Source organism: Bradyrhizobium lupini (assembly GCF_040939785.1).
In the GTDB taxonomy this organism is placed as follows: domain Bacteria; phylum Pseudomonadota; class Alphaproteobacteria; order Rhizobiales; family Xanthobacteraceae; genus Bradyrhizobium; species Bradyrhizobium canariense_D.
Genome location: NZ_CP162553.1, coordinates 3,296,895 through 3,352,767, shown reverse-complemented (window position 1 = coordinate 3,352,767; position 55,873 = coordinate 3,296,895). Strand labels below are relative to the sequence as shown.

The window sequence follows — 55,873 nt, the reverse complement described above, 5'->3', positions numbered from 1 at the left end:
AGCCGAGCCGCTCCTGAAACATCCGGCCCGAGCGCAGATATTTTGCCACCACATCCCACACCGGCGCGCCTTGCTGGCCGTTGACCGAGGCCCAGCCCGCGACCTTGTAGCGGTGGCTGGCACTGAGCGCCTTGCCGCCATTGAGCTTCAGCTCCGAGATCCGGCTGCCGATCGTCGCCGTCGGCGTGCAGGTGTAGCTGAGCCCACCGGCGCGCACCATGTCGCCGCCCTGCTGGTAATAGGGATCGGTATTGAAGAGGTTGTCGCAGACGTCTTCCAGCACGTCCTTGATCTCCGCGCCGGTCATCTCCTGCACATAGGTCTCGGGATAGCTGATCGCGGTTTCCGCGAGCAAATCCTCCATCGTCAGTGCCTGGCCGGACAGTCCGGTGACGCCCCAGCGGAAGCCCGGCGACAGCGCGATCTCGGCGTCGAACTCGGTGCGCAGCGCGCTGCAGATCAGCTCGTCGACTGGGCCGGCGAAATTGTCGCGTCGATACAGCAGGCGATCGGGCGTCGCGATCTTCTCCAACCAGTCGGTGACGAAGGGTGCCCGCAACCGGCCGATCAGTTCGGCCATCCCGGGATCGGGTTTCAACAGCTCGGAATAGACCGGCAGCAGATGATATTTGACGTCGCCGACCTTGCCCTTGTCGAGCGCGAGATCGAGCACGGCCAGAAATTTTCCGTTGGAGCCGGCATTGGTGACGAGCGTCGTGCCGCTCGCATTCTTCACGGCGATGGGCTGCGGGATCGCATCATGGGTATGGCCGCCGAGGATGACGTCGATACCGGTGACGCGGCTTGCGAGCTTGAGATCGACGTCCATGCCGTTATGCGACAGCAGGATGACCGCATCGACCTTGTCGGTGCCGCGCAGGCCGTCGACATGCTTCTGGAGCTCTTCCTCGCGGATGCCGAAGGACCAGTCCGGCGTGAACCGTTTGGGATGCGCGATCGGCACGTAAGGGAAGGCTTGGCCGACGATCGCGACGCGATGGCCGCCGAGCTCCTTGATCACGGAGGGCTTGAACACGCGTCCCGTCGCCTTGTCGAAGGCCGGGGCATCATTGAATGCGGCTTCCTCGGTGAGAAAAACGTTCTGCGCCAGAAACTCGCCCCTGAAGCGCGCGAGATTGTCGCGCAGCGCCTGCTCGCCATAGGTGAATTCCCAATGCCCGGTCATCGCCTCGACACCGAGCAGGTTTGCGGCCTCGACCATGTCGCGGCCCTGCATGATGTTGGCAAGTCCCGAGCCTTGCCAGAGGTCGCCGCCGTCAACGAGCACGGAGCGTTTTTCGCCGACATCGCCACGCAAGCGGTCGATCAGCGTCTTCAGATGGGCGAAGCCGCCGAGCTTGCCGAAGCGGCCTGCGGACTTCTCGAACTCGAAGCAGCTGAAGGCATAGGCATCCGCGCTGTCGGGCCTGATGCCGAAACGGTCGAGAAAGGCGCGGCCGACCAGATGCGGCGGCCGTCCCGCCATCTCGCCGATCCCGATATTGACGCTGGGCTCGCGAAAATAGACTGGATTGAGTTGCGCATGCGTGTCGGTGAGGTGAAGGATGCGCGCATTGCCGAACCGTTCGAGGTCGTAAATGCTCGCAGCCTCAGCACCGAGCGCAAGCCGCGGCAGGCTCAGCGATGCGGCAGCAAGGCCTGCATTCTTCAGGAAATCGCGGCGGCGGATCGCCATCCAGAAATTCTCCGCGCCCTCTCACGGTCGCAAGGCTGTTGCACAAGCGAACAGTCTAACGGATTTCCATCGCCTTCCAGGCTTCTTTTTCGGAAATCGCCTGGAAGATCGACGCCTTCGCCAGCGCCTCGGCCTCCCTGGCTGCGGCCACGGCGCGGTCGAAATCGCCGCCATCGGCCGCCTTCTTTGCGGCGGCCAGCGTCGAGACGGTCACGGTCCATTGGTTGCGCATGCCGGCGGCCTCCTTGGAGGCGGCCTCGGCGGCGGCAAAGGCCGCCTTGTAGTCTGCCTCATCTGCCGCGCGCGCCGCCGGCGCGAGCCCGAGGGTAAGCAGCAAGGCAAGCAGCCGGGCGAAAGGGAGTGACAGCTTCATGGCCGCGCTCCCGGTCCCGATATCGGCAGGCCGTTGGCGACGTAGGACAGGAAATATTCGACGTCGCGATATTCATCCGCCTGCGGCTCCAGCGGAACCGCGCGGGTCTGGCTGTTGCAGGTGACGAAGCGGCGGCTGGTGGTGCCCATGCCGCTCCATTCGGAGCGGTAGATCGGCATCGCGTTCAGAATGCCAAGCGCCGGCGCCAGGATCTCGGCGCGGATGCGCTCACCCGGGCTCTGCACATGGCAGCTCGCGCAGGAGAAATTCAATTGGCCGCGGCGGGTGTAGAAATAGCGCTTGCCGTTCTCGAATGCCGCGAGCGCGCGAGGATCGTCGGGGATCTTGATGTCCATCGGCTTGCCGCGCGAGGTGAAGGCCATGTACGCCGTGAGCGAGGCCATCTCGTCCTTGACGTAGGAATAGGGCGCCTCGCCATTGGCCTCGCGGCAGCGGTTGAGCGCCAGCTCCAGCGTGACGACCTTGCCTTCCTTCTCGTCGAAATAAGGATAGTTCTGGCGGATGCCGATGCCGCCGTTCGGGAAGCAGTCCGCATAGGTCTTGCCGTTCTTGAACGGGGTGGCGAACATCTCCTTGCCGGCGTCGAGCGCGAACTCGTAGGGCGGGAATTCCTCCTTCTCCTGCCACTGCCGCTTCATGTCCTCGTTCATGGAATAAGGACCGTTGACGAAATCCTCGTGCTTCACATCAGGGAATTTCTGGAAGAAGAAGTTCTGGAACGCCTTGGCATCGGCGATGGGATCGACCTTGTCGGCCGCCACCACGCGTGGAGAGGTGAGGGCCAACGCGACGAGCGCGGCGCTCAACGAACCAAGCAGGATGGAGGTGCGGGCCTTCATCACGAGATCTTCGCAGTGGTCGTGTCCGACGCACCCTTGTTATCCGTCCAGGAGACCTTGAGATCGTCGCCCTTCTTGGCTCCCTTGAAGCTGAACTTGACGTAGGGGTCCTTCGAGACGGCGGTGCCCCAATCGGCAACGAAGACGTCCTTGCCGTTACATTCGAATTTCAGCTGCTGGATGTAATGCGCCGGGATCAGCTCGCCCTTGGCGTCCTTGACGAAGCCGGTATCCATCGGGTGCTGGATCAGCGCCTGCACCTCGGTGATGTCGCCGTTGGTGGTGGCGCGGACGCGAATGCTGGATGCCATCTCGATCTTCCTCGCTTAGCCGCCGCAGCCGCCGACGGTGACCTTGACCTCTTTGGTCGCGCTGTAGAGCTTGCCGTCGGCCTCCACGATCGCGACCACGTTGGTGGTCTTGGCCATCTTCAGCCGGTTGGCAACAGCAGGGATCGTGCCTTCGGGAATCCTGTAGCTGGCGGCCAGCGCGCTGGGATTCTCGGCCACGAAGAATGAAATCGAGGTGACCTTGTCGAGTGTCGTCGTCACCGAGATCGGCACCACACCGCCGTTCTCGGCGATCTCGGGGGCGTCCAGCTTGACCTTGTCGGACGGCTCGGCGGTTTTGCCGTAGAGCGCCTTGATGGCGTCAGCCTCGCTCTTTTGCTTGAACGCCTCTTCCGGATATTTGTCGTTGGCCGCGGCGCGCGCGGGCGCGGCGCCGAACGGCAGATTGCCGAGGCCGAGCAACGCGACCGAGGCTGCGCCCTGAAGGATCAGGCGCCGCGTCGCGCTTGGGCCGGTGAGTGTGGTCATCTCTGGTCTCCCAACCAAATCTCGTGGCATGCCTGAAGTCACAGGGTCTGCAGGAAATCAACGATCGCGCTGATCTCCTGTTCGGTCAAAATCCGGTTCCGGCCGAACGGCGGCATCATGGTCTGCGGATTGCGCTTGGTCTCGTCGAAGATGATCGCGGTCAGTTCGTTGCGATCGGGGTACTTGGCCTTGAGGTCCTTCAGTTCCGGCCCGATCGTTCCCGGCAGGTCGCCACCCCTGATGACATGGCAGGTCAGGCAATTGCCCTTGCCGCGGTCGAAAGCGAGTTTCTGGCCGTCGGCCACAGCGGACTGCGCCCACGCCGGGGTGGCGAGGCCGGCTGCAATGGCCAGCAAGATGAACAGAACGGGCGTCCGGGAAAAGGCGGTCAAGGCGTTATTCCGAGGCGTTATGCGATGGTCTCGATTACAAAATAGAAGCGTTCCAAAGCACAAAGGGCGCCGCCTGACAATCAAGACTATCCACGCGACAAAATGGAGTTAATATCTTCCCGATTGCAACTAAAGAGATTATTTGTTCAGCCGATTTGGTCCGAGAGTTAGGGGCCGTGGCGCGGGCCGGCTGTTTCCTGAGCGTTTGGGCGCTCAACCTGTTTTCATCGCGTTCTCGTTTTTTCAAGGGGACCTCACTTGGCTGAATATGTCGTCGAATTCGGCAGGGATGGCGGTCGGGTCGAGTCGGATGGGCGGCTCGATGCGCCGGCATTTCATCGCAATCACGAGCCGCTCTGGGCGGCACTGGAACGGCATCTCGCCGGCTGCACCGGCAACGTGGTCGAGCTCGGCAGCGGAACCGGCCAGCACGTGGTCTACTTCGCCCGTCACACGCCCGGCCTGATCTGGTGGCCCAGCGATCTCAACCAGCGCCACCTCAAGAGCATCGAGGCCTGGCGCGTTCATTCAGGCCTCAAAAACATCCGCTCGCCGCTGCGGATCGATCTCACCGATCCGGACTGGTGCCCGGAGATGAAAAGCGGGCAGGGGCCGTCGAGTCTTGCCGCATTGTTCTGCGCCAATGTCATCCACATCGCGCCATGGAGCGTCGCCGAGGGTCTGTTCGCCGGCGCCGGCCGCTATTTGCGGGCCGACGGCAAGCTGTTCCTCTACGGCCCGTTCAAGCGCGGCGGCAAGCACATCGCGCTCAGCAATGCGGTGTTCGACACCTCCCTGCGTGAAGGCAATCCCGACTGGGGCGTGCGTGACATCGCCGATGTCGAGGCGCTTGCCCGCGGCGTTGGTCTTCGCCTTGTCGATACGATGGACATGCCCGCGAACAATCTGACCTTGGTATTCGCGCGATAGGAGGTCGTCATGCCCGGGCTTGTCCCGGGCATCCACGTTCTTCGTGCACCAGCTAAGGCGTGGATGGCCCGGTCAAGCCCGGCCATGACCGTGCGGAGATGTCAGCGCCGCAAACGCTAGCCCTCGTCCTTCCACCCGATCTTGTCCTTTAAGAACCGAAAGCCAATCACCTCGAACCCGGCGCGCTCCTTGTTGTCCTTGCCGTAGCCGTGGCCACCGGCTTCAGGCTCGTAGAACCAGGCCTCGTAGCCCATGGCCTGGAGCTTTGCCGCCATCTTGCGCGCATGCCCGGGATGGACACGGTCGTCGCGTCGCGTGGTGGCGATCAGGATCGGCGGATACGGCTGGCCGGCCTTGACGTTGTGATAGGCGGAGTAGGACTTGAGCCAGTCCCACTCCTCGGGCTTGTCGGGATCGCCATATTCCGCGATCCAGCTCGCGCCGGCGAGCAGCTTCGTGTAGCGGCGCATATCGATCAGCGGGATGGTGCAGAACAGCGCGCCGAAACGTTCGGGGTATCGCACCAGCATGTTGGTGATGAGGATGCCGCCGTTCGATCCGCCCTGCGCGGCGATGCGCTTTGCCGTCGTCACACCGCGGCGGACGAGATCGGCGGCAACGGCGGCGAAATCGTCGTGCGACAGTTTCTTGCCGGCGAGCCGGCCGGCATCGTGCCAGCGCGTGCCGAATTCGCCGCCGCCGCGCAAATTCGCCTGCACCGTGGTGCCGCCACGCTCCAGCCACAGCTTGCCGAGCGACGGGTTGTAATACGGCTTCACCGAATGGGCGAAGCCGCCATAGGCGCTCATATAGACCGGTGCATCGCCGGTCTCGCCGGCGGGGCCGGTCTGTACATAGGGGATGCGTTCGCCGTCGGTCGAGATCGCTTCGTGCTGGGTCACCACGAGGCCGTCGGCGTTGAATGTTTTCGGCGCCTGCTTCAACACGGTCGGGCTCGCGACGCCGCGCTCGATCAGCAGCAACGACGGCGGCGTCAGCGGATCCTGCACATTGGCAAGCAGGTCGCCATTGCTCTCGGAGGGATGGCGATCCAGCGGCCAGATGTCGACGACGCCGATCTGCGGCAGGCCGCCGAGCGACGCGCGGCTCCAGCCTGTGGCCGACGGCGTGCAGATCTCGAATTGCGGCTGGAGCTCGTCGAGGATCGACAGCACCAGCTTGCCTCCGGTCCAGAACAGGCCTTGCAGGGCGCGGCGAGGTTCCGGCTCGAACAGCACCGCGAAATCGCGGCTGCCGGCGAGGAACGCCGAGAGCGACATGCCGAGCACGGTGTCGGCGGCATAGGTCTTGCCCTCGATCGACCAGGCTTCGCGCAGCTTCATCGCGAACCAGTCGCCATGCGCCTGCAACCAGATGCCGGTCGGCAGATCGAGCTTCGTCGTCGCACCGTCTGCGTCGCGCAGCCAGAGCGCATGATTGAAGAAGTCGATCTGGTCGACGATCCAGCTGCGCGGGGCCGCAGCGGTGTCGTCGACGATGCCGGAGATCGCCATATGATCGGCCGTGGTCTCGATGATCACCTGCGCCTGATCGACAGGCTGGCCGCGCCGCCACAGTCGAACCGTCCGGGAATATCCCGAGCTCGTCGCCATGCCTTCGCCATGGGCGCTCGACAGCAGCAGCGTGTCGGCATCGAGCCAATCGGCGCCGCCCTTGGCTTCCGACAGCGCAAATCCGTCCGCAACGAAACTCTTGGTGTCGAGGTCGAATTCCCGCAAGGTGACGGCATCGCTGCCACCGCGCGACAGCCCCAAAATGGCGCGCGCGCTTCCCGGCTGCGTGGTGATGCCGCTCAGCAGCCAGTCCTCGCCTTCGCGTGCCGCGAGCTGGTCGACATCCAGCATGATTTCCCACGTCGGATGCGGTTTGCGAAACTCCGCGAGGGAAGTCTTCCGCCACAGGCCGCGCGGGTTGGTGGCGTCCTTCCAGAGATTGTGCAGTTCGGTGCCGCGGCGGCTGACATAGGGAATGTTGTCGGGACGATCGTAGATCGCCGCGAGGATGTCGCGATCGCGCGCGAAGGCCGCTCCGCCGAACGCGTCGAGTGTCAGGCTGTTCTGCCGCGTGACGAAATCGAGCGCCTGCTTGCCTTCGATCTCCTCCAGCCAGAGCCAGGGATCGTCGTCAGGAGCGCTGAGCGTAGGCCTGTCGTCGACGGACATGAACGAAACTCCGGAAGGTCGCGGCGGATAGGATTTGATCGAGCGCAAGCCGCCAAGTGCGCGGCCCATTATCATCGGCCCGATTGCGTCAGAGACATGGCCTGCGCCCGTTTGCGCCGGTTGCCCGCCCTCCCGCGTCCCGCCATAGTGCCGGGAATCAAGCGAGCCCTTGAAAGCACTTAAAAGCCCGTTGGGGCGGAAATGCCGATGCTGGATGTGACTGCAGCCAATGAGGTCGCCGCCGACGCCCGCGTGCGCGCCAATGTGGTGCGCCTTGCTGCCGCGCAGGCGCTGACCGGCGCCAATTCGGCGGTGATCTTCGCCACCGGCTCCATCGTCGGTGCGACGCTTGCACCCGACATGTCGCTCGCGACGGTACCGCTGTCGATGTACGTGCTGGGGCTTGCGGCCGGCACGCTGCCGACCGGCGCGATATCGAGTCGCTTCGGCCGCCGCTGGGCCTTCATCATCGGCACGGGCCTGGGTACGCTCACCGGCCTGCTCGGCTGCTTCGCGATCCTGCACGCTTCGTTTCCGTTGTTCTGTCTGGCGACTTTTCTTGGCGGCCTCTACGGCGCGGTGGCGCAGTCCTATCGCTTCGCTGCCGCCGACGGCGCCAGCGCGGCGTACCGACCCAAGGCGGTGTCCTGGGTAATGGCGGGCGGCGTGTTCGCCGGCGTGCTCGGTCCGCAGCTCGTGCAATGGACCATGGATGTCTGGCAGCCTTATCTCTTCGCCTTCAGCTTCTTGGTCCAGGCGGCTGTCGCGCTCATCGCGATGGGCATCGTCGCCGGGGTCGACATGCCGAAACCGGCGCCGGCCGATCTTCATGGCGGGCGGCCGCTGCTCGAGATCGTGACCCAGCCACGCTTCATCGCAGCGGCGCTGTGCGGCGTCATCTCCTACCCCATGATGAACCTGGTGATGACCTCGGCGCCGCTTGCCATGAAGCTGTGCGGCTTGAGCGTTTCAGATTCCAATTTCGGCATTCAATGGCACATCGTCGCCATGTACGGGCCGAGCTTCTTCACGGGCGCGCTGATCGCCCGCTTCGGCGCGCGCAAGATCGTTGCCGCCGGCCTGCTGCTGGAGGCCGGCGCGGCCGGCATCGGCCTGTCCGGCATCACCGCGATGCATTTCTGGGCCACGCTGATCGTGCTCGGTGTCGGCTGGAACTTCTCCTTCATCGGCGCCTCGGCGCTGGTGCTGGAGACGCACCGGCCGCAGGAGCGCAACAAGGTGCAGGCCTTCAACGATTTCCTGGTGTTCGGCATGATGGCGATCGGCTCGTTCTCGTCCGGCCAACTGCTCGCCAGTTACGGCTGGTCCGCGGTGAACATGGTGGTGTTTCCGCCGGTGCTGCTCGGTCTCGCCGTGCTCTCGCTGGCGTCCTGGACCCGTCGCCGCAAAGCGCGGCTCGACGCGGCCATGGGCGAGTTCCCGGATGCGATCTGAGATGGCGGGAGGCTGTCAGCAGCGTTGATAGTTCGATCCAGGTCGAAGTGATTTTCTGGTGAAGGTTACTAGATGTCGTCATGGCCGGGCTTGTCCCGGCCATCCACGTCTTGAGCGCGCGGATCGAAGAACGTGGATGCCCGGAACAAGTCCGGGCATGACGGAGTAAGCGGCATGCTCGATAACCCTCGACACGACGGATCCGTCGACGAATCCTCTCTCCGCTACGAAGGCTGGCGCATCGTTGCGGTCTGCTTCCTGCTCGCGACCTTCGGCTGGGGGCTCGGCTTCTACGGCCAGAGCGTCTATGTCGCCGAGCTCCAGCGTGCGCACGGCTGGTCGGCCTCGCTGATCTCGTCGGCCACGACGTTCTTCTATCTGTTCGGCGCGCTGCTCGTCGTCTTCGTCGGCGAAGCCGTCAACAAGTACGGCCCGCGCCTCGGCCTGATCGCAGGGACGCTGGCGATGTCGGCCGCGGCGGTCGCGATCGGCGCGGTGCGCGAACCGTGGCAGCTTTATCTCGCGAACGCCGTGCTCGCCTTCGGCTGGGCCGGCACGAGCCTGGCCATGATCACCAACACGATCAGCCTGTGGTTCGACCAGAAGCGCGGCATGGCGATCAGCCTCGCGCTGAACGGCGCAAGCTTCGGCGGCATCGTCGGCGTGCCGCTGCTGGTGAGCTTGATCGGCCATGTCGGCTTCGCCAGCGCTATGTTTATCGTCGCCGGCGCCATGCTGGTACTGCTCGTGCCGGTGATCCTGATTGTCGTCGGCCGCCCGCCCGATCTCCATGGCCGGCGCGCCGCGACGAAAACGAAGCCGCAATCGTCGGCGCAGATTCGTAGCCAGGCGTTGCGCGATGTCGGCTTCCTCACCGTGACCATTGCCTTTGCTTTGGTGCTGTTCGCGCAGGTCGGCTTCATCGTCCACCTGATCTCGTTCCTCGATCCCGTGATCGGGCGCGAGCGCGCGGCCGTCGCGGTTGCGGTGCTGACCGCGATGGCGGTGATCGGCCGGGTGCTGTTCTCGCTGGTGATCGACCGACTCAACCAGCGGCTCGCCTCGGCGCTGTCGTTTCTGAGCCAGGCCGTGGCGCTTCTCGTCGTCATCAATTTGCACAATGATTACGTGCTGATCGCCGCCTGCGCGTTATTCGGCTTCTCGGTCGGCAATCTCATCACGCTGCCGTCGCTGATCGTGCAGCAGGAATTCGATTCCGCCTCGTTCGGCGTGCTGATCAGCCTCAACACTGCGATCAACCAGGTGACCTATGCGTTCGGCCCCGGCGTGGTCGGTTTTCTGCGCGATTTCTCCGGTGGCTATGAGCTGCCGTTCTATCTGTGTATTGCGCTGGAGCTGGTGGCCGCGGCGTTGATCATGGTGCGGGGGCACACAAGGCGATCGACCGCTTCAGTCTGATCGCGGCGCGCGCGGTGCCCGCTTGGGCGACCTCGCCTTTCCCAATGCCGCGACCCGCATGAGGCGGCGAAAATGCAGGCATTCCATGTGACTTGGCGCCGGACAGGCCGCGGCATGGCGCAGGCCGTCGCGCATCGCGATAAGCTTGCGGATCGTTCGGTCCAACTCGTCGGCCTTGGCGGCAAGCTTCCGCCGGTCGATACGCGGCCTTCCGTCGGGTGCGAACATCCGGGCAACTTCATCGAGCGAGAAGCCCGCCGCGCGCCCCAGCGCGATCAGCGCCAGGCGATCCAGGATCTCCAGATCGAACAGCCGGCGCAGGCCGCGCCTGCCGATCGGGGCAATCAACCGCTTTTCCTCATAGAATCGCAGCGTCGACGCCGGAACACCGGAGCGCCGTGCGACTTCGGCGATATCGATCGTCATCACGCCTCTTGACCTCAAGTTCACTTGAACTGGCAGTATGCCGCGTCCAACGCCGCCAAGGCAAGACGAAAGGGGAAACCATCATGGACGCTATGCAGAAGGCGATTGAGCAGATGAGGCTTTGGAATGGTCCCGCCGGACGCGCCTGGGTCGAGACCCAGGACATCCTGGATGAGATGTTCAAGCAATTCGAGAGGCCGCTGTGCGAGGCCGTTCCTGCCGGCTCCAATCGTCGCGTTCTGGACGTCGGCTGCGGCACTGGTGGTCTGACCGTTGCGGTCGCTCGAAAGCTCGGGCAAGGCGGCCGTGTGGTCGGCATCGACATCTCCGCGCCGATGATCGGGGCGGCGCTGGCCCGCGCCGAGCGCGAAGGCACCTCGGCCAGCTTTATCTGCGCCGATGCGCAGCACCATAAATTCGACCCGGCGAGCTTCGATACGATCATTTCACGTCTCGGCGTGATGTTCTTCGAAGACCTCGTTGCGGCCTTCGCAAATCTGGAGGCGCGCTGCCGCCGAAGGCGCCGGGCTCGCCGTCGTTGCATGGCGGGGCGCAGCGGAGAATCCGTTCATGACGGCGGCCGAACGAGCCGCCGCGCCCCTTCTGCCGAATATGCCTGCCCGTCCATCCGGCGGTCCGGGGCAGTTCGCCTTCGCTGACAAAGATCGGGTCAGGACCATCCTGCTGGAGAGCGGCTGGACCGAGATCGACATCCGGCCGGTGGATATTCCATGCCGCTTTCCTGCCAGCGAACTCGCTCGCTATGTCGGTTGGCTGGGACCCGTCGGAACGATCCTGCAGGACGCCGACAGGGGATTGCGCGAAAGGGTCGTGGATGCGGTGCGGCCCGCCTTCGCCCCCTACGTGGAGGCAGATGCGATCCGTTTTACCGCCGCATGCTGGATGATCCAGGCGCGGGCTTCAACCGACGCGGCAGGCGAGGTCTCGAATGGGTGAAATGATTGAATTTCTGGTCGGCGCCGCCTTGATCGGATCCGGTGCAACGGCCGTGATCGATGGTTGGGCAGTTCTCCGCGCGCATGTTCTTGGAATCCCATCGCTAGACTATGGACTCCTAGGTCGCTGGCTCATCCTGCTCGCGCGCGGACAGTATCGGCATCTTAAGATCGCGGCACCCGATCCGGCTCCACGCGAGCGCCTGATTGGGTGGGCCGCGCACTACCTGATCGGCATTGCGTTCGCGGCCGTCTTGCTGGCGATCTGGGGGCTCGATTGGCTGCATTCCCCGCGTGTCGGCCCCGCATTGATCGTCGGAATCGGCAGCGCGGCGGCACCTTTCCTGATCATGCAGCCGGGCATGGGCCTCGGCATTGCTGCCCATCGCGCGCCACGTCCCAACGTGGCGCGTCTCAACACGCTACTCACGCATGCCGTGTTCGGCGTCGGGCTCTATGCGGCCGGATGGGTCCTGAGGCTCGTGCAGTGGCGAGGTGCGGACTAGGCCTCCCGCTGCTTCAGCAGCTCCTCCACATCCAGCCGCTTCGTGAACATCGAAAGCTTGCCGTCCGGCCCGAATGGCCATTGCTCCCGCGGCTTGTCCCAATACAGCTCCACACCGTTCTGGTCCGGATCGCGCAAATACAGCGCCTCGCTGACGCCGTGGTCGCTGGCGCCGTCGAGCGCAATGCCGGCCGAGAGCACGCGGTGCAACGCATCCGCCAGCGCCGGCCGCGTCGGATAGAGGATCGCGGTGTGATAGAGCCCGGTCGCATCAGGCGGCGGCGGCGAGCCGCCCTTGCTCTCCCAGGTGTTGAGCCCGATGTGGTGGTGATAGCCGCCGGCCGAGATGAAGGCCGCGCCCGAGCCCATGCGCTGCATCAGCTCGAAACCGAGCACGCCGCAATAGAAGCCCAGCGCGCGATCGAGATCGGCGACTTTGAGATGGACGTGGCCGATCCTGGTGCCGGCGGCGACGGCTTGGTTTTGCGACATGCGGCTGCTCCGTTGATGAACTCCACATAAGTCCGGCCTCGGGACAGTGCTACCGGCCGATCCCGAAACCCAGCGTTTCCGGATAGGCAACTTACGACAGCTCCCGCACCTCGCCCTCCGGCAGCTCGAACTCAAACGTGTTCAGCGTCATCGACACCAGCGTGTAATAGCCGCAGAGACCAATCACCTCGACCACGCCGCGCTCGCCGAGCAGCTTCACCGCCTCGTCATAGAGGCCCTTCTCGACGCCGTGGCCCTCATGCAGCGATTTTGCGACGTCGTAGATCATCTTAGCCCTGGGATCGTCGAAGACGGGCGTGCGGCGGTCCCGGATCGCGTCGATGATGTCAGGGTCCATGCCGCCCGCAAGCGCCAGCCGCTTGTGCGCGTACCATTCGTAATGGGCGGTCCAGTGCCGCGCCGTCACCAGGATCGCGATCTCCGAAAGTTTCGCGGGAAATATCGTATCGTAACGCAGGACCTCGCCGAGCCGCGTGGCGTGACGGGCCATGTCGGGGCTGTTGAGCCAGGCCATCATCGGTGCCGGCGGCCTGCCGCGCTTGCCGGCAATCGACTCGTCATAGGTCTGCCGCTGGCTCTCGTTCATTTCGCCAGGCGAAAGAAGCTTCAGGCGCATTGTTGTTTCCTCTTTGTTTTCAAGCTCGCCGTGGCGGCGACTATAGCGGATGCGTGACACGGAAGTGGTTGAATTCCGCGGGAGCTTGGCCCAGAGTCGCGCCCAACAAACCGACATAGATTGATGGAAACGACCTATGACTGACTCCAGGGCCAGCGAGACTGAGACCGCCGATCTCGAAACATTCCGCAGCGAAACGCGCGCCTGGTTGGAAGCCAATTGCCCGCCGGAAATGCGCAAGCCCGCGACGTCCGACGCCGACGTGTTCTGGGGTGGACGTAACGCAAAATTTTCGTCCGAGCCGCAACGCATCTGGTTCGAACGCATGCGCGACAAGGGCTGGACCGTACCGGACTGGCCGAAGGAATATGGCGGTGGGGGCTTAAGCGCCGCCGAGCACAAGGTGCTGCGCGCGGAGATGGCCAGGATCGGCGCGCGGCCCCCGCTGTCGAGCTTCGGGATCTGGATGCTCGGGCCGGCGCTGCTGAAATACGGCAACGATGCCCAGAAGAAGGAGCATCTGCCAAAGATCGCCGCGGGCCTGATCCGCTGGTGTCAGGGCTATTCCGAACCGAACGCCGGCTCCGATCTCGCCTCGCTGCAGACCCGCGCCGAGAGCGACGGCGATCATTTCGTCATCACCGGCCAGAAGATCTGGACGTCCTACGCCAACTACGCCGACTGGATCTTCTGCCTCGTCCGCACCGATCCCGCCGCAAAGAAGCACGACGGCATCAGCTTCATCCTGTTCGACATGACCTCGAAGGGCGTGACGACCAAGCCGATCCTGCTGATCTCCGGCTACTCGCCGTTCTGCGAGACGTTCTTCGACAATGTCCGCGTGCCGAAATCGCATGTGGTGGGCACCGTCAACCGCGGTTGGGACGTCGCAAAATATCTGCTTCAGCACGAGCGCGCGATGATATCAGGCATGGGCGAGCGCGGCGTCGGCCGTCCGCTCGGCCAGATCGCGGCCGATTCCTCGGCACCGATGCGCAGGGACGGCTCGACGATTCCATGCTGCGTGGCCGGATCGCCAGCTTCGACGTCGACGAAGCGGCTCTTGCCGCCTGCGCCGAGCGCGCGGTCGATCTCGCCAAGGCCGGTCAGGCCCATCCGGCGTTCTCGTCGGCGATGAAATATTACGGGACCGAGCTCAACAAGCGCCGTTACGAGATCCTGATGTCGGCCGGCGGCGTCGATGCGCTGGAATGGGAGAGCGAGCGTTCGAAACAAGGAGCGCGTCCGCGCGCCTGGCTGCGGACCAAGGCCAACTCGATCGAGGGCGGCACCACCGAGGTCATGCTCGGCATCGTCGCCAAGCGCATCCTCGATTTGCCGGGGGCGTAACCCCAGCGTCGTTCCGGGGCGGTCCGCAGGACCGAACTAAGGTGCGCGGTTGCGCACCTGAGAACCTCGAAATTCCGGGTTCACGCTTCGCGTGCCCCGGAATGACAACAACAGACATGCATTCCGCCAGACGTTAGAGACATTGCACATGGCCCTCGTCCTCACCGAAGAACAATCGATGCTCCGCGACAGCGCGCGCGGGCTGATCAGCGACAAGGCGCCGGTGTCGCATTTGCGGCATCTGCGCGATAGCAAAGACCCCATCGGCTTCTCCAGGGAGTTTTGGCATTCCTTCGCCGAGATGGGTTTTGCCGGCTTGCTGGTGCCGGAAGAGTTCGGCGGCAGCGGCCTCGGCTATGTCGAGGCCGGGGTGGTGATGGAGGAGATCGGCCGCACGCTGATGCCCTCGCCCTTCCTCGCAACCAGCGTGGTCGCGGCCTCGGCACTGAACCGTGGCGGCAATGCCGCGCAGAAGTCGGAGTATCTGCCGAAGATTTCCAACGGCTCCCTGCTCGCGACGCTCGCGATCGACGAGGGCGCAAAACACCGCCCGCTTCAGACCTGCCTCCAGGCCGTGCGCGCCGGCAACGGCTTTAAACTCTCCGGCGCCAAGGCGCTGGTGGTCGACGGTCACGTTGCCGATCTCCTCATCGTCGCTGCGCGTACGGCGGGTTCGGCCGGCGAGCGCGAGGGGCTGACGCTGTTCCTGGTCAACCCCAAGGCCAAGGGCGTTGCGATCGAGCGCACCATCATGGTCGACGCGCACAATGCGGCGCGGATCGAGCTTGCCAATGTCGAGGTCGATGCCGACAGCGTGCTCGGCGAAGTCGACCAGGAGCCGGCTTGCTCCACGGCGTGCTCGATATCGGGCGGGGCGCAGTGGCCTCCGAAATGGTGGGTCTGAGCGAAGAGGTGTTCAACCGTACCGTCGAGTACCTGAAGAGCCGCAAGCAGTTCGGCAAGCTGATCGGCGAATTCCAGGCGCTGCAGCACCGCGCCGCCGAACTCTATGTCGATATCGAGATCACCCGCGCCGCCGTGATGAAGGCGCTGCAAGCGCTCGATACGGACGTCGCCAAGGCGGCGTCAGCCGTCGCAGTGGCGAAAGCCCGCGCCGGCACCACCGCCACGCGCGCGGTGCAGGAAGGCGTGCAGATGCATGGCGGCATGGGCATGACCGACCAGTTCGACATCGGCTTCTTCATGAAGCGCGCGCGCGTGTGCGAGGAATTGTTCGGCGACGCCAATTACCACACCGAGCAGCTGGCAAGGGCGCGGGGGTATTGAGGCGCACCGTCGCGTCGCATTGGGTGTCATCGCCCACCTTGTGCGCAATTGCGCACTGGGGCGGGCGATCCAGTACGCCGCGGCCCCTCAGTATGCGATTGATGTCTCGGAGTACTGGATCGCCCGTCAAGCCGGGCGATGACAGTTGAGAGAGTGGAAAGCGCCTGCCCCAAGCTCGTCATTGCGAGCGCAGCGAAGCAATCCAGTCTGTCACCGAGGAGCGACTCTGGATTGCTTCGTCGCTGCGCTCCTCGCAATGACGGCGGATAGAGCGCCTTACCGCACCGGCGGCGCGTACTGCACGCCGCCCGCATTCCACAGCTGGTTCATGCCGCGCGGGATCTTCAGCTTCGACTTCTCGCCGATGTTGCGCTCGTACATCTCGCCGTAATTGCCGACGTGGCGGATGATGCGGACCACCCAATCCTTGGTCAGGCCGAGCTGCTCGCCGTAATTGCCCTCGGTGCCGACCAGCCGCATCACTTCCGGCTTCTTCGACTTCAGGGCCTCGTCGATGTTCTCCGAGGAGACGCCGAGCTCCTCGGCGTTGATCATCGCGTACAGCGTCCACTTCACGATCATCATCCAGTCGTCGTCGCGCTGGCGCACGACGGGGGCGAGCGGCTCCTTGGAGATCATGTCCGGCAGGATCATGCTGTCGCCGGGCTTCGACAGGTTGATCCTCAGCGCGTAGAGCTGGGAGACGTCGGCGGAGAGCGTGTCGCATTTGCCGGTGTCGTAGGCCTTCACCACGTCGTCCAGCTTGTCGAACTTCACCTCTTCATACTTCATGTTGTTGGCACGGAAGTAATCCGCGACATTGAGCGCCGTGGTGGTCCCGGTCTGGACGCAGACCTTGCTCCCGGTCAGGTCCAGCGCGGTTTCCTTGTTGCGCGCGCGCGGCAGCATGAAGCCTGCGCCGTCGTAATAGGCGACCGCGGGGAAATAGAGATCGTAGTCGAGCTCGCGCGCCATGCTCCAGGTCGAGTTGCGCGAGAGGATGTCCACTTTCCGGCTCTGCAATTCCTTGAAGCGCTCGTTGGCATCGAGCGCGACGAATTTCGCCTTGCTCGGGTCGTTGAAGATCGCGGAGGCCACCGCGCGGCAGAAATCGACGTCGAAGCCGGTCCAGTTGCCCTTGTCGTCGGGGATCGAGAAGCCCGGCAGGCCCTTGTTGACGCCGCACAGCACCTCTCCGCGGCGTACGGTGCGCTTCAGGGTGCGGGTGTCGTAGAATTCATAGATGATGGCCAGGACGGCGACCAGCACGGCGACTGCGAGCCCGATCAGCAGGCCGCCACGAAAAGTGCGCATCATGTTGCTCTCTCGAAATAATCGGGAAAAGGAATATTCGCTAAGGCGAGGAGATCAGATCAGAGCTCGGGCTTCTGCCGGATGACGACCTTGGTGCCGACAGGGACGCGATCGTAGAGATCGGCGACGTCGCGGTTGACGAGCCGGAAGCAGCCGGAGGAGACCTTGGTGCCGATCGTGTCGGGCCGGTTGGTGCCGTGGATGCGGTAGACCGTGGTGCCCAGATACATGGCGCGCGCACCGAGCGGATTACCGGGGCCGCCGGCCATGAAGCGCGGCAGATAAGGCTGGCGCTGGATCATCTCCGGCGGCGGCGTCCAGTCCGGCCACTCCTTCTTGTTGGTGATGTTCACCAGACCCTGCCACTGAAAACCGTCGCGGCCGACGCCGATGCCGTAGCGGATCGCACGACCGCCAGGCTGCACCAGATAGAGATGCCGTTCGGCGGTCGAGATGATGAGGGTGCCGGGCGCTTCGGTGGTGCGGAAGTAGACGACCTGCTTCTGCCATTCCGGATCGAGTTCATAGGCATCGTCGGCGACCAGGCCCGGCTCGTCGCCGCGGTCGGGCTGCTGGGCGTAGGCGTGGGGCGCGGACAGGATCAGGCCGATCGCAGCCACAAACATCCCGGTCAGGCGACGAAAATCCGTCATTTCAAGCTCTCCCCGCGGCCAAAGCCAAATCATCTGGAACCATCAAATCTCAGGGCCATCTTCATGGCAAGTTCAAGGCACCCTTAGACCATATGTCACGAGAATGCTTTGGTTTTTTGACGGACCGCGCGCAATGCCACAAACGGGGGATGGCGCGAAAAGCAGTGGCCATGGCGTCGCCTAGGGTGGGCGACCAAATTTGCATTCACAAACCCCGTCATGCCCGGGCTTGTCCCGGGCATCCACGTTCTTAGCACTGGCGGTAAAAGACGTGGACGGCCGGGACAAGCCCGGCCATGACGATGTGGAAGCAGCGCGATATCAGATCTGGTTATTCTCCGGCGCGATCCCGAGCCGCCGGACGATCTCCGTCCCCACGGCCCGGGCCTCAGGCCTCGAACCGATGCGAGGGCTGCGAAACCGTTGTCCGGACTGCAATCGGATCACGACGATGCAGTGCTCGTCCTCGGAGCGGCCGCGGCGCTCGACCGTGATCGTCTTGACGTCGCGCCCTTCGATGTGGTCGGCGCGCAACGTGCCGTCGCCCCACAGGCGTTCGACCCGGATATCGCCCTGGCGGATGATCCAGAACGCGCCGGTCACAAGGTTGGCATATCGGGAAACGCCGAAAGCGGCGAGCGCGCCGACGGGCAGCAGCACGATGTCGACCGACCCGGGCGACAGGCCACGCCAGAGCCTGTAGGCGTAGGGAACGGCGCACAATGCGACGACGATCAGTGCGACGATCCTGATGTCTCTCTTCGAGAACGGCTCGAGGGGGTCGCCGAGACGCATCTCGGGATTGCTGGCATCGAGCGGATTGACCGGAGCCTCGACGTCGGGGACGTCGAATTGCGCGGCGATCCGCGCCACCGTGTCGTGCACATGGGTGACATCGGCGATCGGCGGCGATGTCAGGCGCTCACCGGAGGCCAAGGTGAAGGCGAGCTGGAAGCGGGCTTTCGCCCTCTTGCTGCCGGGAACCTGCAATCCCCTGATGTCGTCCTTGGCGACGATCCGCGTCCGCAGTTTTCCGAACGGGCGCTGCTCGCCGATCAAGATCTCGTCCGGCGTGATGATCCACACCACCGCCGGCGCCAGCATGATGATGCCGACGAACGCCGCTCCCACGAGCAGCGCGACCACGGAGATGATTACCTCCAGAGTGTCGTGCGTGAACAGGCCCGGCGTGAAGCACAGCGCAACGGCAGCCGCAAAGCCGGACATGACCAGCCGCTGCGCAATCGAGGCGCCCTCGCGAAGGCGAATGTCGGTGCTGTTGGTGGCGTCGTCCATCGCGGGCGGCTGATTACGTGGCCCGCGAAACTCCACGGACGGGTCCGTGGAGTCAAGCAACAAGGGCGCGACCCGTGCCGGGCGTCAGCTATTGGCGTTCAGCAGCTTTGCCACGGTGCGGTCGATCTCGTCATAACGGCCTTCGCCCTCGTGCTGGAATACGATCTTGCCGTTCTGGTCGATGATGTACTGCGCCGGCCAATATCGGTTGCGGTAAGCGTTCCAGGTCCTGGAATCATTGTCCTGCGCCACCGGATAGGTGATGCCGTGGCGCTTCAGCGCCGCCTGCACATTGGAGGCCGAGCGCTCGAACGGGAACTCCGGCGTGTGCACGCCGACCACGACGAGGCCCTTGTCCTTGTACTTGGCATAGAGATCGGTGACGTGCGGCAGCGTGTTGACGCAGTTGACGCAGCCATAGGTCCAGAAGTCCACCAGCACGACCTTGCCGCGGAGATCGGCGATATTAAGCGGCTTCGAGTTGAACCAGTTGTTGATGCCGGCGAAGTCGGGCGCGGTGTCCTGGCTGGCGGCCGCGGTGACGACAGGGACGGCGCGCGCGGCCTCGTCGCAGATGCCGGGGATGACGGCGCCTGTTACGGCGATGCCGATCAGTGCGGCGGAGACGGCGAGCAGTTTGAAAGTCATGGAAAGATCCTCCGGTGAAGCTGAGGGATGATCACAGGCCGATCTGGCCGGTGGGATAGAAGCCGGTGAGCCACGCCACGATCAGCGTGTCGTATTGGAAATAGGCGGCGAGCGCGAAGCCGATCACGACGACGCCAAAGCCCTGCTGCAGCCGCGGCGAGATGCGCGCGAGACTGCGCACCCGCGTGGTGGCGGCTTGCCCGCCATAGGCGATCGCCAGCATGGGAATGGCCGCACCGATGGCGTAGGCGATCAGCAGCGTGCCGGCCCAGCTCGCATTCTCAGTGGTTGCGACCAGCGTCAGGATCGAGCCGAGCACCGGGCCGGCACAGGGCGTCCAGACCAGGCCGAGCGTGGTGCCGAGCACGAGCCCGCCGAGTGCGCCCTCGCGCTGCGTGGCGCTGGAGTTGCCGAGATCGAGCCAGCCGTTGAGCCGGATCGACAGCCATTCGAACGGTGCCGGCCACAGCATCAACAGGCCGAAGCCGAGCAGCAGGATCGAGGCCGCTTCGCGCAGCACGTTCGGATCGAAATTAAACAGCCGCGTGATGGCGCCGAGCAGCAGCGCGGTCGCGGAGAACGAGATGACGAAGCCGAGCGCGATCATCGCCGGACGAAGATGCGAGCTGCGGCCGATTGAGGCGCCGAGCAGGATCGGCAGCATCGGCAGCGTGCACGGCGCGGCGATGGTGAGGATGCCGGCGAGGGCAGCGAAGAGAAGTTCGAGCATGGGGCACTCGTGGAGAGGGTCACGAGGGCAGTTCGGGATGAGAGAGGCAGTCGTTACGCCGCGTCACGCCTTCGTGACGGGAGTGCTGCTGCCGCAGCGGTGCCCCAAACACAAAACGACCCGGAGGGGGGCATCCCGTCCGGGTCGCTGGAGGTCTTGGGAGGTTTAACGAAACCGTATGTGAGCTTTATAGGAGGGAAGTTTTTCCGCCTGATGTTGTGCTTTGTTTCAATTGTTTCGTCGGCGGTAACACTTCCGTGTCCGGGGTAGGGTTTAAACTTGTGTCCTATCCCATTGAAATATCTGAACTTCAGGCGGCGAAGCGCTCGACGCCACAGCCCTTAAGCAATTCGGCCAGTTGCTTGCGGGCGTAGAACATCCGGGTCTTCACCGTGCTCTGCGGGATGCCGATGATCTGTCCGACCTCCTCCACCGACTTCTCATGGTAGTAGACCAGCGTGATGATCTCACGATGCGCGGGCGACAGCTTCTGAACGCAGGCGCGCAGGATGGCGCTGGTGTCGCTGCGGTCGAGCGAGGTCTCCGGCGTGTCGCAACCATCGGCGATCTGGCGCACGTCTTCCTGGTCGATATCCTCGAAGCGGCGCTGGCGCATCGCAGTCAGCGCCTTGAAGCGAGCGATCGAGAGCAGCCAGGTCGAAACCTGCGAGCGGCCCTGGAATTGGCCGGCGGTCCGCCACACGTCCAGAAACACCTGGCTGACCAGGTCTTCCGCCGTGGTCGCGTCGCGCACGATCCGCAGGATGAAGCGGTAGACGCGCACATTGTGCCGGCAATAAAGGATGTGCATGGACGTCCGGTTGCCGTCGGCAATGCTTTCGAGAAGCATGTCGTCCGAGGTCGCCTGAGCGGCAATGATGCTCTGGCTGGCTTGGGCGTTGATGGCGATGACGTTCGGCATTGACTTGGCTCCCCGTAGCGCCGCAACCGAGCGGCGTTTCCTTGGACCAAAGTGTTAATGAGCCAACGTTTCGGGACGTCTGCACGAAAAGCGGAAAATGGTTTCGTGCGCCGACAAATTGTTTCGTCGAATTAGCCGCGACGAAACATTCGGGGCAAAAAAGCGTGTAATTTCAATGTACGGAAAATACGGGGATGGGATTAGGCAGCGAGCGGATGCGCCGGGAACGTATTTCGGGCCTTTGCGTTCGCACTCCCGTGTCGTCCTGGACAAGCGAGCAAAGCGAGCGCCGATCCATGACCCATGACCCCAGGGAGACGTTTTGCGGAAACGCGTGGTTGCCAGCCTCGCGCCACAATCTCTGCCTGGGGTAATGGGTCCTGGCCTTCGCCAGGACGACGATGGGAGGCGCTACGCCTTCTCGCCCGCCGGCGAGAACAGATAGCCGCCGCCGCGGATGGTGCGGATCACGGCGGGTTTTGCCGGATCGGGCTCGATCTTGCGGCGGATGCGCATGATGCGCAGGTCGACGGCGCGGTCGAAGGCTTCGGCGTCGCGGGCATTGGCCAATTCCAGCAGGCGCTCGCGCGACAGCACGCGCTTCGGATTGGCCGCGAACACTTTCAAGAGCCCGAACTCGGATGCGGTCAGCGGATGCTCGTTGCCCTCGTCGTCGCGCAAGGCCTGCGCTTCGAGATCGAGCCACTTCGTCCCGAACCGTACCAATTGCTCCTTGTCCGATTTCGCAGCCGCCGTGTCCGCCACGGCTTTCGCCGGCGCGCTCCGGCGCAGCACCGAGCGGATGCGTGCCATCAGCTCACGCAGCTCGCACGGCTTGGCCACGTAATCGTCGGCGCCGAGCTCGAGGCCGACGACGCGGTCGATCGGGCTTGCCGTCGCCGTCAGCATGATCACCGGCACGTTGATGCGGCTCTTGAGGTCGCGGATGATCGAGAGCCCGTCTTCCTCCGGCATGTTGAGGTCGAGCACGACGAGGTCGGGCATGCTGCCGTCGATCGCCGTGCGCAACGACTTACCGCCGTCGCACAGCGTCACGGTGAAGCCGTGCATCTTGAGGTAATCGCCGACCATCTCCCGGGCCGGGGCCTCGTCGTCGACGATCATGATGTGCTGGCTTTGGGTCATGGTCCTGAGATCACGAAATTTCGGTCGCGGGGAGGGTGATGGTGAAGGTCGAGCCCTTGCCGGGGCCCTCGCTCTCGGCGGTCACCTCGCCGCCGTGCATGTCGATAATACGCTTGACGATGGACAACCCAAGCCCGGTCGAGCTCTCGCCGGCGGTCGGTTTTGCCGACAGCCGCTGGAACCGGCCGAACAGGCGGCCGAGATCCTCCGGCGACAGGCCGGCGCCCTCGTCGCTGACGCGGACGATGGTGTCGCCGCCCTCATGGCTGACGACGACGCCGATCTTGCCGCCGATCGGTGAGTATTTGATGGCGTTGCTGATCAGATTGTCGATTGCCTCGCGAATGCGGTCGGTGTCGCACATGGTGACGACGTTGACGGGCGCGGTGACGCTGATCGCCTGCTGCTTGTTGACGGCGAGCGGCTGGTTGGCCTCGGCGACCTCCTTGACCAGGGCCGCGACGTCGACGGGCTCGCGGCGGATGGTGATGTCGAAGGCATCGGCCATCGCATCCGAGATCAGATGATCGACCATCGTGGTCAGGCGCTTGGTCGCATCGCGGATGTGATCGACCTGGGCCACGACGCCGCCTGACGACGCGCCGGTCGAGATCAACTCCTTCAGCATCTCGGTGCGGCCGAGGATGACGCCGAGCGGATTCTTCAGATCGTGGGCAACGGTACCGAGGATTTCGTTCTTGAAGCCGTTGGCGCGTTGCAGCCGCAGCCATTGCGCCGAGAGGCGGCGGTTGGCCTGCATCAGCGCGCGGGTGCGCTGGGCGACGCGGTCTTCCAGCTGGGTGTTGGCGGCCTGGAGCTGCTGGTAGAGGATGACGTTGTCGAAGGCGATCGAGAGCCGGCTGGAGAAGATCTCGACCAGCGAGCGGTCGGTCTCGGACAGCTCGCGCTCGGCCTGCAGCAGCACCACGACCTCGCGGCCGCTTCCGGTGCGCAAATAGATCACGCTGCGGTGGTCGGCGAATTCGTTCTTGCGGCCCTGGAACGCGGCTTCCACCATCGCGCGCAGATCGGGGTCGAGCGCCTTCGACGAGGTGGTGCCGATGAAGCGGCTGTAGCAGCCGCTGCCGGCGAGCACCGAGAGCTCGGGGTCGATGCCGCCATTGTCGCGCAAAACCAGGATACCGGCGCAATCGACGTTGAGCAGCGAGGCAAGCTGGGTCAGTACGCCCTCGGCGAGCCGCTGCATCGACTTGAAATCGTACAGCGTCGAAGCCGCGTCGATGATGATCTCGAGCCCGCGCCTTGTCTGCAGCATGCGCTCGAGCTGCTGGTAGGAGCGCAGCGCCGCGGTCAGCGAGGTGAACAGCTTGTCGGCGGTGAGCTCGGTCTTCGCTTTGTAGTCGTTGATGTCGTACTGCACGATCACGCGCCGTTCAGGCGCTTGACCGGGCTGTCCGGTGCGCAGGATGATGCGCACGGTCTCGTTCTTGAGCTCGTTGCGGATGTACTCGACCAGCTCGAGGCCGGCGACGTCCGTCTCCATGATGACGTCGAGCAGCACGGCGGCGATGTCGTTGTGCGCGGCCATCAGCTTGCGACCTTCGGCCGCGGAATGGGCGGAGAGGATCTCCAGGCCCTGGCCGTTGAGGGAATAGTCCGAGAGCGCAAAACGCGTACCGTCATGCACGGCCGGATCGTCGTCGATGACGGCGATCTTCCATTTCCGGGCGTCAACATCCTCCGATGCGGTACCGGTGTCGTCGATCAGGTGGAGGACATCGTCCTGTTCGGCCATTGAGAAGTCCCGTCAGTCTCTGTGCTTTGCCCGCCGCCCTTGGCGACCCGGGGCATGATAATGCGAAAAGTAGTGCCTTGTCCCAGCTTGGATTCCAGCATCATGCGACCGCCGAGCTGCTGGGTGACGAGGTTATAGACGATATGGAGGCCGAGTCCCGTGCCACCTTCATTGCGCCTGGTGGTAAAGAATGGGTCAAAGGCCTGGCGCTGCACGTCGGAGGTCATGCCGGCCCCGTCATCGGTGAAGATGATCTCGACGTCGTCGGCCCCGCGCGGCCGCGCCGAGATCGTGATCGTGCCGGCGCGGCCGTCGGCAAAGGCGTGGTTGGCGGCGTTGAGAAACAGGTTGGTCAGGATCTGGCCGTAGGAGCCGGGATAGCCGTCGAGCAGCAGCCCCTCGGGCATGTCGACATGGAGCGTGATCGGCGACCGCTTCAGCACCGGCCGCAGGCTCGCGATGATCTGCTCGGTGGCTTCGCTCAGGGAGAACTGCCGCCGCTCGGCATGGGAGCGGTCGACCGCAACCTGCTTGAACGACTGGATCAGCTCGCCGGCGCGCTGGAGATTGGCGACGAGCTGCTGCGAGGCGTCGCGCGAGGACTGCACGAATTCTTCCAGCTGCGAGCGGCGCAGGCCGCCGTCGCCCTTGAGCTGGGCTTCGAAGATCTCGGTGCGCCGGGCAAAGCTCGACGCAACGGTGAGGCTGATGCCGATCGGGTTGTTGACCTCGTGCGCGACACCAGCGACGAGGCCGCCGAGGGCTGCGAGCCTCTCGGCATCGATCAGATCTGCTGCGCGGCGTTGAGCTCGAGCAGCGCGCTTTCGGCCTTCTCCTTGGACGCGCGCAGCTCGTCCTCGGTCTGGCGCTTCGCGATCGCGTTCTCGCGGAACACTTCCACCGCGCGCGCCATGGCGCCGACCTCGTCGCGCGCGCGCGTGCCCTGCACCTCGCGGCCGAGGTCGCCGAGCGTGATCGCGCGCATCGCCGCCATGATCTGCTGCAGCGGCAGCCGGATCGACAGCGCGATCAGCACGCCGGCGGTGAGGATGATGCCGAGGAAGATCACGGCGATGGAAAGAACGCGACGGGAAATGTCCGCCAGCGTGCGGTCGAACGTCTCCTGCGCCTTTTGCTCGCGCTGGCGCATCTTGGTTGAGAGATCGTCGATGGCGCCGATCGCCTCGGCCTGGTTGGCGTCGATGGTATTGCGCAGCAGCTCGGTACGGTTCGTGAGCTGCTCGGAGAGCTTTGCAAAACCCTCGCGCAGCGCGGCGGTCCGGGCGGCGAGTCGTCGCAGCGCCATGCGCTGGAGGTCGTTGTCGGCGAGATCGATCATGACGGGGATGGTCTTCTCGATGGTCTCGGTGTTGCGGCGGGCGTCGTCGGCCGCACCCGATGACAGCGACAGATAGTAGGAATTGGCCGCGACCAGCATCGCGGTGAAGGCCTCGCGCGACTTGCCCAGCGAAGGCCAGATCAGCGCGTCGCGATGGCCGGTGGCGCCTTCGATGATGGAGTAAAGGCCGGCCATGTCCCTGGCCGGTCCCTGCACCTGATCCTCGTAGGTCTTCGCGATGGTGGCCTGCACGCCGCGCAGCTCGCCGAAGCCGTTGAGGAAGCGGTCGGTCGTGCGCTCCAGCTCCTCGACCGAGCCCGACAGCATCGGGTCCTTGGCGGCGCGATTGGTCAGCGTCCCCAGCACCGCCTCGCGCAGCAGCAGGATCTCGGCGAACAGGTCGGGGCTCGGCTGGTTGATATAGCGGTGGATCAGATTGTGCAGCCGCCCGGTCTCGCTTTCGAGCAGCGCCAGAATCCGGTCGGATTCGCGCACCTGGCGCACGTCGTCCCAGGCCGAGCCGAGCACCTGCGAGCCGTTCCAGATCAGCCCGACCAGCACGATGACCACGGCGGAGTTCAGCGCCGCGATCGACAGGATGCGCCAACGGATCGGCACCGCCCGGAGCACGCCGACCAGCCGCGCGCGCAGCCGCCCCATCGGGCCGGGCGACCTGTCTGCATGCTCGCTGTGTCCAAGCCCGGGCAAGAGGCTTCACTCCACCTTGCGAATGCGTTCGATCAGCGCGGCCGCGGCCGGATCCTGCCCGGCCTTGGCGTAGATCGCGACCATCGCGTCTTCGAACGGCTTGCGGTCGATATCCCTGACGATGGTGACGCCCGCTGCTTCCGCCTTGCGCTGCGACTGCTCCTCCAGGTCGCGCCATTTCTCGCGCATGAAGCGGCTGGAGCGCTGTGCGGCTTCCCTGAAGATGGTTTGCTCGTCGGCCGACAGGCTTTTCCAGGCCTTCAGCGAGATCACCAGCACTTCGGGGCTCATGGTGTGCTCGGTGAGGGCGAGATAGCCGGCATGTTTGTAATGGTCCGTCGTCACGTAGGATGGCCAGTTGTTCTCGGCGCCGTCGATCAAATGGTTGGCAAGCCCGGCAAGCACCTGCCCATAGGGCATCTCGACCGGCTCCGCGCCGAGCGCGCGGATCATCTGGCTCATCAACTCCGACTGCTGCACCCGGATCCGCAATCCCTTGAGGTCCGCGACGTTTCTGACCGGGCGGGCGCCGTTGTAGATCGATCGCGCGCCGGAATCGTAGAAGGCGAGGCCAACGAAGCCGTAGGGCTCGAAGCTGCCGAGGATCTCGCTGCCGATCGGCCCGTCCAGCACCTTCTGCATGTGCTCGATGGACCGGAACAGGAACGGCATCGCCAGCACGTTCATCGCCGGAACGAAATTGCCGATCAGCGCCACATTGGTCCGGTTGAGATCGATCGCACCGACCCGGGTCTGCTCGATGGTCTCCTTCTCCTCGCCGAGTTGGCGGGAGTGGAAGACCTTGACCTCGTGCCGACCGCCGCTGCGCTCGGCGATCAGGGCGCCCATGTAGCGCAGCGCCTGCACGGTCGGATAATCCTCGGTCTGGGTGTCGGCGGCGCGGAACTCACGCGCAGCAGCTCCCGTCGCGCAGAGGGCGATCAAAAGCGCGACGAAAACCACCCCGGTCCGCGTGCGTTCGGCACGGTTCAACACTGGCACACTCAACCCCTCAGTGGTGGAGTCTATGGCGGGAGGAAAAGGTTCAATGCAATCTAGCAGATGGTCGTGGGAAGGCCATCCCGCCGGGCGCCTCGACGTGATTGTGCGGCGCGGCCGGGGCTCATTCCCGGTTGAAACCGCAAATGCCGCGCCTTAAGCAGGGGCAGCCGCTTTCGTCGGTGCGGCATGGAAAGAGCCATCGTGACTTCAGCATCGCGCCTTTTGCAGGTCGTCGCCGCCTTTGCGGCGCTCTCCTTGGCCGCGCCGGTGCGTGCCGCGACCGACATCGCGTGGTGGCACGCCATGTCCGGCGAACTCGGCCGCCAACTGGAAAAGCTCGCCTCCGACTTCAACGCCTCGCAGCCGGATTATCGCGTGGTGCCAACTTACAAGGGCAGTTACACCGAGACGGTGACGGCCGCGATCTTCGCCTTCCGCTCGCGGAGCCAGCCCGCGATCGTCCAGGTCAACGAGGTCGCCACCGCCACCATGACCGCGGCCAAGGGCGCGATCTATCCCGTGTTCAGCCTGATGCGGGACATGAAGGAGCCGTTCTCGCTCAATGACTACCTTCCCGCGGTCTCCGGCTACTACACCGATGCGGCCGGCAATCTCTTGTCCTTCCCGTTCAATTCGTCGACGCCGATTCTTTATTACAACAAGACCATGTTCCGCGACGCAGGGCTCGATCCGGAGGCGCCGCCGAAGACCTGGCCGGAGCTTGGCGCTGCTGCAAAACGCCTGCGCGATCGCGGCGCGGTGTGCGGCTTCACCACCTCCTGGCCGTCCTGGATCCATGTCGAGAATTTTTCAGCCTTCCACAATCTGCCGCTGGCAACGCGGGCGAACGGCTTTGCCGCGTTGGATGCCGAGCTGACCATCAACAATCCGTCTCTCGTGCGTCACGTCTCCGAGCTCAGCGAGTGGCAGAAAACGAAAGTGTTCGACTATAGCGGCCGCGGCCAGTCGGCCGAGCCGCGCTTCCAGAACGGCGAATGCGGCATCTTCATCGGCTCCTCGGCGACGCGCGCCGACATCAAGGCGAATTCGAAGTTCGAGATTGGCTACGGCATGATGCCGTATTGGCCCGACGTGAAGGGTGCGCCGCAGAATTCGATCATCGGTGGCGCCACGCTGTGGGTGCTGCGCGACCGTCCGCGCGAGGAATACAAAGGCGTGGCACGATTCTTCGCCTATCTGTCGCAGCCCGGCGTGCAGGCCGCCTGGCACCAGAACACCGGCTATCTGCCTGTCACCCGCGCCGCCTTCGAGCTGACGCGCGCGCAAGGTTTTTACGAGCGCAATCCGGGCTCGGCGATGTCGTTCGAAGAGATCACGCTGCATCCGCCGACGGAGAATTCAAAGGGCATCCGGCTCGGCTCCTTCGTGCTGATCCGCGGCGCGATCGAGGACGAGCTGGAGCAGGCCTTTGCCGGCCGCAAGAGCGCGCAAGCCGCGCTCGATGCTGCGGTCGAACGCGGCAACAAGATCCTGCGCCAGTTCGAGCGCGCCAGCCCGGATAGGTAGGGGGAGGGATGGTAGCTCGGCGTTAAGGCGCAAGGCCGTTCCACAGCGTCATGGCCGGGCTTGTCCCGGCCATCCACGCCTTGGCCGCAGCACGAAGAACGTGGATGCCCGGGACAAGCCCGGGCATGACGAGCTCAACAGCCGTTAGGTTACGATGTCGATGCCACTCCCCCACCTCGCCGACGCGGCAAGCTTTCGCGCCTTTCGCGCCGACCCTCCGCGATGGCTGCCGATCGCACTCGACATCGCCCGCAGCCACGATCTCGATGCCAGCGCGCCGCACGTGTTTGCCACCGGCACCAATCTCGTGGTCGGGCTCGGCGATCGCCTGATCCTGAAAATCTTCCCGCCGCTGCTCCGCGCGCAGTTCGTCTCCGAGCACGGCTCGCTGGCCCAGCTTGCCGGTCGCATTGACTTGCCAATTCCCGAGATCGTCGCGGAAGGCGAGCGCGACGGCTGGCCTTATCTGATCATCACGCGCCTTGCCGGCACGCTCGGCTCGGAGGTCTGGCCGTCGTTGCCGGAAGCGCAGAAGGAGCGCGTGCTGCGACAGATCGGCGAGACCATCGCCGCCGTGCAGCGCGCGCCGCTCGGCTCACTCGCGCAGATCCAGCCGCGCTGGGACGACTTCATGCGGGCCCAGATGCAGGGCTGCAAGGCGCGGCACACGCGTCTCGGCCTGGCGCCGAAATTCCTCGCCGGCCTCGACGATCTCCTGCGTGATGCGGCCGCGCTCATTCCGATGGATGCGTCGCCGGTGATCCTGATCGGCGAATACATTCCGGAGAACTTCCTGCTCGCCCGCCACGACGATCAATGGTCTCTCGCCGGCCTGTTCGACTTCGGCGACGTGCTGGCGGGATGGCGGGACTACGATCTGCTCGGCCCTAGCGCCTTCATGGCAGCGGGCCGGCCGGGCAGGGTGCGCAACCTGCTCGAAGGCTTTGGCTATGCGAAGCTCGACTTCGCGCTCAAGCGACGGCTGATGGCCCTGATGCTGCTGCATCGCGCCAGCGACCTCAACAGCCACATCTGCATCGAGGGCTGGCAGGAGCAGGCGGATGATCTGGTCGAACTTCAGGAGCTGATCTGGCCGGGGTGACGGGCCGCGATCGATAGCCGCGCCACCTAGGGGCGAGACGCGCTCACGCAACAGGCTGGTATTCTCGAAGCATATTTTTTAGGCAAATATACCTGTTTGTATGCAATGTCCGACGGCTTGGCTTCTGATCGACGGCCCGGATAGCAGCCTTTTCCTATAAACATTTCATAGGCTTATGCTGGTTTAATCCTTGCTTAAGCCTTGGCACGAACCTTGCGAATCCAGTTCCAACCAGAAAACTTTTGTGTTGGAGCCATTCCATGAAGCGCCGCGATTTCCTCAAGTCCGTTTCCGGATTGGCCGCAGGCGCGGCGCTTCCGGCCATGCCGTCCGTGATCTCGTCGGCCAAGGCCGATGCGCGCTCGGAGACGCTGCTGATCGTCTCGGAAGGCGGCCCCAACAATCTCGATATCCACGGCGTCGGCACCAACGTGCCCGGCTATGAGGTGTCCTGGAATTGCTACGACCGCCTGCTCAGCCACGAGATGAAGACCGGCCCCGGCGGCGTGCCCTATTACGACCGCGACAAGTTCAAGGGCGAACTCGCCGAGGACTTCAAGATCGACGACATGTCGGTCACCTTCAAGCTGAAGAAGAACGCCAAATTCCACGACGGCGCGCCTGTGACCGCCAAGGACGTGAAGTGGTCGCTCGACCGAGCCGTCAGCGTCGGCGGATTCCCCACCTTCCAGATGAGCGCGGGCTCGCTCACGAAACCCGAGCAGTTCGTCGTGATCGACGACTACACGGTACGTGTCGACTTCCTGAAGAAGGACAAGCTGACGATCCCCGATCTCGCGGTGATCGTGCCCTGCATCATCAATTCCGAGCTGGTGAAGAAGAACGCCAGCGAGAAGGATCCCTGGGGACTCGAATTCACCAAGCAGCAGACCGCGGGCTCCGGCGCCTACAAGGTGACGAAGTGGACCGCCGGCACCGAAGTGGTGATGGAGCGCAACGACGATTGGGTCGGCGGCCCGCTGCCGAAGATCAAGCGCGTGATCTGGCGCATGGTGCCGCAGGCCGGCAATCGCCGCGCGCTGCTGGAGCGCGGCGACGCCGACATCTCCTATGAGCTGCCGTTCAAGGATTTCCAGGAGATGAAGGCGAGCGGCAAGCTCAACGTGGTGTCGCTGCCGTTCTCCAACGGCATCCAGTATATCGGCATGAACGTGACCAAGCCGCCGTTCGACAATCCCAAGGTACGTCAGGCGGTCGCCTGCGCGATTCCCTATCAGAAGATCATGGACGCGGTGATGTTCGGGCTGGCTAACCCGATGTTCGGCGCGCCCAAGGACAAGCCAACCGAAGTCGCCTGGCCGCAGCCGCACAAATACAACACCGACATGGACAAGGCGAAGGCGCTGCTGGCCGAGGCCGGCTACCCGAACGGCTTCGAGACCACGATCTCGTTCGACCTCAACTTCGCCGGCGTCAACGAGCCGCTCTGCGTGCTGGTGCAGGAGAGCCTGGCCCAGATCGGCATCAAGACCACCATCAACAAGGTGCCCGGCGCCAACTGGCGCACCGAATTGAACAAGAAGGAAATGCCGCTCTTCACCAACGTATTCTCGGGCTGGCTCGATTACCCCGAATACTTCTTCTACTGGTGCTATCACGGCAATAATTCCGTCTTCAACACCATGAGCTACAAGTCGGCGGAGATGGACAAGCTGATCGACGGCGCACGCGCGGCCGCCGCGACCGGCGACACCGCGACCTACGACACCGACGTGAAGGGCTTCGTCGACCTCGCCTACAGCGACATCCCGCGCATCCCGCTGTACCAGCCGTTCGTCAACGTCGCGATGCAGAAGAACATCAGCGGCTACCAATACTGGTTCCACCGGAGGCTGGATTATCGCGCGATGGCGAAGGGGTAAGGGGATGGCGGGCGAGATGGTCGCGTCATCGACTCTCTTTCTGAGTGAGGCGGCCACCGCTCTCTCATTCCATCTCCCCTTGTGGGAGAGGGGCAGGGTGAGGGGTAGCCACGAACTCCGATCTCGCTTGGGGCTCCCCCTCACCCTGCCCCTCTCCCATCGCAAGTCGGGCCTGCCCGACTTGCGCCAATCACCAATGCGCAACCGGGGTAGACCCCGGTTGCGTGGGAGAGGGGGCGCAGCGGAGCAGGTGGCGCGAACCCGCCCACAAACACAGAGCAGCAGGAGCGCAACCCCATGCTGACCATGATCGGCAAGCGCCTGATGTTCGCGATTCCTTCGCTGATCGGGGTCGTCATCGTCACCTTCCTGCTGACCCGCGCATTGCCCGGTGATCCCGCGGCGTATTTCGCCGGCCCCGCCGCAACGAAAGAAGCCGTCGAGCAGATCCGGAAAAAACTCGGCCTCGACAAGCCGCTGATCGAGCAGTTCTTTCGCTACACCAACGATCTCGCCCATGGCGATTTCGGCAACTCGCTCACGACCGGCCAGCCGGTCGCAGCCGAGATCCGCAACCGCCTGCCGGCCTCCGCCGAGCTGACGCTGCTCGGCCTCATCGTCTCGGTCGTGATCGCGATTCCGCTCGGCGTGCTGGCGGCGACGCGGCCGGGCTCATGGGTCGACCATCTCTGCCGTGTGACGACGACGGCCGGCGTCTCGCTGCCGGTGTTCTTCACAGGTCTGGTGCTGGTCTATGTGTTCTATTTCCGGCTCGGCTGGTCGCCCGCGCCGCTCGGCCGGCTCGATGTGTTCTACAGCGCGCCGCCGACAGTGACCGGCTTCTATCTGATCGACACCCTGATCGCGCGCGACTTCGAGGCGTTCCGTTCGGCATGCAGCCAGCTCATCCTGCCGGCGACGACGCTTGCGATCTTCTCGCTGGCGCCGATCGCGCGCATGACGCGCGCCTCGATGCTGGCGGTGCTGTCCTCCGAATTCGTGCGCACCGCGCGTGCCAGCGGCCTGTCGCCGGCGACCGTCATCGTCACCTACGCCTTCCGCAACGCGATGCTCCCCGTCATCACCACGCTGAGCATGGTGTTCTCGTTCCTGCTCGGCGCCAACGTGCTGGTGGAGAAAGTGTTCGCCTGGCCAGGCATCGGCTCTTACGCCGTCGAAGCGCTGATCTCGTCGGACTTCGCGCCGGTGCAGGGGTTCGTGCTGACCATGGCGGTGATGTACGTGCTGCTCAATCTCGTGATCGACATTCTCTATGGCGTGATCGACCCGCGCGTGCGGTTGGAGGGCTAATCATGAGCACCGTTGCGCCTGCTGTTGAACCCGTCGGCCCCGCGCGCACGTCGGGTCTCGTCGCGCTCCTCGACCAGACCCGCTACGTGCTCGGCGAGAACAAGGTCACCGGCTTTGCATTCGCGCTGCTGATCGTGATCCTCCTTGCCGCGATCTTCGGCCCCTATGTGGTGCCGTATGACCCGCTGGCGTCCGACACCGTGGCGTCGCTGAAGCCACCGTCGGCCGCGCACTGGTTCGGCACCGATCAATTGGGCCGTGACATCTTCAGCCGGGTCGTGGTGGCGACGCGGCTCGATACCTTCATCGCGGTCGCCTCCGTCGCCCTGGTGTTCCTGATGGGCGGGCTCGCCGGCATCGCGGCCGGCTATTTCGGCGGCTGGACCGATCGCATCGTCGGCCGCGTCGCCGACACCATCATGGCGTTCCCGCTGTTCGTGCTGGCCATGGGCATCGTCGCCGCGCTGGGGAACACCGTGCAGAACATCATCCTGGCCACCGCCATCGTGAACTTCCCGCTCTACGCCCGCGTTGCGCGCGCCGAAGCCAATGTCCGCCGTAACGCCGGCTTCGTGCAGGCCGCGCGTCTGTCCGGTAACGGCGAATTCCGCATTCTGCTCGTGCATATCCTGCCGAACATCATGCCGATCATGATCGTGCAGATGTCGCTGACCATGGGCTACGCCATCCTCAATGCCGCCGGTCTCTCGTTCATCGGCCTCGGCGTCCGTCCGCCGACGGCCGAATGGGGCATCATGGTCGCCGAAGGCGCCGGCTTCATGGTGTCAGGCGAATGGTGGATCGCGCTATTCCCGGGCCTCGCTTTGATGATCGCCGTGTTCTGCTTCAACCTCCTCGGCGACGGCCTGCGCGACATCGTCGACCCCCAGCGGAGGACGTGATGGCTGGGTTAGGCGTACTTTTTCGCTCGAAATTCCCCAATGAAATCAACCTCATTCTACTGTGCATGGGGTTGTTTTCGCCATTTTTAGTTGGGAGGTGCCCATGACCGCCCCGCCGCTGCTCGACGTCCAGGACCTTACCGTCGAATTCACCACCCGCCGCGGCATCGTCAAGGCGGTGCAGCACGTCAACATTTCCGTCGCCAAGGGCGAGACGCTTGCGATCGTCGGCGAGTCCGGCTCCGGCAAATCGGTGACGTCGTATGCGGTGATGCGCATTCTCGACCGTGCGGGGCGGATCGCCGAAGGCTCGGTGATGTTCTCGGGCATCGACGTCAAGGCCGCGACCGAAGACCAGATGCGCGATCTGCGCGGTCGCGAAGTCTCGATGATCTTCCAGAATCCGCGCGCCGCGCTCAACCCGATCCGGAAGGTCGGCGACCAGATCGAGGACGTGCTGCGCACCCATGTCCAGCAGGCCATGGTTTCGGACCGCGGCGAGAAGGCGATCGAGGCGCTGGAGCAGGTCAAGATCGCCCGCCCGCGCGAGCGCTATCACGCCTATCCGTTCGAATTGTCCGGCGGCATGTGCCAGCGTGTCGTCATCGCGCTCGCGCTCGCCTGCAATCCGCAGCTACTGATCGCGGACGAGCCGACGACCGGATTGGACGTCACCACGCAGAAGGCGGTGATGGATCTGATCGTGGAATTGACCAAGCGCAAGGCAATGTCCACCATCCTGATCACGCACGATCTCGGCCTCGCCGCTGCTTATTGCGACCGCGTCGTCGTGATGGAAAAGGGCAGGGTGGTCGAGACCGCCAAGGCCGCCGACATCTTCGCCAACCCGCAGCACCCCTACACCAAGAAGCTGATGCGCGCGACGCCGCGGCTCGGCGTGAGCCTGCGGGATCTGTTGCCGGAGGAGGAAGGCTCAGCCGTCGTGGCCGGGCCTGACCGGGCCATCCATCAGGCTTCGCAGGACGAGGCCAGGAAGAGCGGGCAGCCCCTTCTCCTCATCGACAAGCTGGTCAAGGAATATCCCCGCCAGGGCGCCACCGCCACGCTCGGCAAATTGTTCGGCCGCAAGCCGCCGGTCGAGCCGGACGTGTTCCGCGCCGTCGACGGCATCAGCTTCTCGATCGGTCACGGCGAGAGCGTCGGCCTGGTCGGCGAGTCCGGCTGCGGCAAATCGACCACGTCGATGATGGTGATGCGGCTGCTGGATCAGACCTCGGGGCTGATCCAGTTCGACGGCGAGGACATCGGCGGCATCGCGCCCGCCGGCTTTGCCCGGCTGCCGCAGCGCAGCCGCATCCAGATGGTGTTCCAGGATCCGACCGACAGCCTCAACCCGCGCTTCACCGCCGTGCGTGCCATCGCCGATCCCATCATGCAGCTCGGCGACGTCAGGGGGCGCGACGCGCTCCGCGCCCGCTGCGAGGAGCTCGCCACCATGGTGGGCCTGCCGCACAATCTGCTGGATCGCTTCCCGCACCAATTGTCGGGCGGCCAGAAAGCCCGCGTCGGCATCGCCCGCGCCATCGCCCTGCACCCGAAACTGGTCATCCTGGACGAGCCGACCGCCGCGCTCGACGTTTCGGTCCAGGCCGTGGTCCTCAATCTGCTCCAGGACCTCAAGGCCCGACTAGGTATGAGTTATCTGTTCGTCTCGCATGATTTGAACGTAGTGCGCTTGTTGTGCGATCGTGTCATTGTCATGCGGTCGGGTCGAATCGTCGAGGAAGGATCTTCCGAGCGGGTCTTGAGCGATCCGCAGGACGACTACACCAAGGAGCTGCTGACGGCGATCCCGCATCCGCCGCTGCAGACACAGAGCGCACACTGAGAGCTTGTTTGGGAGCGTGATGGCCGAACCGTTGGACGATTATATCGACGCTGTCACCAAAGCGTTGGCGTTGCCCGTCGAGGAAGCATGGAGGGCGTCCATCCGCGCCAATCTCGAGGTCTCGCTGCGGCTCGGCCGCCTCGTCGACGAATTCGCGCTGCCGGACGAGACCGAGCCGGCGCCCGTGTTCACGGTCTGACGCCGCCATGACGACCAAGCCAGAGATGACGGCCTCCGAGATCGCGAGCGCGGTTGCGGGCCGCAAGATGTCCGCGCTCGATGCGACCGAAGCCGCGCTTGCGCGCATCAAGCAGCACGACACCATCCTCAATGCGTTTACCGACATCACCGCCGATCGCGCCCGCGCCAAAGCGCGCGCAATCGATGCCGATATCGCCGCCGGCAAGTCCGTCGGCCCATTGGCCGGCGTGCCGTTCGCGGTGAAGAACTTGTTCGACGTCGCAGGCCTCGCCACGCGCGCAGGCTCGAAGATCAACCGCGATCGCGCACCCGCCACGCGCGATGCCACGCTGATCGAGCGGATGGAAGCGGCCGGCGCCGTGCTGGTCGGTGCGCTCAACATGGGTGAATACGCCTATGACTTCACCGGCGAGAACGTCCATGACGGTCCCTCGCGCAATCCGCATGACACGACGCGGATGAGCGGCGGCTCCTCGGGCGGATCCGGCAGCGCCGTCGGTGGCGCGCTGGTGCCGATCGCGCTCGGCTCCGACACCAACGGTTCGATCCGCGTGCCGTCCTCGTTCTGCGGCATCTTCGGCCTGAAGCCGACCTATGGCCGGCTCTCGCGTGCGCGTTCGTTCCCGTTCGTCGCGAGCCTCGATCATCTCGGCCCGTTCGCGCGCTGCGTCACCGATCTCGCGCTGGCCTATGACACGATGCAGGGGCCGGATGCGGACGACGCCGCCTGCACCACCACACGTGGTCTGGAGCCGACGACACCGCTGCTTGCCAATCCGGTGTCCGACCTGCGCATCGCGATCGCCGGCGGCTACTTCCAGAAAAATTTGTTTCCGGAAGCCGTCGAAGCCGTCAGCCGCGTCGCCAAGGCGCTGGGTGCAACGCGCGTGGTGGACGTGCCCGAAGCCGCGCGCGCCCGCGCGGCGGCCTATGTCATCACCACCACCGAGGGCGCCTCGCTGCATCTCGATCGGCTGCGCACACGCCCGAACGATTTCGATCCTGCCGTGCGCGACCGGCTGATCGCGGGCGCCATGGTGCCGGCGCCGCTGGTCGACCGCGCGCAAAAATTCCGCCGCTGGTATCGCGCGCAATTCGCGGAGATTTTCAAATCCGTCGACGTGCTGATCGCACCGGCGACGCCATGCACCGCGCCGAAGCTCGGCCAGGTCAATTTCAATCTTGGCGGCGTCGAGATGCCGGTGCGCGCCAATATCGGCATCCACACCCAGCCGATCTCGTTCATCGGCCTGCCTGTGGTCGCCGTGCCGGTGCCGCTCGATCCGCTGCCGATCGGCGTGCAGATCATCGCCGCGCCATGGCGCGAGGACATCGCGCTGCGCGTCGCGTACGCGTTGGAGAAGATGGGCGTCGCCGCCGCGCCCAGCCCAAAAGGATTTTGAGATGGAGATCGATCTCCCCGACGTGATCGCGGACGTCAAAGCCGCATTCGAGCGCTATGAGCAGGCCCTGATCACCAACGACGTCGCGGTGCTCGGCGAGCTCTTTCGCAACGATCCCCGCACGCTGCGCTATGGCATCGGCGAGAACCTCTACGGCTATGAAGCAATCTCCGGATTCCGCGCCGGGCGCTCGCCGGTCGGCCTCAATCGCCGCACCGCGAAAACCGTGATCACCAGCTATGGCCGCGACACCGCGGTCGCCTCCACCCTGTTCTATCGCGACACGATGCCGGGTAAGGTCGGCCGGCAGATGCAGACCTGGGTAAAATTCCCGGAGGGCTGGCGCGTCGTCGCCGCCCATGTCAGCATCATCGACGAGTCGAAAGAGACCTGACCGTATGACGCTTGACGATCTTCCGCCCGGAACGCTGCCGGCCGAACCGGCGGTGCCGCGTGTCGACCGGGGGGCGCCGTCAGCGCACAAGGTCACGCGCGCCGAGGAGCTGCGCCTGCAGCTCGCCGACGAGATCGTGCGCGGAGCTCTGCCACCCGGTGCGCCGCTTGACGAGACCGACATCGCGCGCCGCTTCAGCGTTTCGCGCACGCCGGTGCGGGAAGCCCTGCGTCAGCTCGTGGCAAGCGGCCTCGTCGAAGCGCGCGCTCATCGCGGCGCGGTGGTGGCGCAGCCCTCGTTCGAACGGCTGACGGGCATGTTCGAGGCCATGGCGGAGCTTGAGGCGCTGTGTGCGGGTCTTGCCGCCGAGCGCATGTCCGCCACTGAGCGTCACGGCCTGGAAGCCATCCACGAAGAACTGCGGGTGTTGAGCTACGCCGGCAATCCCGAGCGCTTCCACGAGGTCAACGAGCGCTTCCACAACGCGATCTATGCGGGATCGCAGAACGGCTACATCGCCGAGATCACGCTGGCGACGCGCGTGCGCGTACAGCCGTTTCGCCGCGCCCAGTTCCGCAATCTCGGCCGTCTCGCCAAGTCGCAAGCCGAGCACGACCGCGTTGTCGTCGCCATCATGCGCGGCGACAAGCAGGGCGCCGCCGCCGCGATGCGCGCGCATATCGAGCTGGTGCGCGGGGAGTACGAGATCTACGCGGTGTCGGTTTAGGGGCGCGCGCAGGTTGCGTAGGGTGAGCAAAGGCGCAAAGCGCCGTGCCCACCATCTCCCCAAGCTGACGGTGATGGTGGGCACGTTTCGCTTTGCCCACCTACGAGACCTACGCTGTCGTAGCTTCCGCCATATACTTCCGCCAGCCGCCATACGCGGTGATGTCGCGAGCCTCGCCCAGCACCTCGGGCTCGACGAGAAATCCCTTCACGCTGCGGCCATCGGCCAGCCGCACCGTGCCGATCGCCATCGGCGCGGGAATCGCGTTGACGAACTTGCCGAAGGCGGACGACGACAGCGACCAGATTTCCAGCTCGATCGACGCGCCCTTGCCGGCCTCGACGCGCAGCATGCCCGGCTTTGGCGGCGTGGTCTTCAATGCGTAGAGCTTGTAGTCCGCCGCGGTCCTGGTTGCCTCGATCAGCTGGCCGTTCAGCGCTTTCAGTTCGCCGTTCAGCGCCATGCCGGACAGATGCGCGCCGACCACGGCGATGGGAATCTCGTCGACGCCGCTTGCGGCAAGCGGCGCCAGCGAGGCTTGCACGACGCCCTTTGCGCCAAGCGTCAGTTTGGTATCGGCATGGAACACGCGGCCGATGCTGGCGAGCAGCGCATCGTGCCCGGTGGGTGCAAGAATTGTGATGCCGAACGGGATGCCGTCGGCGCGCATCGCCGCCGGCAGCGCGAGACCACAGAGATCGAGCAGATTGACAAAATTGGTATAGGTGCCGAGCCGGCTGTTGAGCTCGACCGGATTGGCCCGCACCTGCGCGGTCGTATAGGCCGTCGGCGCCGTCGGCAGCACCAGCGCGTCGATATTGGTGAAGGTGCGTTCGGCGATCTTGCGCAGGCCCTGCAGACGATAGAGCGCGGAGAAGGTGTCCGTCGCCGTCAACCGCGCACCGGCCGCGGTGATCTCGCGCGTCACGGGATGGATCGCCTCCGGTGCCGAGGCGAGCAGGTCGCGAATCACGAGATAGCGCTCGGCCACCCACGGTCCCTCGTAGAGCAGTCGGGCCGTCTCATAGAACGGCTCGAGGTCGAATTCGACGAGCGTTGCCCCAAGCGCGGTCCAGCGCTTCAGCGCCTCGGCGTAAGCCGCTTCCGCCTTCTTGTCGCCGAAGAAGATCAGCTGTCCGCTGCGTGGCACGCCCAGGCGCAGGTTTGCCGGGAGCGGGGTGATCGCGCCAAGCGGCCGGTCGCGCGAGAACGGATCTGCCTGATCGGGACCTGCCATCACGGAGAGCGCCAGCGCGGCGTCGTCGACCGTCAAAGCGAATACCGAGATGCAGTCGAGCGTCCGGCAGGCCGGCACCAGGCCAGCGGTCGAAATCATGCCGAGGCTCGGCTTGAGACCGACGATGTTGTTGAGCATCGCCGGCACGCGGCCTGAGCCGGCGGTGTCGGTGCCGAGCGACAGTGGCACCAGCCCGGCGCCGACGGCGGTGGCCGATCCCGAGCTCGAGCCGCCGGGAATGAGGTCCTCGCGGATCGCGTTTCTGGGGATGCCGTGGGGCGAGCGCACGCCGACAAGGCCGGTCGCGAACTGGTCGAGATTGGTCTTGCCGATGATGATCGCGCCGGCGGCGCGCAGCCGCTGCACCGCGGTCGAATCATGTGTCGGGGTATACGAGAAGGCCGGGCACGCCGCGGTGGTCGGAAATCCCAGCGCGTCGATATTGTCCTTCACCACGACCGGCACGCCATAGAGCGGCAGGCTGGCGGCGTCCTTGGTGGCGAGCTTCTCGGCCTCCGTGATCGCGTCCTTTTCGTCGCGCAGGCTGATGAAGACGGCGGGGTCGTTGTGGTCGCGGATGCGCTGATAGGTGCGCGCGACCGTCTGCGCCGGTGTGAGCGTGCCCGCGCGATGCGCGGCCACGATCGCGGCGACCGTTTCAGGCTGCTCAGCCCCCATTTCAGCCTTCATGGCGACAAATCTCCGGCTACGTCTCTTCACCCCGATCGAAGCAAGCGATGTGCCATTGTGTACAGAATCCGGGCAGGACAAGTGCTGCGGATATTACCGAGAGATCAGTGGCTTGTGGGATATTTCGAGCTCCGGCGGACCTTCGTGTCAGCGCCCTGTTACGAGCATTTGCGCAAATAATAGGCAGCTAGATCAGGTGCAGCCAGCAATCCATGCCGCGGATGCGCGGCGACCAGCCCTTTGAACGGCGGCGGGCCGTCCCACCTGGCCCCAGCTTGCGCCCCAACAATTGTCGTGGCCAACATGCTGGCCAACGCGGTCCGCGACGAGGCTGCGACCGGTCCCGGCTTCCGGGCGAGGAGGAAACCATGACAGCCGCCCCACGCGGTGATGCTTCGAGCCTGTTTGCGACACCCAGAACCGTTGCCGAGCATCGCGCCGACGGCAGCATCGTGCTGCGCTCGCCCGAGCCTCTGCGCGATGGCGCGCGCTGCGTCGGCGACTGGCTGGAGCAATGGGCGCGGCAGAGGCCCGACGCGATTTTCCTCGCCGAGCGCAGCAGTGCCGAAGCGCCATGGAGCACCGTTACCTATGCGCAGGCGCTGCGCCAGGTGCGCGCGGCGGCGTCCTGGATTCTGGCGCACGGTCTCGGCGCGGAGCGCCCGCTCGCGATCCTCTCCGAGAACAGCATCGATCATGCGCTGCTGGCACTGGCGGCGCAGCATGTCGGCGTGCCCTCGGCGGCGATCTCGCCGGCCTATTCCCTGATGTCAAAGGACTTCGACAAGCTCAAGAGCATGATCGCGTTGCTTGAGCCCGCCGCGATCTATGTCTCCGCGACGAGGCCGTTTGCGGCGGCGCTGGCCGCGATCAAGCCGCTGCATAGCGCGCAGATTATCAGCGGCAATGCCGACGATGCCGATGCGCTGGCCTTTCGCACTATCGCGGCAACGCCCGAGAGCCCCGACGTCGCAAAGGCCTTCGCCGCGGTGACGCCCGATACGATCGCAAAACTCCTGTTCACTTCGGGCTCGACCGGCACGCCGAAAGCCGTGATCAACATCCAGCGCATGCTGACGTCCAGCCAGCAGGCCAAGGCGCAGACCTGGACTTTTCTCGAACAGGCGCGCGACGATCTGGTCATTCTCGACTGGCTGCCCTGGAGCCACACGTTTGGCGCGAACCACAATTTCAATCTCGTGCTGCGCAATGGCGGCTCGCTCTATATCGACGGCGGCAAGCCGGCGCCCGGTCTGTTTGCGATGTCGCTCGCCAATCTCAGAAGCGTGATGCCGACGGTCTATTTCAACGTGCCGCGCGGCTTCGACATGTTGATCGCGGCGCTGCGCGGCGACGAGGAGCTGTGTCGCCGCTTCTTCAGCGAGGTGAAATTCGCGTTCTACGCCGGTGCGGCGCTGCCGCAGAATCTCTGGGATGCGCTGGAAGAACTCTCCGTCAAGACTGGTGGCCGCGCGATGCCGATGGTCTCGGCCTGGGGCTCGACCGAGACGTCGCCGCTGGCCACCGACTGCCATTTCCTCGCGGAGCGCTCGGGCAATATCGGCGTGCCCATTCCCGGCACCGAACTGAAGCTCGTTACCTCCGGCGACAAGCTGGAGGTGCGCGTGCGCGGCCCCAACGTCACGCCGGGCTATTGGAAGGCGCCGGAGCTGACCAGGCAGGCTTTTGACGACGAGGGCTTTTATCTCATCGGTGACGCCGTGAAGTTCGCCGATGCGAACCGGCCCGAACGCGGCCTATTCTTTGACGGCCGCGTCGCGGAGGATTTCAAGCTCAATTCCGGCACCTGGGTCAGTGTCGGCACACTGCGCCTCGCCGGCATCGCCGCGCTGGCGCCGCTCGCGCAGGACATCGTCGTCACCGGCCATGGCGGCGACGAGGTGCGCTTCCTGGTGTTTCCGAACATCGCTGCGTGCCGCGCGCATGCCGGCCTGCCCGAGACCGCAGGCGTGAACGACGTGCTCGCGCATGAGAAGATCAGAGCCGCGATCGCGCGGGGGCTGGCGAAACTGAAGCAACACGGCGCCAACTCCTCCGGCCATGCCACGCGTGCCCTGCTGCTCGCCGAGCCGCCGTCGGTCGACGGCGGCGAGATCACCGACAAGGGCTACATCAACCAGCGCGCGGTGCTGACGCGCCGTGCCGATGCTGTGGCGCGGTTGGATGACGATGCGCCGGGCGAGTGGATCGGGGTGTAGCGCTTGGGCCTGTGCCCCGGACGCAGCGCAGCACGCAGTGATGCGCTGCAGAGCCGGGGCCATTCTTCGTGATTGGCATCTATGGATCCCGGCTCTGCGCAGCAGCGTTTCACGCTGCAGCGCGTCCGGGACAAGAGAGCTCGGCAAACCCAACTACGCCAGCCGCCCTGCCGCATTATGTTGCACGATTCTTTTGTTGCCCAAGCAACTAATTTATGCGAACCGTTCCAGACACGGATGACGGCGGGAGGAACCGCCGCGTCGGATCGGAGGAAGCTATGCTCGGCAGAGAGGGTGCCGCCGGCGAATGTTGGCGCATGCCTGGAAATGACAGGGCTCAGCGCCCGCTGTGTGGCCCGTCAGGTCTCGGTGCTGCCGGTCACCGCGCCGAGATTTTCATGCAGGCGGCGCAACAGGTCGATCAGCACCTCGCGCTCGTCCTTGTCCAGGCAGGACAACAGGCGCCGTTCGCGCTCGAATGCAGCGACGATCACCTTGTCATGGATGGCGCGGCCCTTCGCCGTCAGCGAGATCGAATGGGTGCGCCCGTCATTGGGATCGGTACGGATCGAGATCAACCCCCGCTTTTCCAGGCCGGCCAGCGTCCGACTCACCGGGCCCTTGTCGAAACCGATGACGTGGCAGATGCGCGAGGCGGGAATGCCGGGCTCGATCGCGAGCAGCGACATGATCCGCCATTCCGTGACGTTGACGCCGAACTCTCGCTGATAGAACGCGGTGGCGCTGTTCGAGAGCTTGTTGGCGATGAAGGTGATGAACGCGGGGACGTAGCGGTCGAGATCGAGCGTCGGTCCCGTCTCGGCGGGCGCAGGTTTCTGGCGGGCTCTGGTCGAAGGCGGCGGCATGTTGGGATTCTGTCTCGCGGCGTGTCTGGAGACCTAAAGGTAAGCGCGGCCCTTTCACAAGATCAAAATGAGGGAGGACTTCCATGAGCACTTCCAGCTCCCAGGAAATTAACGGTTCGTCGGCCGTCCCGCATCTCGACGTCGATCCGTTCGCGATGGATTTTTTCGCCGATCCCTATCCCACGCATGAGCTGCTGCGGGAGGCGGGACCTGTCGTCTATCTCGACAAGTGGAACGTCTATGGCGTGGCGCGCTATGCCGAAGTTCATGCCGTGCTGAACGATCCCGCAACGTTCTGCTCCAGCCGCGGCGTCGGCCTCGCCGATTTCGCGAAGGAGACGCCGTGGCGGCCGCCCAGCCTGATCCTTGAGGCCGATCCTCCCGAGCACACCCGCACCCGCGCCGTGCTCTCAAAGGTGCTGTCGCCGACGGTGATGAAGGGGCTGCGCGACCGCTTTGCCGCGGCAGCGGAAGAGCGTGTGGACGCGCTGCTGGAGAAACGCAACTTCGATGCCATCACGGACCTTGCCGAGGCCTATCCGCTGTCGATCTTCCCAGATGCGCTCGGGCTTAAGCCTGAGGGACGCGAGAATCTCATTCCCTATGCGAGCCTGGTGTTCAACGCCTTCGGCCCGCCGAACCAGTTGCGCAACGAGGCGATCGCGCGCTCGGCGCCTCACCAGGCCTACGTCACCGAGCAGTGCCAGCGGGACAGCCTCACGCCCGGCGGCATCGGCGCCTGCATCCACGCCCATGTCGGCGAGGGTGCCATCACCGCGACCGAAGCGCCGCTGTTGGTGCGTTCGCTTCTGTCAGCGGGCCTCGACACCACCGTCAACGGCATCGGTGCAGCGGTCTACTGTCTCGCGCGCTTCCCTGAGCAGTGGCAGCGCCTGCGCAACGATTTTACGCTGGCGCGCAACGCTTTCGAGGAGGCCGTTCGTTTTGAAAGCCCGGTGCAGACCTTCTTCCGCACGACCACGCGCGAAGTCGAACTGTCAGGCGCGACCATCGGTGAGGGCGAGAAGGTGTTGATGTTCCTGGCGGCTGCCAATCGCGATCCGCGGCGCTGGGACAAGCCCGACAGCTACGACATCACCCGCCGCACGTCCGGCCATGTTGGCTATGGCTCAGGTATTCACATGTGCGTCGGCCAGCTGGTCGCGCGGCTCGAAGGCGAGACAATGCTCGCGGCGCTGGCCCGCCGGATCGCAAAGATCGAGATCATGGGCGAGCCGCAGCGCCGCTTCAACAACACGCTGCGCGGGCTCGACAGCCTGCCTGTGAGCATCACGCCAGCCTGAGGCTGTCGTCATCGCAAACAACAAATACGACAGGGGAGGGAACAATGAAGAACTTGAAGTGGACGCTTGCGCTGGCCGCGAGCCTGATTGGCGGCGCGGCAAATGCCGAGATCTCGGACAATGTCGTGCGCGTCGGCGTGCTCAACGACATCTCCGGCATTTTCCAGGACACCAACGGCATGGGCTCGGTCGAGGCCGCGCGCATGGCCGCTGAGGATTTCAACGGCGGCGGCAAGGGCATCAAGGTCGAGATCGTCTATGCCGATCACCAGAACAAGGCCGACGTCGGCAATGCAATCGCGCGCAAATGGCTCGATGTCGAGGGCGTCGACGCCATCGTCGACGTGCCGAACTCGGCCGTTGGCCTCTCCATCAACACGCTGCTGCGCGATAGCCGCATGACGTTCCTCGCGTCGTCCACCGCGAGCTCCGATCTCACCGGCAAGGCCTGCTCGCCCAACACCATCCAATGGGTCAACGACGCCTGGGCGACCGGCAACACCACGGCGGCCGCGATGATGTCGCGCGGCGGCAAGGACTGGTATTTCCTCACGGTTGACTACGCACTCGGCAAGGGCATCGAGGCGGAAGCCCAGAAATACATCGAGGCGCATGGCGGCAAGGTGTTGGGCTCCTCCAAGCATCCGCTCGGCACGTCCGACTTCGCGTCCTTCCTGTTGCAGGCGCAGGGCTCGAAGGCCCAAGTGATCGGGCTCGCCAATGCCGGCGGCGACACCATCAACGCGGTGAAGCAGGCGGCCGAGTTCGGGATACAGCAGGGCGGACAAAAGCTCGTCGCCTTCCTGCTCTTCATCAACGACGTCCACGGCATGGGCATCAAGGTCGCGCAAGGGCTCCAGCTCATGGAGGCCTTCTACTGGGACATGAACGACGACACCCGCGCCTTCGCCAAGCGCTTCGCGGCGCGGCCCGGCATGAACGGCAAGATGCCGAGCGGCAACCAGGCCGGGGTCTATGCCTCCACGCTCGCTTATCTCAACGCGGTTGCCGTCACGGGCAGCGACAATGCCAAGGACGCCGTGCCCGAGATGAAAAAGTTCAAGGGCAAGGACAAGCTGTTCGGCGACACCACGATCCGCCAGGACGGCCGCGTCGTGCATCCGATGTATCTGTTCGAGGTGAAGAAGCCGGAGGAGTCGAAATATCCCTACGACTATTACAAGCTGGTCTCGACGATCTCTGCGGAGCAGGCGTTTCGACCGCTCACGGAAGGTGGGTGCGAGCTGGTGAAGTAGGGGCGGCGATCGCGCCTCACTTAACCTCTCCCCGCTCGCGGGGAGAGGTCGGATCGCTCTTGCGATCCGGGTGAGGGGGTACAGGTCTCACCAATATCTCGTTCGCGGAGAGGCCCCTCACCCCAACCCTCTCCACGTAAGAACGGGGAGAGGGAGAAGAAGCCCTACACCACCTTGCTCGATCCCTGCGTGATCAGCCGCGCGGCGCGCTGGTCGCGGGCGTAGATCCAGAGCCAGCTCAGGGCGACGCTGAGGCGGTGGCGCAAGCCGATCAGGAAGTAGATATGGGCGATGCCCCAGATCCACCACGCGATGGTGCCGCGCAGCTTGATGCGGCCGAAGTCGATCACCGCGAGCCGCTTGCCGATCTGCGCGAGGCTGCCGGAGTGCTTGTAGCGGAACGGGCCTGTCGGCTCCTGGCGCAGCCGGGCCTTGATGGTCTCGGCCACGTGACGGCCCTGCTGCTTGGCGGCCGGCGCGATGCCGGGCACAGGCTTGCCGTCCCAGGCGTTGATCAAAACGGTGTCGCCAATTGCAAAGATCTCGGGATGACCGGGGATCGTAAGATCGGCCTCCACTTGGACGCGCCCGGCGCGATCGGCCGGTGCGCCCAGCCATTCCGCCGCGGGCGAGGCGCGCACGCCGGCGGCCCAGATTCGTGTCTTGGCTTCGAGCAGCTTGCCGCCGAACACCACGCCCTCGCGGTTGATCTCAGTGACGGCTTGGCCGAGCACGACCTCGACGCCGATCTTCTCCAGCGAGGCCTGGGCATAGGCCGAGAGATCATCTGGAAAGCCTGCCAGCACCCGCGGACCCGCCTCGATCAGCACCACGCGCGCCTTGTTGGTGTCGATGTTGCGGAAGTCGGCTGGCAAGGTGTGGTGCGCCATCTCGGCGATGGTGCCGGCGAGTTCGACGCCGGTGGGGCCGGCGCCGACGATGACGAAAGTCAATCGTGCCGCGCGTTTGGCCGGATCGGTCTCACGCTCGGCGCGCTCGAACGCCACCAGGATATGACGGCGCAGCGTGGTCGCGTCCTCCAGTGTTTTAAGACCCGGCGCCCATTGCTCCCATTCGTCGTGGCCGAAATAGGCGTGACGCGCGCCGGTGGCGAGCACCAACGTGTCGTAAGGCACCTCGCTGCCGTCGTCGATCAGCACGCAGCGCCTGTCGGCATCGACGCCGCTGACCGTCGCAAACAGCGTCGTAACATCGCGCCGGTCGCGCATCAGGTGCCGGACCGGCCAGGCGATCTCGCTGGTGGCGAGCGAGGCGGTGGCGACCTGATAGAGCAGCGGCTGGAACAAATGATGGTTGCGGCGGTCGATCAGCGTGATCTCGACCGGGCTGCCGGCGAGCCGGTGGGTCGCCTCCAGCCCGCCGAAACCGGCTCCGACGATGACGACGCGGTGCGGTGTCGTGGTCATGATGCGCCCTTCCGAATCTCGCGGCTCTATCCTCATCTAAACGCTGATCAGGCGCCGCGGTCCAATAGCCGTCGTCAATCGAGGCATAGGCCGGGTGTATCGCGCCCGCGAGAAAGCGCCGCAGCCTTAGCCGAAGTAAGTAGAATTATATTTCTTGCTATCGCCGTTCGGGGCGAAATATGGTGCAGGGCGGGCGCTGAACCATTGGCGGCGCGACAGATTTTGCGTTCAATAGAGATGACCCCGGGGCGGCAATCACCCTGCTTCCGGGCATAATAATATGGAGGGGAGTGGTTATGAGGACGGCATTCTGGCTGGCGGGCGCAGCGGCGCTGGTGCTGGCAGGCCCGGCATCCGCCGGCGACACCATCAAGATCGGCTTCGTTTCGACCTTCAGCGGCCCCACCGCCGTGATCGGCAACGACATGCGCAACTCGTTCGAGCTCGCGCTGGATCACATCGGCCGCAAAATGGACGGCAAGCCGGTCGAGGTGATTTACGAGGACGACGGGCAGAAGCCCGACGTCGGCAAGCAGAAGACCGAGAAGCTGGTGCAGTCCGACAAGGTCGACTTCATCGTCGGCTACATCTGGTCGAACGTGCTGCTGGCCTCGCTCAAGACCGCGGTGGACTCGCAGACCTTCCTGATCTCGGCCAATGCCGGTCCGTCGCAGCTCGCGGGCGAGCTCTGCTCGCCTTACGTGTTCTCGACCTCCTGGCAGAACGACCAGACGCCGGCCGCCATGGGCCTCTACATGAACCAGAAGGGCGTCAAGAGCGTGTTCCTGATCGGCCCGAACTACGCCGCCGGCAAGGACATGCTGGCGGGCGTGAAGAGCACGTTCAAGGGCGAGGTCAAGGGCGAGGAATACACGGTCTGGCCGAGCCAGCTCGACTTCTCCGCCGAGCTCTCCAAGGCGCGGGCCTCGGGTGCCGAGTCGATCTTCGTGTTCTATCCCGGTGCAGCCGGCGTGCAGTTCCTCAACCAATATGCGCAGGCCGGGCTGAAGAGCACGATGCCGCTCTACACGGCTTTCACCGTCGACGAGCTGTCGCTGCCGCTGCAAAAGGAGAACGCGCTCGGGGTGCCCGGTGCGCAGGAATGGGTGAATGATCTGCCCAACGAGCAGAACAAGCGCTTCGTCGCCGACTATCGCAAGAAGTACCCCGGGCTGCGTCCGACCTATTACGGCGCGCAAGCCTACGACGCGGCCCAGCTCATCAACAGCGCCGTGGTCGCGGTGAAGGGCGACACCAGCAAGAAGGACGCGATGAAGGCCGAGATGGAGAAGGCCAACTTCAAGTCGCTGCGCGGCCCGTTCAAGTACGGCAAGAACCACATCCCGGTGCAGAACTTCTACCTCCAGGACGTGGTCAAGGACGGCGAAGGCCAGCTCTCGCTGAAGACGGTCGCGACCATCGTCGAGAACGACCAGGATCGCTTCCACGACAAATGCGCGATGAAGTAGCCACAAGCACGATGCCCCTTCTCCCCTTGTGGGAGAAGGTGGCGCGAAGCGCCGGATGAGGGGTTTGTTTCTGCGTATTCAAAAGTAAGGTCTCGCGGAGAGAACCCCTCACCCGTCTCGCCGCTTTGCGGCAAGCCACCCTCTCCCACAAGGAGAGAGGGAAAGTAAGCTACACGCGCGGCATGCTCGCGGGCCGCACCTCGCGCGCTTGCGCGGCAAGCCTGATCCCGGCATTGGCCGCGCCGAAGCCCTGATAATCCCGCCGCTCCACGATCTCGAAGAAAAACCGCTCGTCGAAGATGTGGGTGTAGACCTGGAAAAACTCTCCGTCGCCCTCGCGGTCGTAGAGAATGTGGTTGGCGCGCAGCTGCCTCATCAGCTCGGGTGCGAGGTCGTATTTGGCTTCGACGTCGTCGTAGTAATTATCCGGGATATCCAGGAAATCCGCGCCGCGCTTGCGCATCTCCGCGACTGCCGCAAAGATATCCCGGCACGTAAATGCGACGTGCTGCACGCCCGAGCCGAAAAATTCCGAGATGAAGCGGGCCGGCAGCGTGCGGTTGGCGGATGAGCCGTTGAGCACGAAGCGCAGGCTCTGGTCGCCGTTGATGACGGCCTGGCTCTGCACGAGGCCTCTGGGATCGGCGATCTCCATCTGCGGCAGCCGCTTGAGGTCAAGGATGCCGGTGTAGAACAGCAGCCACGACAGCATCTCGTCATAGGGCATCGACTGCGCGATGTGATCGACGGCCAGCAGGGCGTCCGCGCGAGCGTCGCTCGGTACCTGTTCGAAATCCGTGTCCCAGTTCTTGCCGGCCTGGTCCAGGAAGTAAAGCAGGCTGCCGCCGACGCCGTGGATCGCAGGGATCTCCAGCTCGCCCGGCCCAACCGGCTGGTAGAAGGTGCGCGCTTTCAGTGTTTCGGCGCGCTGCATAACGAGGCCGGCATTGTCGACATCGAGCGCGATGGCGCAGACGCCGGGGCCATGCGTCACGTAGTGCGAATGCGCAAAGCCGTCGGTCTCGGAGTTGACGACGAGCTCGACCTTGCCTTGCGACCAGCGCTCCACCGCCTTGCTGCGATGCTTGCCGGTCTTGCGGAAACCGAGCTGCGCGAGCAGGCGGGCGAGTTCGCCGGCCTTGGTCTCGTTGACGGCAAACTCGATGAATCCCGTGCCGCGACTTTTGGGCTTGGGCGCCAAGGGTTCGCCGATGAGCTTTGGCCAATCCGGTGCAAGCTGGTCCTCCAGCAGGATCAGCGAACGCAGGCCGTCGACCGCGGTCTGCACGGCCGAGCCGGCACGGAATTGGTCGTTGAAGATCTCCAGCGACAGCGGCCCGGCATAGCCGGTCGCCGCGATCGCCGCCATGAACTCACCGACCGGCAGATCGCCCTGACCGGGGAAGGAGCGGAAGTGCCGGCTCCACGACAAGATGTCGAGCTCGAGCTTCGGCGCATCTGCAAGCTGGACCAGGAAGATCTTGTCGCCGGGGATCGAGGCCATCGCGCGGACCGGAAAGCCGGGGGCCAGTGCGTGAAAGCTGTCGAGGATGACACCGATCGCGGGGTGATCGGCGCGCCGCACGATCTCCCAGGCATCGCGGTAATCGTTGACGTGGCGTCCCCAGGCCAATGCCTCGTAGCCGACGCGCAAAGACCGTTTGGCCGCGCGCTCGCCAAGCTCGCGAAAATCATCCGCGGCGCGGTCGATGCCGCCGAGCGCGGCCGGCGACACGTTGGAGCAGATCAGCAGCAGATCGGTGCCGAGCTCCTGCATCAGGTCGAACTTGCGTTCGGCACGGGCAAAGTTTCGCGAACGCTGCGGCTCCGGCATGCCTTCGAAATCGCGGAACGGCTGAAACGCACAGATCTCGAGATTGAGGTCCCCGCAGAGCATTGCGATGTCGCGCGGACCTGCGCCGAACGACAGCAGATCGTTCTCGAAAATCTCGACCGCGTCGAATCCGGCGGATGCGATGGCGCGGAGCTTTTCGTCGAGAGCGCCGGAGAGTGAGACCGTTGCGATCGAGCGTTTGGTCATGCTGCATTGTCCTCCATCGCGCCGCCGAGGAACAATTGTCCGATGCGGGAATTATTCAAAATGCGCTCCGCCTTGTCGACCATGCGGGTCTGGCCGAGCTCGAGCACGATCCCGATGTCGGAAATCTCCAGCGCCGAGCGGGCGTTCTGCTCGATCATCAGAATGGTGACACCGCGATCGCGCAAGCTCTTCAGGATGTCGAAAGTCTGCTGCACCATCAGTGGCGACAGGCCGATCGAGGGCTCGTCGATCAGCACGAGCTTTGGCTCGAGCAGCAGCGAGCGAGCGATTTCGAGCTGCTTCTGCTCGCCGCCGGACAGCGTGGAGGCCTGCTGGGTTGATTTTCGCCGCAGCGCCGGGAACAGATCGAGCGCGGCCTCGATCCGGCTCTGCAGGTCAATGCCCTTGCCGGCGGAAACGCCGCCGAGCTCGATATTGTGGCGCACCGACAGCTCGGGAAAGATGTTGCGGCCCTGCGGCACGTAGCAGATGCCGGCATTGAGCAGCGCGCGCTGGCTCAAATTGGTGACGTCGCGGCCGGCGAAGTTGATCTTGCCCTCGCGCAGCTTGAGCAGGCCGAAGATCGCCTTGAACACGGTGGACTTCCCGGCGCCGTTCGGGCCGATGATGGTGGTGATGGTGGCCTGCGGCACGGCGAAAGTGGTGCCGTTCAGGATCGTCATCTTGCCGTAGCCGCCGACGAGATTGTGAACCGAGAGGATCGGATCGCTCATGGCTGGTTCCTCAATGTCCGAGATAGGCTTCGATCACGGCGGGGTTCTTTCGCACCTCGTCCGGTCGTCCCATCGCCAGCACCTTGCCCTCCGCCATCACCATCACGCGGGAACACAGCGACATCACGAATTCCATGTTGTGCTCGATCACGACGAAGGTGGCGTTCTTCTCGCGGTTGATCGCCACCAGCCGCTCCTTCAGATCCGTCAACATCGACGGGTTGACGCCGCCGGCTGGCTCGTCGAGCAGCACCAGGCGCGGTCCGCCCATGAAGGCCATGGCGGCGTCGAGCAGTTTTTGCTGGCCGTAGGAGAGCCCGCCGGCCGGCTCGTCGGCGAGATGATCGAGCTTGAAAAAGCCGATCATCTGGTTGGCGGCCTCCGTCAGTCCGGCATCGGAGCGGCCGACCAGGCGCGAGGCCATGCTGCCCTGGTGCTCCTGTCCCGCGAGGATCAGGTTCTCGCGCACCGAGAGTTTGGGGAACACTTGCAGGAGCTGGAAGGTGCGGCTGACCCCGAGCTTGTTGAGCTCGGCGGGTCGCAAGCCCGTGACGACCTTGCCGTCGAGCTTGACCTCGCCGCCGCTCGGCGTGAGCTGGCCGAGAATGCAGTTGAACAGGGTCGTGCCGCAGCCGTTCGGGCCGATCAGGCCGAGGATCTCGCCCTCGCGGACGTCGAAAGAGACGCCGCCGACGGCGCTGATGCCGCCAAAATTCTTCTTGATGTCGGTGACTTCGAGGACCGCGCTCATTGCGCTGTCTCCAGCCGGGACTTTGCGACGGCGCGCTGGGCGGAGGCCGCCTTGGTGCGGCGCTCGGCGAGATAGCGGTCGAGGATTCCCAAAATGCCGGTCGGCGACCAGATCAGCAGCCCCATCACCGCGATCGCGTAGAGCATCAGATAATAGCCCTCGGTGAAGCGCAGCCACTCCGGCAACAGCACCGCGATCATCGCGCCGAGGAACGGACCCAGGAAGAATCCGGCGCCGCCGACGATCACCATCATCAGGAGGTCGAGCGAGAGCGACAGGTTGAACGGCACGGGATCGATATATTGCGTCAGCGGCGCATAGAGCGCCCCCGCGACGCCGCCGAGCGCCGAGCCGATCGCGAACGCCATCAGCGTATAGCGCCGCGTGTCGACGCCCAGCGACTGCGCCCGCAGCGGGTTTTCGCGCAGCGCCATGAAGGCGCGGCCCCACGGCGAGCGGATCAGCCACCACACCGCGAGCGACACGATAGCGAGCGAGCCGAGACAGACATAGTAGAACGGCAGCGGCTTGTTGGTCGCGATGCCGAAAATGTGCGGACGCGGAATATTGGAGATGCCGTAGATGCCGCCGGTGAGCCAGCTCTCGTTGCGAAATACCAGGAAGGCCAGCGTGGAGAAGGCGAGCGTGACGAAGGCGAGGTAGTGATGCTGCACCCGCAGCGCGGGATAGCCGAGCACCCAGCCGACCGCGAAGCTCAAGCCGATCGCGACGACGATCGCCGCCGGCAGCGGCCAGCCATGCGTGGTCATGATCGCCGCGGCGTAAGCGCCGATGCCGACGAAGGCGCCCTGCGCCAGCGAGACCTGGCCGGCATAACCGAGTGTGAGGTTGAGGCCCATTGCGGCGATGGCCATCACCGCCCACTGGCTCAGGATGAACAGGCCATAGCGGTTGAAGTTCATGGGGACAACGATCAGCGCAGCGACCACGATGAGGCCGAACGCGATCTTGAGAGGTTTGGCGAAGCCGCTCATACGGTGCGCTCCTCGGCACGGCCGAGCAAGCCCTGCGGTCGGAACAGGATGACGGCGATCAGGAAGATCATAGGCACGGCGGCGCGGTACTGCGTTGAAACATAGGCGGCCGCGAGATTGTCGAGCACGCCGATCAGGAGGCCGCCTGCGATCGCGCCGCGCACCTGGTTGAACCCGCCGACGATCGCGGCGATGAAGGCGGCCTGGCCCAGTACCTCGCCCGACGTGAATTTCGCGAGGTAGATCGGCGTGATCAACAGCGAGGCGAGAGCGACCAGGAACGCGTTGATCAGGAAAGTCAGGAGAATCATGCGCTCGACCGGGACGCCGATGATGCGCGCCACCGTCGGGTTCTGCGCCGCCGCCTGCATCTGGTGGCCGAGCGAGGTGCGGTTGAGAAGCGCAGTCAAGCCGAAGACGGCAAGGATGGCGAGGACGAGGACCCCGATGCTTTGCAGCGAGACGGCATGGCCAAGGATGGAGACGTCGCCGGTCGGCACGATCGAGGGGAAGGGTGAGGCTTCGGCGCTGAAGAACTGCTTTACGGCCTCCTTGAGACCGATCGCGAGCGCCATGGTCGCGATCGCGAGCGGCAGCACGCCATGGCGCAACATCGGATCCACCAGCAGCATCTTGAAGGCGAGGCCGAGCAGGAGCATCGAAAGCAGGATGCCGAGGATGATCGCGAGCCAGAACGGCGCGCCGGCATGCATCGCCGCCAGCATCAGGAACGCCGGCAGCATCACGAACTCGCCTTGTGCGAAATTGATGGTCTGCGAGGTCTGCCACAGCAGCGTGAAGCCGACCGCGACCAGCGCATAGATCGCGCCGGTGGCAAGTCCAGCGACCAGAAGATCGAACAGATTGGACATTTTCCCCTCTCGGCGCTCGCGCTCTGTCTCCCCGCTCTCCTCGCTCGTCCTTCTCCCTCTCCCCGCGAAGGGCGGGGCGAGGCAGAAGGGCAAGACCTCACTTCACCTTCGGCAGCACCTGCTTCACGACTTGCTTGCCTTCGACCACCTCGACCAGAAAGCTCTGGCGGTCGATGTCGCCGGTCTCGCTGAAGGTGACGTCCATCAAGATGCCCGGCTCGTCGGCGGCCTTGATGGTCAGGCCATGCAGGGTGTCGGCGAACGCCTTGGAATCGACCTTGCCCATCTTGTCGGTGGTGGCCTTCACCATGTAGACCGCGAGATAGCCTTTCAGCCCGTTATGGTCGGGCACGTAATTGTACTTCTTCGCGAACTTGTCGCGAAACGCCTTGATCAGGTCGACCGGCGCGTCGGTGGTGAGACCGACATGGCCGCGCGCGCCGTTGGCGGCATCGCCCGCAAGCTCGATCACCTTCTGGCCGATCAGCGTGGTCTCGCCCATCAGCGGTGCGGTGACGCCCTGGCGCTTCAGCTCCTTGAGGATGCGTGCGCTCTCTTCCTCGTTCAAATAGACGAATACGGCGTCGGGATTGGCGGCCTTGATCTTGCCGACGTCGGCGGCGAAATCGGCCTGGCCCGCCTCGGTGGAGAGATCGGCGACGACCTTGGAGCCGAGACGGTCGAGCTCCTTGACGACGACATCGCGGCCGCCGCGGCCAAAGTCATTGTTGACCCAGACCACGGCGACCGACTTCGCCTTCATGTCGTCGTGAATGTATTTGGCGACCTTCGGCATCGAGGATTGCTGGCCGAACGAGGTGCGGAACAGGAATTTGTTTCCGCCTTGCGTCAGCTCGGCGGCTTCGCCACCCATGATCTGCGCGATGCCGGCTTCGGCCGCCAGCGGCGCGGTCACCTTCACCGAGCCGGAATAGCCGGGTCCGAGCAGCACATAGGGCTCGGCGTCGAGCGCCTTCTGCACCTGCGCGCGCGCGACGCCCGGGTTGGATTGCGAATCCGCATGAGTGACTTCGAGCTTGCGGCCGAGCACGCCGCCCTTGGCGTTGATCTCCTCGATCGCGAGGTCGATGCCGTTCTTCCAGTTGGTGCCGACGGTGGCGCCGCCCCCGGAAAGCTCGGCGACGTCGGCGAGCTTGATCGCCTGGGCGTGCACGCTGGTTGCAGTCGCGAAGGCAAGCAGGGCGCCCGCCAGCAAAGTCGATTTCATGGTTTCTCCTCCTGTTTCGTGATGGTGTCCGCGGCCTTGTGTCCGGCCGTTTCGGTTACGCTGCGTGATAGGCCGAGCTTCGTGCCGCCATCACCTCGTCGAATGCCTCTCCCATGATCTCGGTGGATGGGGCAAGGCCAGTGAACAGTTCGAAAGCGTCGGCGGCCTGGTAGATCGCAAGCTCCCGTCCGG

General features: G+C 64.6%; 49 protein-coding genes and 3 pseudogenes (2 of these 52 only partly in view). 22 read left to right on the top strand and 30 right to left on the bottom strand.

Annotated elements, in window-relative coordinates:
* The 6 genes in view from soxB to soxX are tightly spaced (at most 55 nt apart) and all read right to left on the bottom strand, a layout consistent with a single transcriptional unit that may run on beyond the window.
* Positions 1–1,696: the 5' portion of a thiosulfohydrolase SoxB gene (gene soxB, locus AB3L03_RS15865; protein WP_018455983.1), read on the bottom strand. The gene continues 56 nt to the left of window position 1, outside the view; 1,696 of the gene's 1,752 nt are visible here — the first part of the coding sequence; the start codon lies at positions 1,694–1,696; its stop codon lies off the left edge, out of view.
* Between the two features lie 55 nt (positions 1,697–1,751).
* Positions 1,752–2,069, bottom strand: a complete 318-nt coding sequence (locus AB3L03_RS15860; RefSeq protein ID WP_085349637.1) for a hypothetical protein — start codon at positions 2,067–2,069, stop codon at positions 1,752–1,754.
* Positions 2,066–2,929 carry a sulfur oxidation c-type cytochrome SoxA gene (gene soxA, locus AB3L03_RS15855; protein ID WP_085385505.1) on the bottom strand — a complete coding sequence of 288 codons (864 nt, stop codon included), beginning with the start codon at positions 2,927–2,929 and terminating at the stop codon, positions 2,066–2,068. The genes AB3L03_RS15860 and soxA overlap by 4 nt, the downstream gene beginning before the upstream one ends.
* Positions 2,929–3,240: a thiosulfate oxidation carrier complex protein SoxZ gene (gene soxZ, locus AB3L03_RS15850; protein ID WP_018455986.1), complete on the bottom strand. Its 312-nt coding sequence runs from the start codon at positions 3,238–3,240 to the stop codon at positions 2,929–2,931. The genes soxA and soxZ overlap by 1 nt, the downstream gene beginning before the upstream one ends.
* 15 nt (positions 3,241–3,255) lie before the next feature.
* Positions 3,256–3,747 (bottom strand): thiosulfate oxidation carrier protein SoxY, encoded by a 492-nt coding sequence (soxY, locus tag AB3L03_RS15845; protein ID WP_018455987.1) that lies wholly within the window; start codon positions 3,745–3,747, stop codon positions 3,256–3,258.
* 38 nt (positions 3,748–3,785) lie between these two features.
* Positions 3,786–4,139: a sulfur oxidation c-type cytochrome SoxX gene (gene soxX / locus AB3L03_RS15840; protein ID WP_018455988.1), complete on the bottom strand. Its 354-nt coding sequence runs from the start codon at positions 4,137–4,139 to the stop codon at positions 3,786–3,788.
* A gap of 258 nt (positions 4,140–4,397) precedes the next feature.
* Here soxX and AB3L03_RS15835 point away from each other — a divergent pair, with 258 nt between their 5' ends.
* On the top strand, positions 4,398–5,069 hold the full coding sequence (locus AB3L03_RS15835) for a DUF938 domain-containing protein (protein WP_018455989.1): 672 nt from the start codon (positions 4,398–4,400) through the stop codon (positions 5,067–5,069).
* A gap of 116 nt (positions 5,070–5,185) precedes the next feature.
* Here AB3L03_RS15835 and AB3L03_RS15830 read toward each other — a convergent pair whose 3' ends face one another.
* Positions 5,186–7,252, bottom strand: coding sequence for a prolyl oligopeptidase family protein (locus tag AB3L03_RS15830; RefSeq protein ID WP_026233064.1), 2,067 nt, complete (start codon positions 7,250–7,252; stop codon positions 5,186–5,188).
* A 207-nt stretch (positions 7,253–7,459) separates the two neighbouring features.
* On the opposite strand from AB3L03_RS15830, the gene AB3L03_RS15825 reads away from it, so the two are divergent.
* Together AB3L03_RS15825 and AB3L03_RS15820 are read left to right on the top strand one after the other, a co-directional pair.
* Positions 7,460–8,707: an MFS transporter gene (locus AB3L03_RS15825; protein ID WP_018455991.1), complete on the top strand. Its 1,248-nt coding sequence runs from the start codon at positions 7,460–7,462 to the stop codon at positions 8,705–8,707.
* A gap of 174 nt (positions 8,708–8,881) precedes the next feature.
* Positions 8,882–10,126 carry an MFS transporter gene (locus AB3L03_RS15820; protein ID WP_018455992.1) on the top strand — a complete coding sequence of 415 codons (1,245 nt, stop codon included), beginning with the start codon at positions 8,882–8,884 and terminating at the stop codon, positions 10,124–10,126.
* Here the strand turns inward: AB3L03_RS15820 and AB3L03_RS15815 are convergent.
* The gene (locus tag AB3L03_RS15815) at positions 10,118–10,555 is read right to left on the bottom strand and encodes a helix-turn-helix domain-containing protein (RefSeq protein WP_026233065.1); all 438 of its coding nucleotides are present in this window, start codon (positions 10,553–10,555) and stop codon (positions 10,118–10,120) included. The two genes, AB3L03_RS15820 and AB3L03_RS15815, sit on opposite strands and share 9 nt — an antisense overlap.
* Before the next feature lie 80 nt (positions 10,556–10,635).
* On the opposite strand from AB3L03_RS15815, the gene AB3L03_RS15810 reads away from it, so the two are divergent.
* Genes AB3L03_RS15810 through AB3L03_RS15800 form a run of 3 tightly spaced genes read left to right on the top strand, consistent with a single transcriptional unit; the run spans position 10,636 to position 12,014 of the window.
* Positions 10,636–11,211: a class I SAM-dependent methyltransferase gene (locus AB3L03_RS15810; RefSeq protein WP_368508885.1), complete on the top strand. Its 576-nt coding sequence runs from the start codon at positions 10,636–10,638 to the stop codon at positions 11,209–11,211.
* Positions 11,123–11,509, top strand: coding sequence for a hypothetical protein (locus AB3L03_RS15805; RefSeq protein WP_368508884.1), 387 nt, complete (start codon positions 11,123–11,125; stop codon positions 11,507–11,509). The genes AB3L03_RS15810 and AB3L03_RS15805 overlap by 89 nt, the downstream gene beginning before the upstream one ends.
* Positions 11,502–12,014, top strand: coding sequence for a DUF2938 domain-containing protein (locus AB3L03_RS15800; protein WP_085349644.1), 513 nt, complete (start codon positions 11,502–11,504; stop codon positions 12,012–12,014). The genes AB3L03_RS15805 and AB3L03_RS15800 overlap by 8 nt, the downstream gene beginning before the upstream one ends.
* Here AB3L03_RS15800 and AB3L03_RS15795 read toward each other — a convergent pair.
* Together AB3L03_RS15795 and AB3L03_RS15790 are read right to left on the bottom strand one after the other, a co-directional pair.
* Positions 12,011–12,505, bottom strand: coding sequence for a VOC family protein (locus tag AB3L03_RS15795; protein WP_018455996.1), 495 nt, complete (start codon positions 12,503–12,505; stop codon positions 12,011–12,013). The genes AB3L03_RS15800 and AB3L03_RS15795 overlap by 4 nt on opposite strands.
* Positions 12,506–12,596: 91 nt before the next feature.
* Positions 12,597–13,142: a carboxymuconolactone decarboxylase family protein gene (locus AB3L03_RS15790; RefSeq protein WP_018455997.1), complete on the bottom strand. Its 546-nt coding sequence runs from the start codon at positions 13,140–13,142 to the stop codon at positions 12,597–12,599.
* A gap of 136 nt (positions 13,143–13,278) precedes the next feature.
* Between AB3L03_RS15790 and AB3L03_RS15785 the strand changes: the two are divergent.
* A pseudogene (locus AB3L03_RS15785) lies at positions 13,279–14,492 on the top strand (acyl-CoA dehydrogenase family protein).
* Between the two features lie 148 nt (positions 14,493–14,640).
* Positions 14,641–15,779 (top strand): annotated as a pseudogene (locus AB3L03_RS15780) (acyl-CoA dehydrogenase family protein).
* 276 nt (positions 15,780–16,055) lie between these two features.
* On the opposite strand, the gene AB3L03_RS15775 reads toward AB3L03_RS15780, so the two are convergent.
* The 10 genes and pseudogenes from AB3L03_RS15775 to AB3L03_RS15730 form a co-directional block, all read right to left on the bottom strand.
* On the bottom strand, positions 16,056–17,093 hold the full coding sequence (locus AB3L03_RS15775; protein ID WP_085362044.1) for an amino acid ABC transporter substrate-binding protein: 1,038 nt from the start codon (positions 17,091–17,093) through the stop codon (positions 16,056–16,058).
* Between the two features lie 59 nt (positions 17,094–17,152).
* Positions 17,153–17,746 (bottom strand): L,D-transpeptidase, encoded by a 594-nt coding sequence (locus AB3L03_RS15770; RefSeq protein ID WP_007597994.1) that lies wholly within the window; start codon positions 17,744–17,746, stop codon positions 17,153–17,155.
* Positions 17,747–18,067: 321 nt separating this feature from the next.
* Positions 18,068–19,042 carry a hypothetical protein gene (locus AB3L03_RS15765; protein WP_085385501.1) on the bottom strand — a complete coding sequence of 325 codons (975 nt, stop codon included), beginning with the start codon at positions 19,040–19,042 and terminating at the stop codon, positions 18,068–18,070.
* Between the two features lie 84 nt (positions 19,043–19,126).
* The gene (locus AB3L03_RS15760) at positions 19,127–19,690 is read right to left on the bottom strand and encodes a thioredoxin family protein (protein WP_018456003.1); all 564 of its coding nucleotides are present in this window, start codon (positions 19,688–19,690) and stop codon (positions 19,127–19,129) included.
* A 31-nt stretch (positions 19,691–19,721) separates the two neighbouring features.
* The gene (locus AB3L03_RS15755) at positions 19,722–20,420 is read right to left on the bottom strand and encodes a cytochrome c biogenesis CcdA family protein (RefSeq protein ID WP_085361899.1); all 699 of its coding nucleotides are present in this window, start codon (positions 20,418–20,420) and stop codon (positions 19,722–19,724) included.
* A 310-nt stretch (positions 20,421–20,730) separates the two neighbouring features.
* Positions 20,731–21,342, bottom strand: coding sequence for a sigma-70 family RNA polymerase sigma factor (locus AB3L03_RS15750; protein ID WP_018456005.1), 612 nt, complete (start codon positions 21,340–21,342; stop codon positions 20,731–20,733).
* A gap of 411 nt (positions 21,343–21,753) precedes the next feature.
* Positions 21,754–22,488: a response regulator gene (locus AB3L03_RS15745; RefSeq protein ID WP_085361898.1), complete on the bottom strand. Its 735-nt coding sequence runs from the start codon at positions 22,486–22,488 to the stop codon at positions 21,754–21,756.
* A gap of 10 nt (positions 22,489–22,498) precedes the next feature.
* Entirely contained in the window at positions 22,499–24,244 is a 1,746-nt protein-coding gene (locus tag AB3L03_RS15740) for a DUF3369 domain-containing protein (RefSeq protein WP_018456007.1), read from the bottom strand.
* A pseudogene (locus AB3L03_RS15735) lies at positions 24,214–26,243 on the bottom strand (ATP-binding protein). The gene AB3L03_RS15740 and the pseudogene AB3L03_RS15735 overlap by 31 nt, the downstream one beginning before the upstream one ends.
* A gap of 54 nt (positions 26,244–26,297) precedes the next feature.
* Positions 26,298–27,293 carry a TRAP transporter substrate-binding protein gene (locus AB3L03_RS15730; RefSeq protein ID WP_026233068.1) on the bottom strand — a complete coding sequence of 332 codons (996 nt, stop codon included), beginning with the start codon at positions 27,291–27,293 and terminating at the stop codon, positions 26,298–26,300.
* Positions 27,294–27,479: 186 nt separating this feature from the next.
* On the opposite strand from AB3L03_RS15730, the gene ugpB reads away from it, so the two are divergent.
* From ugpB to AB3L03_RS15680, 10 genes are all read left to right on the top strand, one after another.
* The gene (ugpB, locus tag AB3L03_RS15725; protein ID WP_026233069.1) at positions 27,480–28,820 is read left to right on the top strand and encodes a sn-glycerol-3-phosphate ABC transporter substrate-binding protein UgpB; all 1,341 of its coding nucleotides are present in this window, start codon (positions 27,480–27,482) and stop codon (positions 28,818–28,820) included.
* A gap of 154 nt (positions 28,821–28,974) precedes the next feature.
* On the top strand, positions 28,975–29,922 hold the full coding sequence (locus AB3L03_RS15720; protein WP_247338302.1) for a phosphotransferase: 948 nt from the start codon (positions 28,975–28,977) through the stop codon (positions 29,920–29,922).
* 260 nt (positions 29,923–30,182) lie between these two features.
* Positions 30,183–31,805 carry an ABC transporter substrate-binding protein gene (locus AB3L03_RS15715; RefSeq protein ID WP_085349651.1) on the top strand — a complete coding sequence of 541 codons (1,623 nt, stop codon included), beginning with the start codon at positions 30,183–30,185 and terminating at the stop codon, positions 31,803–31,805.
* 297 nt (positions 31,806–32,102) lie between these two features.
* The gene (locus tag AB3L03_RS15710) at positions 32,103–33,116 is read left to right on the top strand and encodes an ABC transporter permease (protein WP_018456013.1); all 1,014 of its coding nucleotides are present in this window, start codon (positions 32,103–32,105) and stop codon (positions 33,114–33,116) included.
* A gap of 2 nt (positions 33,117–33,118) precedes the next feature.
* Complete coding sequence (locus AB3L03_RS15705; RefSeq protein ID WP_018456014.1) at positions 33,119–34,018, top strand: ABC transporter permease; 900 nt, start codon at positions 33,119–33,121, stop codon at positions 34,016–34,018.
* Positions 34,019–34,121: 103 nt separating this feature from the next.
* Positions 34,122–35,867, top strand: coding sequence for a dipeptide ABC transporter ATP-binding protein (locus tag AB3L03_RS15700; protein WP_368508883.1), 1,746 nt, complete (start codon positions 34,122–34,124; stop codon positions 35,865–35,867).
* Positions 35,868–35,886: 19 nt separating this feature from the next.
* On the top strand, positions 35,887–36,066 hold the full coding sequence (locus AB3L03_RS15695) for a DUF4089 domain-containing protein (RefSeq protein ID WP_018456016.1): 180 nt from the start codon (positions 35,887–35,889) through the stop codon (positions 36,064–36,066).
* 7 nt (positions 36,067–36,073) lie between these two features.
* Positions 36,074–37,471, top strand: coding sequence for an AtzE family amidohydrolase (locus AB3L03_RS15690; RefSeq protein ID WP_368508882.1), 1,398 nt, complete (start codon positions 36,074–36,076; stop codon positions 37,469–37,471).
* Between the two features lies 1 nt (position 37,472).
* Positions 37,473–37,865 carry an oxalurate catabolism protein HpxZ gene (gene hpxZ, locus AB3L03_RS15685; protein WP_007615793.1) on the top strand — a complete coding sequence of 131 codons (393 nt, stop codon included), beginning with the start codon at positions 37,473–37,475 and terminating at the stop codon, positions 37,863–37,865.
* Between the two features lie 4 nt (positions 37,866–37,869).
* Positions 37,870–38,592, top strand: a complete 723-nt coding sequence (locus AB3L03_RS15680; protein WP_368508881.1) for a GntR family transcriptional regulator — start codon at positions 37,870–37,872, stop codon at positions 38,590–38,592.
* 109 nt (positions 38,593–38,701) lie between these two features.
* Here AB3L03_RS15680 and atzF read toward each other — a convergent pair whose 3' ends face one another.
* The gene (gene atzF / locus AB3L03_RS15675; RefSeq protein WP_166520820.1) at positions 38,702–40,519 is read right to left on the bottom strand and encodes an allophanate hydrolase; all 1,818 of its coding nucleotides are present in this window, start codon (positions 40,517–40,519) and stop codon (positions 38,702–38,704) included.
* Positions 40,520–40,887: 368 nt separating this feature from the next.
* Between atzF and AB3L03_RS15670 the strand changes: the two genes are divergently transcribed.
* Positions 40,888–42,738, top strand: coding sequence for a feruloyl-CoA synthase (locus tag AB3L03_RS15670; RefSeq protein WP_368508880.1), 1,851 nt, complete (start codon positions 40,888–40,890; stop codon positions 42,736–42,738).
* A gap of 359 nt (positions 42,739–43,097) precedes the next feature.
* On the opposite strand, the gene AB3L03_RS15665 is transcribed toward AB3L03_RS15670, so the two are convergent.
* Entirely contained in the window at positions 43,098–43,604 is a 507-nt protein-coding gene (locus tag AB3L03_RS15665; protein ID WP_018456022.1) for a MarR family winged helix-turn-helix transcriptional regulator, read from the bottom strand.
* 83 nt (positions 43,605–43,687) lie between these two features.
* On the opposite strand from AB3L03_RS15665, the gene AB3L03_RS15660 reads away from it, so the two are divergent.
* Positions 43,688–44,908 (top strand): cytochrome P450, encoded by a 1,221-nt coding sequence (locus AB3L03_RS15660; protein WP_368508879.1) that lies wholly within the window; start codon positions 43,688–43,690, stop codon positions 44,906–44,908.
* 44 nt (positions 44,909–44,952) lie between these two features.
* Complete coding sequence (locus AB3L03_RS15655) at positions 44,953–46,164, top strand: ABC transporter substrate-binding protein (protein WP_085349656.1); 1,212 nt, start codon at positions 44,953–44,955, stop codon at positions 46,162–46,164.
* A gap of 164 nt (positions 46,165–46,328) precedes the next feature.
* Here the strand turns inward: AB3L03_RS15655 and AB3L03_RS15650 are convergent, their stop codons facing one another.
* Positions 46,329–47,591 carry an NAD(P)/FAD-dependent oxidoreductase gene (locus tag AB3L03_RS15650; protein ID WP_018456025.1) on the bottom strand — a complete coding sequence of 421 codons (1,263 nt, stop codon included), beginning with the start codon at positions 47,589–47,591 and terminating at the stop codon, positions 46,329–46,331.
* 296 nt (positions 47,592–47,887) lie between these two features.
* Here AB3L03_RS15650 and AB3L03_RS15645 point away from each other — a divergent pair, with 296 nt between their 5' ends.
* The gene (locus tag AB3L03_RS15645) at positions 47,888–49,060 is read left to right on the top strand and encodes an ABC transporter substrate-binding protein (protein ID WP_018456026.1); all 1,173 of its coding nucleotides are present in this window, start codon (positions 47,888–47,890) and stop codon (positions 49,058–49,060) included.
* A 169-nt stretch (positions 49,061–49,229) separates the two neighbouring features.
* Here AB3L03_RS15645 and AB3L03_RS15640 read toward each other — a convergent pair whose 3' ends face one another.
* The 7 genes from AB3L03_RS15640 to AB3L03_RS15610 all read right to left on the bottom strand — a co-directional run.
* Entirely contained in the window at positions 49,230–51,101 is a 1,872-nt protein-coding gene (locus AB3L03_RS15640; RefSeq protein WP_204513147.1) for a bifunctional sugar phosphate isomerase/epimerase/4-hydroxyphenylpyruvate dioxygenase family protein, read from the bottom strand.
* Complete coding sequence (locus tag AB3L03_RS15635) at positions 51,098–51,835, bottom strand: ABC transporter ATP-binding protein (RefSeq protein ID WP_368508878.1); 738 nt, start codon at positions 51,833–51,835, stop codon at positions 51,098–51,100. The genes AB3L03_RS15640 and AB3L03_RS15635 overlap by 4 nt, the downstream gene beginning before the upstream one ends.
* A 10-nt stretch (positions 51,836–51,845) precedes the next feature.
* Positions 51,846–52,586 (bottom strand): ABC transporter ATP-binding protein, encoded by a 741-nt coding sequence (locus tag AB3L03_RS15630; protein ID WP_368508877.1) that lies wholly within the window; start codon positions 52,584–52,586, stop codon positions 51,846–51,848.
* Positions 52,583–53,581 carry a branched-chain amino acid ABC transporter permease gene (locus AB3L03_RS15625; RefSeq protein WP_085349661.1) on the bottom strand — a complete coding sequence of 333 codons (999 nt, stop codon included), beginning with the start codon at positions 53,579–53,581 and terminating at the stop codon, positions 52,583–52,585. The genes AB3L03_RS15630 and AB3L03_RS15625 overlap by 4 nt, the downstream gene beginning before the upstream one ends.
* The gene (locus tag AB3L03_RS15620; RefSeq protein WP_018456032.1) at positions 53,578–54,453 is read right to left on the bottom strand and encodes a branched-chain amino acid ABC transporter permease; all 876 of its coding nucleotides are present in this window, start codon (positions 54,451–54,453) and stop codon (positions 53,578–53,580) included. The genes AB3L03_RS15625 and AB3L03_RS15620 overlap by 4 nt, the downstream gene beginning before the upstream one ends.
* Positions 54,454–54,550: 97 nt before the next feature.
* Positions 54,551–55,681, bottom strand: a complete 1,131-nt coding sequence (locus tag AB3L03_RS15615; RefSeq protein ID WP_018456033.1) for an ABC transporter substrate-binding protein — start codon at positions 55,679–55,681, stop codon at positions 54,551–54,553.
* 55 nt (positions 55,682–55,736) lie between these two features.
* Positions 55,737–55,873, bottom strand: partial view of a shikimate dehydrogenase gene (locus AB3L03_RS15610; protein ID WP_018456034.1) — the 3' portion only. The gene runs 742 nt beyond the window's last position; only the last 137 of its 879 coding nucleotides appear in the window; its start codon lies beyond the right edge, outside the window — the gene reads right to left on this strand; the stop codon is at positions 55,737–55,739.

What these genes read in the sequence shown, in the direction of transcription:
- AB3L03_RS15700 (WP_368508883.1), top strand. Translation starts at nt 34,122, where the DNA reads ATGACCGCCCCGCCGCTGCTCGACGTCCAGGACCTTACCGTCGAATTC.
- AB3L03_RS15860 (WP_085349637.1), bottom strand. Translation starts at nt 2,069, where the DNA reads ATGAAGCTGTCACTCCCTTTCGCCCGGCTGCTTGCCTTGCTGCTTACC.
- AB3L03_RS15755 (WP_085361899.1), bottom strand. Translation starts at nt 20,420, where the DNA reads ATGCTCGAACTTCTCTTCGCTGCCCTCGCCGGCATCCTCACCATCGCC.
- AB3L03_RS15825 (WP_018455991.1), top strand. Translation starts at nt 7,460, where the DNA reads ATGCTGGATGTGACTGCAGCCAATGAGGTCGCCGCCGACGCCCGCGTG.
- AB3L03_RS15770 (WP_007597994.1), bottom strand. Translation starts at nt 17,746, where the DNA reads ATGACGGATTTTCGTCGCCTGACCGGGATGTTTGTGGCTGCGATCGGC.
- soxA (WP_085385505.1), bottom strand. Translation starts at nt 2,929, where the DNA reads ATGAAGGCCCGCACCTCCATCCTGCTTGGTTCGTTGAGCGCCGCGCTC.
- AB3L03_RS15690 (WP_368508882.1), top strand. Translation starts at nt 36,074, where the DNA reads ATGACGACCAAGCCAGAGATGACGGCCTCCGAGATCGCGAGCGCGGTT.
- AB3L03_RS15625 (WP_085349661.1), bottom strand. Translation starts at nt 53,581, where the DNA reads ATGAGCGGCTTCGCCAAACCTCTCAAGATCGCGTTCGGCCTCATCGTG.
- AB3L03_RS15615 (WP_018456033.1), bottom strand. Translation starts at nt 55,681, where the DNA reads ATGAAATCGACTTTGCTGGCGGGCGCCCTGCTTGCCTTCGCGACTGCA.
- AB3L03_RS15630 (WP_368508877.1), bottom strand. Translation starts at nt 52,586, where the DNA reads ATGAGCGCGGTCCTCGAAGTCACCGACATCAAGAAGAATTTTGGCGGC.
- AB3L03_RS15810 (WP_368508885.1), top strand. Translation starts at nt 10,636, where the DNA reads ATGGACGCTATGCAGAAGGCGATTGAGCAGATGAGGCTTTGGAATGGT.
- soxZ (WP_018455986.1), bottom strand. Translation starts at nt 3,240, where the DNA reads ATGGCATCCAGCATTCGCGTCCGCGCCACCACCAACGGCGACATCACC.
- AB3L03_RS15790 (WP_018455997.1), bottom strand. Translation starts at nt 13,142, where the DNA reads ATGCGCCTGAAGCTTCTTTCGCCTGGCGAAATGAACGAGAGCCAGCGG.
- soxY (WP_018455987.1), bottom strand. Translation starts at nt 3,747, where the DNA reads ATGACCACACTCACCGGCCCAAGCGCGACGCGGCGCCTGATCCTTCAG.
- AB3L03_RS15740 (WP_018456007.1), bottom strand. Translation starts at nt 24,244, where the DNA reads ATGGCCGAACAGGACGATGTCCTCCACCTGATCGACGACACCGGTACC.
- AB3L03_RS15635 (WP_368508878.1), bottom strand. Translation starts at nt 51,835, where the DNA reads ATGAGCGATCCGATCCTCTCGGTTCACAATCTCGTCGGCGGCTACGGC.
- AB3L03_RS15695 (WP_018456016.1), top strand. Translation starts at nt 35,887, where the DNA reads ATGGCCGAACCGTTGGACGATTATATCGACGCTGTCACCAAAGCGTTG.
- atzF (WP_166520820.1), bottom strand. Translation starts at nt 40,519, where the DNA reads ATGAAGGCTGAAATGGGGGCTGAGCAGCCTGAAACGGTCGCCGCGATC.
- AB3L03_RS15620 (WP_018456032.1), bottom strand. Translation starts at nt 54,453, where the DNA reads ATGTCCAATCTGTTCGATCTTCTGGTCGCTGGACTTGCCACCGGCGCG.
- AB3L03_RS15830 (WP_026233064.1), bottom strand. Translation starts at nt 7,252, where the DNA reads ATGTCCGTCGACGACAGGCCTACGCTCAGCGCTCCTGACGACGATCCC.
- AB3L03_RS15710 (WP_018456013.1), top strand. Translation starts at nt 32,103, where the DNA reads ATGCTGACCATGATCGGCAAGCGCCTGATGTTCGCGATTCCTTCGCTG.
- AB3L03_RS15745 (WP_085361898.1), bottom strand. Translation starts at nt 22,488, where the DNA reads ATGACCCAAAGCCAGCACATCATGATCGTCGACGACGAGGCCCCGGCC.
- AB3L03_RS15660 (WP_368508879.1), top strand. Translation starts at nt 43,688, where the DNA reads ATGAGCACTTCCAGCTCCCAGGAAATTAACGGTTCGTCGGCCGTCCCG.
- AB3L03_RS15705 (WP_018456014.1), top strand. Translation starts at nt 33,119, where the DNA reads ATGAGCACCGTTGCGCCTGCTGTTGAACCCGTCGGCCCCGCGCGCACG.
- AB3L03_RS15750 (WP_018456005.1), bottom strand. Translation starts at nt 21,342, where the DNA reads ATGCCGAACGTCATCGCCATCAACGCCCAAGCCAGCCAGAGCATCATT.
- AB3L03_RS15765 (WP_085385501.1), bottom strand. Translation starts at nt 19,042, where the DNA reads ATGGACGACGCCACCAACAGCACCGACATTCGCCTTCGCGAGGGCGCC.
- hpxZ (WP_007615793.1), top strand. Translation starts at nt 37,473, where the DNA reads ATGGAGATCGATCTCCCCGACGTGATCGCGGACGTCAAAGCCGCATTC.
- AB3L03_RS15650 (WP_018456025.1), bottom strand. Translation starts at nt 47,591, where the DNA reads ATGACCACGACACCGCACCGCGTCGTCATCGTCGGAGCCGGTTTCGGC.
- AB3L03_RS15640 (WP_204513147.1), bottom strand. Translation starts at nt 51,101, where the DNA reads ATGACCAAACGCTCGATCGCAACGGTCTCACTCTCCGGCGCTCTCGAC.
- AB3L03_RS15795 (WP_018455996.1), bottom strand. Translation starts at nt 12,505, where the DNA reads ATGTCGCAAAACCAAGCCGTCGCCGCCGGCACCAGGATCGGCCACGTC.
- AB3L03_RS15655 (WP_085349656.1), top strand. Translation starts at nt 44,953, where the DNA reads ATGAAGAACTTGAAGTGGACGCTTGCGCTGGCCGCGAGCCTGATTGGC.
- AB3L03_RS15760 (WP_018456003.1), bottom strand. Translation starts at nt 19,690, where the DNA reads ATGACTTTCAAACTGCTCGCCGTCTCCGCCGCACTGATCGGCATCGCC.
- AB3L03_RS15820 (WP_018455992.1), top strand. Translation starts at nt 8,882, where the DNA reads ATGCTCGATAACCCTCGACACGACGGATCCGTCGACGAATCCTCTCTC.
- AB3L03_RS15800 (WP_085349644.1), top strand. Translation starts at nt 11,502, where the DNA reads ATGGGTGAAATGATTGAATTTCTGGTCGGCGCCGCCTTGATCGGATCC.
- ugpB (WP_026233069.1), top strand. Translation starts at nt 27,480, where the DNA reads ATGGAAAGAGCCATCGTGACTTCAGCATCGCGCCTTTTGCAGGTCGTC.
- AB3L03_RS15805 (WP_368508884.1), top strand. Translation starts at nt 11,123, where the DNA reads ATGACGGCGGCCGAACGAGCCGCCGCGCCCCTTCTGCCGAATATGCCT.
- AB3L03_RS15720 (WP_247338302.1), top strand. Translation starts at nt 28,975, where the DNA reads ATGTCGATGCCACTCCCCCACCTCGCCGACGCGGCAAGCTTTCGCGCC.
- AB3L03_RS15715 (WP_085349651.1), top strand. Translation starts at nt 30,183, where the DNA reads ATGAAGCGCCGCGATTTCCTCAAGTCCGTTTCCGGATTGGCCGCAGGC.
- AB3L03_RS15680 (WP_368508881.1), top strand. Translation starts at nt 37,870, where the DNA reads ATGACGCTTGACGATCTTCCGCCCGGAACGCTGCCGGCCGAACCGGCG.
- AB3L03_RS15645 (WP_018456026.1), top strand. Translation starts at nt 47,888, where the DNA reads ATGAGGACGGCATTCTGGCTGGCGGGCGCAGCGGCGCTGGTGCTGGCA.
- AB3L03_RS15665 (WP_018456022.1), bottom strand. Translation starts at nt 43,604, where the DNA reads ATGCCGCCGCCTTCGACCAGAGCCCGCCAGAAACCTGCGCCCGCCGAG.
- AB3L03_RS15670 (WP_368508880.1), top strand. Translation starts at nt 40,888, where the DNA reads ATGACAGCCGCCCCACGCGGTGATGCTTCGAGCCTGTTTGCGACACCC.
- AB3L03_RS15775 (WP_085362044.1), bottom strand. Translation starts at nt 17,093, where the DNA reads ATGCGCACTTTTCGTGGCGGCCTGCTGATCGGGCTCGCAGTCGCCGTG.